This is a genomic window from Streptomyces sp. CRN 30, from assembly GCF_034105845.1.
In genome coordinates, this window is the sequence record NZ_JAVRHI010000364.1 from 1 (window position 1) to 57,671 (window position 57,671).

General features: G+C 73.1%; 36 protein-coding genes and 2 pseudogenes. 26 read left to right on the forward strand and 12 right to left on the reverse strand.

What is annotated here, in order from left to right; genetic code table 11:
• The first annotated feature begins 189 nt into the window (after positions 1–189).
• The 9 genes from UW392_RS38525 (at position 190) to UW392_RS38565 (ending at position 15,369) form a co-directional block, all read left to right on the forward strand.
• On the forward strand, positions 190–975 hold the full coding sequence (locus tag UW392_RS38525) for a FadR/GntR family transcriptional regulator (protein WP_320779898.1): 786 nt from the start codon (positions 190–192) through the stop codon (positions 973–975).
• A gap of 188 nt (positions 976–1,163) precedes the next feature.
• The gene (locus UW392_RS38530) at positions 1,164–2,492 is read left to right on the forward strand and encodes an extracellular solute-binding protein (protein ID WP_320779899.1); all 1,329 of its coding nucleotides are present in this window, start codon (positions 1,164–1,166) and stop codon (positions 2,490–2,492) included.
• Positions 2,492–3,454 carry a sugar ABC transporter permease gene (locus UW392_RS38535; RefSeq protein ID WP_320779900.1) on the forward strand — a complete coding sequence of 321 codons (963 nt, stop codon included), beginning with the start codon at positions 2,492–2,494 and terminating at the stop codon, positions 3,452–3,454. The genes UW392_RS38530 and UW392_RS38535 overlap by 1 nt, the downstream gene beginning before the upstream one ends.
• Entirely contained in the window at positions 3,451–4,311 is an 861-nt protein-coding gene (locus UW392_RS38540) for a carbohydrate ABC transporter permease (RefSeq protein ID WP_320779901.1), read from the forward strand. The genes UW392_RS38535 and UW392_RS38540 overlap by 4 nt, the downstream gene beginning before the upstream one ends.
• 60 nt (positions 4,312–4,371) lie before the next feature.
• The gene (manD, locus tag UW392_RS38545) at positions 4,372–5,586 is read left to right on the forward strand and encodes a D-mannonate dehydratase ManD (protein WP_320779902.1); all 1,215 of its coding nucleotides are present in this window, start codon (positions 4,372–4,374) and stop codon (positions 5,584–5,586) included.
• Between the two features lie 302 nt (positions 5,587–5,888).
• Positions 5,889–12,392 carry a type I polyketide synthase gene (locus tag UW392_RS38550; protein WP_320779903.1) on the forward strand — a complete coding sequence of 2,168 codons (6,504 nt, stop codon included), beginning with the start codon at positions 5,889–5,891 and terminating at the stop codon, positions 12,390–12,392.
• A 56-nt stretch (positions 12,393–12,448) separates the two neighbouring features.
• Positions 12,449–13,636, forward strand: a complete 1,188-nt coding sequence (locus UW392_RS38555; protein WP_320779904.1) for a geranylgeranyl reductase family protein — start codon at positions 12,449–12,451, stop codon at positions 13,634–13,636.
• A 135-nt stretch (positions 13,637–13,771) separates the two neighbouring features.
• On the forward strand, positions 13,772–14,617 hold the full coding sequence (locus tag UW392_RS38560; RefSeq protein WP_320779905.1) for an ABC transporter ATP-binding protein: 846 nt from the start codon (positions 13,772–13,774) through the stop codon (positions 14,615–14,617).
• Positions 14,614–15,369, forward strand: coding sequence for an ABC transporter permease (locus tag UW392_RS38565; RefSeq protein ID WP_320779906.1), 756 nt, complete (start codon positions 14,614–14,616; stop codon positions 15,367–15,369). The genes UW392_RS38560 and UW392_RS38565 overlap by 4 nt, the downstream gene beginning before the upstream one ends.
• Positions 15,370–15,405: 36 nt before the next feature.
• On the opposite strand, the gene UW392_RS38570 is transcribed toward UW392_RS38565, so the two are convergent.
• Together UW392_RS38570 and UW392_RS38575 are read right to left on the reverse strand one after the other, a co-directional pair.
• Positions 15,406–15,645, reverse strand: coding sequence for a hypothetical protein (locus tag UW392_RS38570; protein ID WP_320779907.1), 240 nt, complete (start codon positions 15,643–15,645; stop codon positions 15,406–15,408).
• Positions 15,646–15,853: 208 nt separating this feature from the next.
• On the reverse strand, positions 15,854–16,402 hold the full coding sequence (locus UW392_RS38575) for a 2'-5' RNA ligase family protein (protein ID WP_320779908.1): 549 nt from the start codon (positions 16,400–16,402) through the stop codon (positions 15,854–15,856).
• A gap of 220 nt (positions 16,403–16,622) precedes the next feature.
• Here UW392_RS38575 and UW392_RS38580 point away from each other — a divergent pair, with 220 nt between their 5' ends.
• The 12 genes from UW392_RS38580 to UW392_RS38635 all read left to right on the forward strand — a co-directional run bounded on the left by UW392_RS38580 (position 16,623) and on the right by UW392_RS38635 (position 31,154).
• Positions 16,623–17,906: an NAD(P)/FAD-dependent oxidoreductase gene (locus UW392_RS38580; RefSeq protein ID WP_320779909.1), complete on the forward strand. Its 1,284-nt coding sequence runs from the start codon at positions 16,623–16,625 to the stop codon at positions 17,904–17,906.
• A gap of 10 nt (positions 17,907–17,916) precedes the next feature.
• Entirely contained in the window at positions 17,917–18,387 is a 471-nt protein-coding gene (locus UW392_RS38585) for a RidA family protein (RefSeq protein ID WP_320779910.1), read from the forward strand.
• Positions 18,384–19,058, forward strand: a complete 675-nt coding sequence (locus tag UW392_RS38590; RefSeq protein WP_320779911.1) for a DUF1028 domain-containing protein — start codon at positions 18,384–18,386, stop codon at positions 19,056–19,058. Before UW392_RS38585 ends, UW392_RS38590 begins: the two co-directional genes overlap by 4 nt.
• Before the next feature lie 8 nt (positions 19,059–19,066).
• On the forward strand, positions 19,067–20,212 hold the full coding sequence (locus UW392_RS38595; protein WP_320779912.1) for a M20 family metallopeptidase: 1,146 nt from the start codon (positions 19,067–19,069) through the stop codon (positions 20,210–20,212).
• A gap of 139 nt (positions 20,213–20,351) precedes the next feature.
• Positions 20,352–21,278 (forward strand): LysR family transcriptional regulator, encoded by a 927-nt coding sequence (locus tag UW392_RS38600; RefSeq protein ID WP_320779913.1) that lies wholly within the window; start codon positions 20,352–20,354, stop codon positions 21,276–21,278.
• 306 nt (positions 21,279–21,584) lie between these two features.
• Complete coding sequence (locus UW392_RS38605) at positions 21,585–22,982, forward strand: ABC transporter substrate-binding protein (protein WP_320779914.1); 1,398 nt, start codon at positions 21,585–21,587, stop codon at positions 22,980–22,982.
• A gap of 62 nt (positions 22,983–23,044) precedes the next feature.
• On the forward strand, positions 23,045–23,986 hold the full coding sequence (locus UW392_RS38610; protein WP_320779915.1) for an ABC transporter permease: 942 nt from the start codon (positions 23,045–23,047) through the stop codon (positions 23,984–23,986).
• Positions 23,983–25,815 carry a dipeptide/oligopeptide/nickel ABC transporter permease/ATP-binding protein gene (locus UW392_RS38615; protein WP_320779916.1) on the forward strand — a complete coding sequence of 611 codons (1,833 nt, stop codon included), beginning with the start codon at positions 23,983–23,985 and terminating at the stop codon, positions 25,813–25,815. Before UW392_RS38610 ends, UW392_RS38615 begins: the two co-directional genes overlap by 4 nt.
• A complete protein-coding gene (locus UW392_RS38620; protein ID WP_320779917.1) occupies positions 25,812–26,687 on the forward strand; it encodes an ABC transporter ATP-binding protein in 876 nt (291 codons plus the stop codon). Before UW392_RS38615 ends, UW392_RS38620 begins: the two co-directional genes overlap by 4 nt.
• Before the next feature lie 44 nt (positions 26,688–26,731).
• On the forward strand, positions 26,732–29,113 hold the full coding sequence (locus UW392_RS38625; protein ID WP_320779918.1) for a beta-glucosidase family protein: 2,382 nt from the start codon (positions 26,732–26,734) through the stop codon (positions 29,111–29,113).
• A 76-nt stretch (positions 29,114–29,189) separates the two neighbouring features.
• A complete protein-coding gene (locus UW392_RS38630) occupies positions 29,190–29,981 on the forward strand; it encodes a DUF4239 domain-containing protein (RefSeq protein ID WP_320779919.1) in 792 nt (263 codons plus the stop codon).
• Positions 29,982–30,107: 126 nt separating this feature from the next.
• Positions 30,108–31,154, forward strand: a complete 1,047-nt coding sequence (locus tag UW392_RS38635) for a zinc-dependent alcohol dehydrogenase (RefSeq protein ID WP_320779920.1) — start codon at positions 30,108–30,110, stop codon at positions 31,152–31,154.
• Positions 31,155–31,264: 110 nt separating this feature from the next.
• On the opposite strand, the gene UW392_RS38640 is transcribed toward UW392_RS38635, so the two are convergent.
• Positions 31,265–32,449 (reverse strand): Cmx/CmrA family chloramphenicol efflux MFS transporter, encoded by a 1,185-nt coding sequence (locus tag UW392_RS38640; protein ID WP_320779921.1) that lies wholly within the window; start codon positions 32,447–32,449, stop codon positions 31,265–31,267.
• Between the two features lie 426 nt (positions 32,450–32,875).
• Between UW392_RS38640 and UW392_RS38645 the strand changes: the two genes are divergently transcribed.
• Positions 32,876–33,214 (forward strand): hypothetical protein, encoded by a 339-nt coding sequence (locus tag UW392_RS38645; protein WP_320779922.1) that lies wholly within the window; start codon positions 32,876–32,878, stop codon positions 33,212–33,214.
• 140 nt (positions 33,215–33,354) lie between these two features.
• On the opposite strand, the gene UW392_RS38650 is transcribed toward UW392_RS38645, so the two are convergent.
• Entirely contained in the window at positions 33,355–33,834 is a 480-nt protein-coding gene (locus UW392_RS38650) for a MarR family winged helix-turn-helix transcriptional regulator (RefSeq protein ID WP_320779923.1), read from the reverse strand.
• A gap of 265 nt (positions 33,835–34,099) precedes the next feature.
• A complete protein-coding gene (locus tag UW392_RS38655) occupies positions 34,100–35,014 on the reverse strand; it encodes an NADP-dependent oxidoreductase (protein WP_320779924.1) in 915 nt (304 codons plus the stop codon).
• 229 nt (positions 35,015–35,243) lie between these two features.
• Here UW392_RS38655 and UW392_RS38660 point away from each other — a divergent pair, with 229 nt between their 5' ends.
• Complete coding sequence (locus UW392_RS38660; RefSeq protein WP_320779925.1) at positions 35,244–36,050, forward strand: SAM-dependent methyltransferase; 807 nt, start codon at positions 35,244–35,246, stop codon at positions 36,048–36,050.
• 164 nt (positions 36,051–36,214) lie between these two features.
• Here the strand turns inward: UW392_RS38660 and UW392_RS38665 are convergent.
• A pseudogene (locus UW392_RS38665) lies at positions 36,215–36,670 on the reverse strand (sensor histidine kinase); the annotation flags it as partial.
• Between the two features lie 200 nt (positions 36,671–36,870).
• Here UW392_RS38665 and UW392_RS38670 point away from each other — a divergent pair.
• Positions 36,871–49,437 carry a non-ribosomal peptide synthetase/type I polyketide synthase gene (locus UW392_RS38670; RefSeq protein WP_320779935.1) on the forward strand — a complete coding sequence of 4,189 codons (12,567 nt, stop codon included), beginning with the start codon at positions 36,871–36,873 and terminating at the stop codon, positions 49,435–49,437.
• Between the two features lie 82 nt (positions 49,438–49,519).
• On the opposite strand, the pseudogene UW392_RS38675 reads toward UW392_RS38670, so the two are convergent.
• Together UW392_RS38675 and UW392_RS38680 are read right to left on the reverse strand one after the other, a co-directional pair.
• Positions 49,520–49,660 (reverse strand): annotated as a pseudogene (locus UW392_RS38675) (DUF664 domain-containing protein); the annotation flags it as partial.
• Between the two features lie 66 nt (positions 49,661–49,726).
• Positions 49,727–50,947, reverse strand: coding sequence for a glycosyltransferase (locus UW392_RS38680; protein ID WP_320779926.1), 1,221 nt, complete (start codon positions 50,945–50,947; stop codon positions 49,727–49,729).
• Between the two features lie 127 nt (positions 50,948–51,074).
• Here UW392_RS38680 and UW392_RS38685 point away from each other — a divergent pair, with 127 nt between their 5' ends.
• Together UW392_RS38685 and UW392_RS38690 are read left to right on the forward strand one after the other, a co-directional pair.
• The gene (locus tag UW392_RS38685) at positions 51,075–51,227 is read left to right on the forward strand and encodes a hypothetical protein (protein ID WP_320779927.1); all 153 of its coding nucleotides are present in this window, start codon (positions 51,075–51,077) and stop codon (positions 51,225–51,227) included.
• A gap of 126 nt (positions 51,228–51,353) precedes the next feature.
• Complete coding sequence (locus UW392_RS38690) at positions 51,354–52,958, forward strand: amidase family protein (protein WP_414496977.1); 1,605 nt, start codon at positions 51,354–51,356, stop codon at positions 52,956–52,958.
• 70 nt (positions 52,959–53,028) lie between these two features.
• Here UW392_RS38690 and UW392_RS38695 read toward each other — a convergent pair whose 3' ends face one another.
• The 4 genes from UW392_RS38695 to modA all read right to left on the reverse strand — a co-directional run bounded on the left by UW392_RS38695 (position 53,029) and on the right by modA (position 57,548).
• The gene (locus tag UW392_RS38695) at positions 53,029–54,486 is read right to left on the reverse strand and encodes a DEAD/DEAH box helicase (RefSeq protein WP_414496979.1); all 1,458 of its coding nucleotides are present in this window, start codon (positions 54,484–54,486) and stop codon (positions 53,029–53,031) included.
• 187 nt (positions 54,487–54,673) lie between these two features.
• Complete coding sequence (locus tag UW392_RS38700) at positions 54,674–55,822, reverse strand: ABC transporter ATP-binding protein (protein ID WP_320779928.1); 1,149 nt, start codon at positions 55,820–55,822, stop codon at positions 54,674–54,676.
• Entirely contained in the window at positions 55,819–56,712 is an 894-nt protein-coding gene (gene modB, locus UW392_RS38705) for a molybdate ABC transporter permease subunit (protein ID WP_320779929.1), read from the reverse strand. Before modB ends, UW392_RS38700 begins: the two co-directional genes overlap by 4 nt.
• Positions 56,709–57,548: a molybdate ABC transporter substrate-binding protein gene (gene modA, locus UW392_RS38710; protein WP_320779930.1), complete on the reverse strand. Its 840-nt coding sequence runs from the start codon at positions 57,546–57,548 to the stop codon at positions 56,709–56,711. The genes modB and modA overlap by 4 nt, the downstream gene beginning before the upstream one ends.
• Positions 57,549–57,671 lie beyond the last annotated feature (123 nt).

Consider the following 57,671-nt stretch of genomic DNA (forward strand, 5'->3'; position numbering starts at 1 on the left):
CCCGGGGTGGCCGGCCGGCGGGACGCCGTGGCCGCGGGTCCGGTCGGCGGCCTCGGCGCGCCGGCGCTGTCCGTCGTGGCCCTCCTCCCGGGACTCGGCTGAGCGTCGTCCGGGTCCGCCGCCCGGAGACCCGTACCGGCGCCGACCTGGGCCGGGACGGCCCGCGGAGGCTGCGGATAGCATGCCGCTATGCAGTCCTCCGGTCGTTCCTCCACATCGCCCCGCCCCTCGCACGGCCCCGCTCACCGCGGGCTGCTGACGGAGCGCATCGCGCGGCGGCTGGAGCACGACATCCGGTCGGGGCAGATCCCCGTCGGGCAGAAGCTGCCCTCGGAGCGTGAACTGGCGGTGGAGTTCGAGGCCAGCCGCGGAGTGGTCCGCGAGGTGCTGCGGCGCCTGGAGGCGCAGCACCTGATCGAGGTGGCGCCGGGGCGGGGATCGTTCGTGCGGGAGCAGACCTCCGGGCAGGCCAGGGGGTACGACGCCCTGTACCGGGCGGGACGCCCGACGGTGCGTCAGCTGATCGAGGCCCGCATCCCGATGGAGACCGAGATGGTGCGCCTGGCCGCGCTGCGCGCCACGGACGAGGACATCGCGGAGCTGCGGGCCGCGCGGGACGCCCTGGAGGGGGCGAGCGACGTGGTCGACAAGGCGCGGGCCGACCTCGCCTTCCATGACGCCATCGCGGTGGCCAGCAAGAACCCGGTGCTGCGCATCATGCTGTCGTCGATCGGCGGGATGATGTTCGAGCTGATGCTCCGCTCGAACTCCGATCCGTCGATCGGCGAGCCCGGGGTCCCCCACCACCCGGAGATCTTCGAGGCGATCGAGGCGCGCGACGCGGAGCTGGCCGCCGCGCGGATGCGGGAGCACCTGATGCTCGGCCTGCGCACCTACGGCCCCGACCTGGACGTCCAGGTGGACCTCATGGCCCGCAACCACATCGAGGCCCTCCTGGAGCAGCGCCAGGCGTAGGCGGTCCCGTCGGCCCTCCACCTCGTCGAACGTGTCAAGAGTGCCTGGCCTGCGTGAATCTCCCGCCGGTCAGGGGTGTTGCGCGGATGTCCGGCTCTGTTACGGTCACCTCGACCCAACTGGTCCTACCAGTTGGACCAGATGGTTCGAGAGTTACGCACGATCGGGCAGAGAGGCAAGGGACAACGATGTCCACACGCAGCCGGCTTCTGAGCCGCCGCTCCTTCGGCCGCCTGGCCGTCGCGGGAGCGGCAGGCATGGGCGGCACCATGGCGCTCGGCGCCTGTGGGCCGGGCGGGGGGAAGCCGACGTCCGGCACGCCCCTGCGCATCATGGCGATCAACCACGTCTGGTCGCAGGCCGTCAGGAAGCGCCTGGGCGAGTTCGAGGAGCTCGTCGGCCGCAAGGTCTCCATGACGCTGCTGACCGCGGACCAGCTCGCGAGCAGCTACAACGTCAAGCTCAACGCCTCCGGCACGGACGTGGACGTCATGATGGTGCGCGCCCTGCAGGAGCAGCTGCTGTTCGCGCACAACGACTGGCTCGTGGACCTGACCGACCGTGTCGAGGCGGACGGGGACTTCGCCTGGGACGACTTCCAGGAGGCCCCGCGGGAGGCGTCGGTCAGCGCGGGGAAGGTGCTGAGCGTCCCCGTGGTCACGGAACGCCCGGTGCTCTACTACCGCAAGGACCTCGCCGACGGCCTCGGGGGAGTGCCCCGCACCCTGGAGGCGCTCATGTCGGCGTCGATGGAGGCGGCCGACCGGGACCGTGGCAGGTTCGGGTTCGTGGGCCGCGGCCAGCGCAGCGGAGCGGTCTCGCAGTGGTCGAGCTTCCTCTACTCGCACGGCGGCGACTTCGTCGTGGACGGCGCCTCCGGCATCGGCAGCCGCGAGGCGATCGCCGCGTACGAGTACTACGGGCAACTGCTGGGCAGGACCGGGCCCCCGGGCGCGACCAACATGAGCCTGGAGCAGGCCATGCCGATCTTCGCGCAGGGCAAGGCGGCCTTCTACGTCGACGCCGACGCGATCTACAGCAGCTTCCTCGACCCCGAGGTGGCGACGGAACAGGTGCGCGAGACCGTCGGCTTCGCCCCCTTCCCGGCCGGCTCCGACGGCGCCCGGCCCCACAACATCCCCTCCTGGAGCCTGGGCATCAACAAGTTCTCCCTGCTGCGCGACGACGCCTGGCAGTTCATCCGGTGGGCGGCCGGTGTCACCCAGTCCAGACAGCTCCAGGCCGAGGGGATACCCGGCGCGAGGACCTCGGTGTGGGAGGACCCGGAGACGCTGAAGGCGTTCCCCGCCGAGCTGGCGCAGGCCATGCAGGTCAACGCCCGGCGGGGCATCGGCTACGACCGCCCCCGCGTCCTCCAGGTGGGCCGTGCCCGCGACATCATCGGCCGCCCCCTCGTCGCCGCCATCCTCGGTGAGTCGGTCCGCCCCGTGGCACGGGACGCGCACGCCGAGTTCGCCGACTTCCTCGTCCGCGACAACCGCCACCAGGAGTCCTGATGAGCGCCACCGGACTCGCCACCGCACCGGCCGACAACGAGCAGCGCGCCCCGCGCGGCCGCCTCCTGCAGCCTGCCCGTTCCTTCGAGCAGGCCAACCGCCGGCTGAAGTGGGCGATGCTCGCCCCCGCCCTGCTCTTCGTCGGCCTCATGATCGTCTTCCCGCTGGCCTTCACGGCCCAGCTGAGCGTGACCGACGCCTTCGGCGCGGTGAACGCGGGCAAGGAGTTCACCGGGCTGACCAACTTCACCGACGCCCTCGGTGACACCCGGCGCTTCTGGCCCGCCGTGGGCCGCACCGTCGTCTTCACCGTCGGCGCCGTCCTCCTGGAGACCGCGCTCGGGCTGGCCCTGGCGATGCTGCTGCGCAGGCCCTTCCGCGGCATGCGCTGGGTGCGCACCGTTCTGATCATCCCGCTGCTGGCCACCCCCGTGGCGATCGGCATCCTGTGGCTGCTGATCCTGGACCCGACCAACGGCATCGCCAACCACCTGCTGGAAGCGGTCGGCCTGCCTCGCCAGGAGTTCCTCGGCTCGGTGGGCCAGTCGCTGCCCACCCTGATGCTCATCGACGTCTGGCAGTGGACACCGATGATGACGCTGCTGCTGCTCGCCGGCCTGACCACCCTGCCGGAGGAGCCGGAGGAGGCGGCGCTCGTCGACGGGGCCGGCCCCTGGCAGCGCTTCCGGTACGTCACGCTGCCCATGCTCGCGCCCACCCTGGCCACCGCCCTCGTCCTGCGCGCGGTCGACGCGCTGAAGACCTTCGACCTCCTCTACGCGACCAAGGGGGCGGGCGGCGGCTCGGACTTCGAGGTCGAGACCCTCAACGTCTACGCCTACGGCCTCACCTTCGACTACCAGGAGTACGGCCTGGCCGCGGCCGTCCTGGTCCTGTTCACGCTGTTCATCATCGGTGTCGTCATCCTCATGCGCCGCCGGGGCGGAGGGAAGAACGCATGACCACCACGACCGTCCCCGCCCCCGCGTCCGCGACGGCCCGCGACCGGCGCCGCAAGGTCCGCTCGGCCGCCCGTGTGAGCGCCGTCGTCCTCGTCACCCTCGTCTTCGCGCTGCCCCTGGTGTGGATGTTCGCGGCCGCCTTCAAGACGAACGTCCAGGTGACCGACCCGTCCGTGGGCCTGTGGTTCACCCCCACCCTGGACAACTTCCGCTCCGTCTTCGAAGCCGGGCAGATCGTGCGCTCGATGGGCAACTCGCTGCTGGTCGGCGTGGTGTCCACGGTCCTGTCCGCGGTGATCGCCGTGCCCGCCGCCTGGGCCGTGGGCCGCTTCGCGATGCACCGCACGGCCTCCGTCATCCTCGTCGCCCGCATCGTCCCGGCGATCTCCCTGCTCGTGCCCTGGTACTACCTCTTCGCGCAGATGGGGCTCGTCGGCTCCTACACGGTGCTGGTCCTCAGCCACATGTTCGTCTCCGTGCCGCTCATCATGTGGATCATGATCAGTTTCTTCGCGGGCCTGCCGGTGGAACTGGAGGAGGCCGCCCAGGTCGACGGTCTCAGCGCGTTCGGCGCCTTCTGGCGCATCACGCTGCCGCTGGCCGCCCCCGGCACCGCGACGGCGTCCCTGCTGGCCTTCGTCTTCAGCTGGAACAACTTCATGTTCGCCCTGGTCTTCGCGGACGACGCCACCCAGACCGTCCCCGTCACCCTGTTCAACTTCATCTCCTACGCCAGCACCGACTGGGGCGGACTCATGGCCGCCACCACCCTGATCACCGTGCCCGTCGTCCTCGCCGCCCTGCTGGGCCAGAAGTACCTGATCGCCGGACTGACCTCCGGCGCCACCAAGGGCTGACCGGCCGAGGACCGGCAACGACTCCCGCCCCCCACACCTACCGCGAAAGAGCACACACGCATGAAGATCGTCGACGCGAAGGTCGTCGTCACCAGCCCCGGCCGCAACTTCGTCACGCTGAAGCTGACCACCGACGAGGGCCTGACGGGCCTGGGGGACGCCACGCTCAACGGCCGGGAACTGGCCGTGGTCAGCTATCTGACGGACCACATCGCCCCGCTGCTCGTCGGCCTGGACCCGCACCGCATCGAGGACACCTGGCAGTACCTCTACCGCGGTGCGTACTGGCGGCGCGGACCGGTCACCATGGCCGCGATCGCCGCCGTCGACACGGCCCTGTGGGACATCAAGGCCCAGGCCGCCGGCCTCCCCCTCTACCAGCTCCTCGGCGGCGCCAGCCGCACCCGCGTGCGCACCTACGGCCACGCCAACGGCAGCGACATACCCGAGCTGCTCGACTCGGTGCGCGCCCGCCTCGCCGAGGGCTACCAGGCCGTCCGCATCCAGTCCGGCATCCCCGGCCTCCGGGCCGTCTACGGCGTCCACACCACCGACGCCGACGGCTCCGCGATCCTCCACCAGCAGGCCCGCCCCCTGGTGGAGGACTGGGACACCGACGCCTACCTCCGCCACATGCCGGCGGTCTTCGAGGCCGTTCGCGCCGAGTTCGGCCCCGACCTGCCCCTCCTCCACGACGCCCACCACCGGCTCACCCCCGTCCAGGCCGCCCGCCTCGGCAAGGACCTGGAGCCCTACCGGCCCTTCTGGCTGGAGGACTGCACCCCCGCGGAGAACCAGGAGGCCCTGCGCCTGGTGCGCCGGCACACCACCACGCCCCTGGCCGTCGGCGAGGTCTTCAACACCGTCCACGACTACCAGACCCTCGTCACCGAGCAGCTGATCGACTACGTCCGGTCCGCCGTCACCCACTTCGGCGGCATCACCCCGCTGCGCAAGCTCTTCGACTTCGCCGCGCAGTACCAGATCAGGACCGCCATCCACGGCCCCGAGGACATCTCGCCCGTCGGCATGGCCGCCGCCGTCCACCTCGACCTGGCCGTCCACAACTTCGGCATCCAGGAGTACTCCGGCCACACCCCCCTCACCCACGAGGTCTTCCCGCACGCCTACACCTTCACCGACGGCCACCTCCACCCCGGCGAGGCCCCCGGACTCGGCGTCCGGCTCGACGAGGAGCTCGCCGCGGCCCACCCGTACGAGCCGGCCTACCTCCCCGTCAACCGCCTCCACGACGGCACTCTCCACGACTGGTAGGCCACGTCGGCGGCAAGGCTGGCGAAGTCCAGGGAGGGGCGGGGGAGTTGAAGGTGGGCACGCCGGGACGCACCGTAATCACGAAGATCGTGCAAGCGTCCGGCCGAACGGCTGATTCCGGTGTGTTGAGGCGTCCGCCCTCCTTCACGTGCTCCCGCCGGATGCCCGCGCTCCCTTGGCCCATGGCGGGACATATGCCGAAATAGTCTGTGCCTCGCACGGTCGAGCCGACGGCGCGGCGGAGAGCGTGCCGGCAACGGGTCCGCCCTCCCATCCCCCTCGTGGTGAAGGACGGACCGCCCATGCAAGCAGTGCCCGGCACCGAGACACCCGGAGCAGCCCACGACGAGCCGATCGCGGTGGTCGGAGCCGCCTGCCGGTTCCCCGGCCGGGCCGACTCCCTCACCGCGCTGTGGCGGCTGCTGCTGGCCCGCCGGGAGACGGCGCGCAAGGTGCCGGGGGAGCGGTGGGAGCAGGCGGAACTGGCCGGGCTCCCCGCCCCGGTGGCGGACCGGCTGCGGTACGGGTGCTTCCTGGACGAGGACGTCTACGCCTACGAGCCGGAGTTCTTCGGCATCAACGCACAGGAAGCGCCCTGGGTGGACCCGGAGCACCGCCTGCTGTCCGAGGTGGCCTGGGAGGCCGTCGAACACGCGGGCATCCCCGTTCAGCGGCTGTCCGGCACGCGGACGGGCATGTTCTTCGGGATCTACCAGAAGGACTACATGTTGCGGGTGCAGCGGCCGCTGGAAGAGGTCGACGCCTACGCGATGTACACCGGCTTCGACAGCGTCGGCCCCGGCCGCGTCGGCTTCATGCTGGACCTCAAGGGGCCGCAGGTCGTCCTGGAGAGCGCCTGCGCGTCCGGACTGGTCGCCGTGCACTCCGCCTGCCAGAGCCTGCGCACCGGCGAGTCGGACGTGGCGCTGGCCGGCGCCGCCATGCTGGCCCTGGGACCGGAGGGGGTCATCGCCCCCGCACTGTGGGGCGTCTTCTCGCCCACCGGCCGCTGCCACGCCTTCGACGCCGCCGCGGACGGCTACGTCCGCGGGGAGGGCTGCGGCGTGGTCGTGCTCAAGCGCCTGTCGGACGCGGTACGCGCCGGGGACCGGGTCCTGGCCGTGGTGCGCGGCACCGCGGTCAACCAGAACGGCCGGGGCACCCGGCTGAGCGCCCCCTCGGAGCCCGCGCAGATCGAGCTCTACCGCACGGCGCTGGAGCGCGCGGGCGTCGAGGCCGGTGACATCGGGATGGTGGAGGCGCACGGCCCGGGCACGGCGGTGGGCGATCCCATCGAGTTCGCGGCGGTGGCCGCGGTCTACGGCAAAGGGCGCGACCGGTGCGCGCTGGGCTCCGTGAAGACGAACATCGGCCACACCGAACCGGTGTCGGGCGTCGCGGGCCTGCTGAAGGCCATCGCGGCCCTGCGGCACGGCATGGTGCCGGCCAGCCTGCACTTCGACGAGTGGAATCCGCAGATCGATCCGAGCGGCACCCGGCTGTTCGTCCCCACCGACACGACCGAGTGGCCGGTGCGCGACGGCACCCGGCTGGCCGCGGTGTCCTCCTTCGGCATCAGCGGCACCAACGTCCACGTCGTCCTGGAACAGCCGCCCGCGCCGTCCCCCGCCCGGCGCACGTCCCGGCCGGTCCCGCCCGGCGACCGCGGTCCCTCCCGGGACGACGGCGCAGTGCTGCGCGCGTTCCCGCTGTCCGCGGGCACGCCCGTGGCGCTGCGGTCCGCGGCCGGCCGCCTGGCCCGGTGGCTGCGGGGCGAGGGGGCGCGGATCCCGCTCGACGACGTGGCGCACACACTGGCCGCCCGCCGGTCGCCCTCCCGGGAACGGGCCGCCGTGGTCGCCGCCGACCGGCCGGCGCTGGTGGCACGGCTGGAGGAGCTGGCGGCCGGGACAGCGACCGGCGCGGGGACGGCGACCGGCAGAGCGGTGCCGGACGCCGGACAGGGCGTGGTGTGGGTCTTCTCGGGGCACGGCTCGCAGTGGGCGGGCATGTGCCGTGAACTGCTCGACCGTGACCCGGAGTTCACCCGGGTCATCGACGAGCTGGAGCCGCTGGTCGCCGAGGAGTCCGGCTTCTCCCTGCGGGAGACCCTGAACCGCCCCGAGGTGGTGACCGGCTTCGACCGGGTACAGCCGGTGATCTTCGCCATCCAGCTGGGTCTCGCGGCGATGTGGCGGTCCCACGGCGTGACACCGGCGGCCGTGATCGGCCACTCCATGGGCGAGGTCGCCGCCGCGGTCGCCGCGGGAGCGCTCGGCGTACGGGACGGGGTGCGGGTCATCTGCCGCCGCTCCCGCCTCATCCTGCGGACCGCCGGCCGGGGCCTGATGGCCTCCGTCGCCCTGGGACGCGCCGAGGTCGAACGGCTGCTGGCGGAAGGTGAGGTACGGGGCGTGAGCGTCGCGGTCGTCGCGTCGCCGGAGAACACCGTCGTCGGCGGGGACGCCGACCGCATCCGCCGCCTCGCCGAGGAGTGGGACGCCCGCGGCGTGGTCATCCGCGTGATCGAGGTGGACGTCGCCTCGCACACCGCCCACATGGACCCCATCCTGCCCGACCTCGCCGAGGCGCTCGCCGAGGTCGCCGGCCGGACGCCGCACACCGCCTTCTACAGCACCGTCACCGACGGCCCGCGGGAGCCCGCCGCCTTCGACGCGTCCTACTGGTCGGACAACCTCCGCCGGGAGGTGCGCTTCGCCGACGCGGTGCGGGCCGCGGCCGAGGACGGGCACCGGCTGTTCGTGGAGATCGGCCCGCACCCGGTGCTGGTCCACCCGGTGCAGGCCACCCTCACCGCGCACGGCCACACCGACACCGCGGTGGTGCCCTCCCTGCTGCGCGACACCGACGACGCGCTGGCGTTCCACTCCCACGTGGCGGCGCTGCACTGCGCCGGCCACCCACTGGACTGGGCCGACCGCTACGGCGACGGCACCCTGGCCGACGTACCCCCGACCACCTGGGAACGCACGCGGTACGTCGTCGACCCCTCCCCGCTGCGGCAGGCGTCCGGCAGCCACTCCGCCCCGCTGTCGCACCCGCTCACCGGACCGCACACCGCGGACCCCGACGGCGAGGGCCGCCACCTGTGGCAGACGCGCCTCACCCCCACGACCCTGCCCTGGCTGGACGCGCACCGGGTCGACGACGTCGTCGTGGTGCCCGGCGCCGCCCTGTGCGAGATGGCCGCCGCAGCCGCGTCCGAGCTGTACGGCACCGGTCCGGAGCGCCTGCACCTCACCGGCATCGACCTGCAGCGGCTGCTGCTGCCGGCCGCCGACGGCACCACCGTCACCGCCACCGCCGAGGCCGTCGGCCCGGACACCGCCCACTGGAAGGTGTCCGGCACGACCCCCGACGGCACCGCCGTCCAGCACGCCCGGGCCGTCCTGCACCGCACACCCGAGGGCGAGGCCGCCCCCCGAGGCTGCGATCCCCGGCACCTGCTGACGGAGTTCCCGCACACCGTGGACGCGGCGGACGTCTACCGGCAGATGCGCGAGGAGCGCGGCGTGCACCACGGCCCGCCGTTCCTCGGCCTGCGGGGGCTGTACGCGGACGGGGCACCGGCCGACCGCGCGGGTGCCCGGCTCCTGGCCCGCCTCGCGGTGCCCGACGAGGGCCGGGCCGGCGCGCAGGCGCTCCACTGTCACCCCGTCGCCCTGGACACCTGCCTCCAGGCCGTCGCGGGCGCCGTCCTGCGCACCGGCACCGTGCCCGCCGGCGGCATCCTGCCCCGCGGCATCGAGTCGCTGCGGCTGTACGGGAAGGTCCCGCTGAGCGGCTACTGCCTGGTCACCCTCCGACTGGTGGACGGCGAGCGGTACCTGGCGGACTTCCGGCTGTGGACCGACGACGGTTGTGTGGCCGCCGACGCCACCGGGGTGGAGTTCCGCCACGTACCCGCGCAGAGCGCCGAGGAACGCTTCGCCCACCGGCTGCTGCGCACGGAGTGGGAGCCCGTCACCCTCCCGGCGCACCCGGTGCCGGACACGGCGCCCGGCACCGTACTCCTCGTGGCGGAAGCCGGGCGCGAGACGTACGCGACCGAGCTGCGCGAGGCCCTGGAGGAGCACGGCGCCACCGCGCACCTCCGCACGCCCGCCCCGGACAGCACCTCCGCGGACGGCACCGCCTCGGCGCTGCTCCCCGGAGCAGGGGAGGGGACACCGCGGGCCGTGGTGTACCTGCCGGCGGCCGGCACGGAAGCCGACGGCGCGGCACCCGACCTGCGCGCCTGCCGACAGGTCGCCCGCCTGACGGAGACGGCCCGCGTCCTCGCGCGGACCGCGGAGGGCGGGGCGGTACCCCGTCTGTGGACCGTCACCGGCACCGCCCAGCAGGTCACGGACGGGGACCGGCCGGACCTGGCCCAGGCCGGCCTGCGCGGACTCGTACGGGTCCTGAGCTACGAGCACCCCGAACTGCGCCCGAGCGTCCTGGACGTCGATCCGCGCACCCCCGTGGCGGCGGTCGCGGCGGAGCTGCTGTCCTGCCCCGCCGAACAGGACGAGATCGCCTACCGGGACGGCACCCGGCACCTGGCGCGCCTGCGCAACGCCCCCCTCGACGAGGCGGAGCGCCGCCGCACCACCGTCGACCACGCCCACGACCGGGTGGCCCTGCACCTCGCGCGCCCCGGCGACCTGGACTCCTTCGAGTGCGTCGCCCAGCCCCGCCGCCGGCCCAGGCCGGGCGAGGTCGAGGTCCGGCTCGGCGCCACCAGCGTCAACTTCATCAACGTGCTCCAGGCCATGGGCGTCTACCAGCGCTTCAACGCCGGCGAGGAGCCCGCGGACGTCAGCGCGTTCGACGGCGCGGGCGTCGTCACCGCCGTCGGCGACGGCGTGCGGGACGTGCGGGAGGGCGACCGCGTGGCCGCCATGTTCGTGGACGCGTCCCGGACCGCGGTCATGTCCTCCTTCGCATCCGTCCGGGCCGACTGCCTGCTGCCGGTGCCGGACGGGATGCGCACCGAGGACGCCGCGGCCCTGCCGTGCGCCTACGTGACCGCCTGGTACGCCCTGCGGCACCTGGCCCGGCTGCGGCGCGGGGAGCAGGTGCTCATCCACTCGGCGAGCGGCGGCACCGGCCTGGCCGCGCTGAACATCGCCCGCGCCCGCGGAGCGGAGGTCCTCGCCACCGCGGGCAGCGAGGACAAGCGGGCGTACCTGCGCGGCCTGGGCGTCGAGCACGTCATGGACTCCCGCACCCTGGACTTCGCCGACCAGGTGCGCGCCCTCACCGAGGGCCGCGGCGTGGACGTCGTCCTCAACTCCCTCACCGGCCCGGCGCAGTCGGCCGGTCTCGGCCTGCTGGCGCACCGGGGCCGCTTCGTCGAACTCGGCAAGCGGGACATCTACGCCAACACCCGCCTGGGGCTGCTGCCCTTCCGCCGCAACGTCACCTTCACCGGCGTCGACGTGCTGATGATGCTGCGGCAGGACCCGGAGCTGCTCGCGGAGGGCTACCGCGAACTGGGCGGCATGCTCGCCGACGGCACGCTGCCGCCGCTGCCCGTCACGGAGCACCCCGTCGCCGAGGCGTCGTCGGCGTTCCACACCATGGCCTCCGCCCGGCACACGGGCAAACTCGTGCTCACCTGGCCCGCCGCGGGCACCGGCCGCCTTCCCGTACTTCCCGAGGACGCCCCCGTCGTCAGGGCCGGCGCGAGCTACCTGGTCACGGGCGGACTCGGCGGACTGGGGCTCCTGGTCGCCCGGTGGCTGGCCGCACGCGGTGCCGCCGCCCTGGTGCTCACCTCACGCAGCGCCCCCACCCAGGCCGCCCGCAGCGCCCTCGACGCCCTCACCGACGAGTTCGGCACCCGCGTCGAGATCGTGAACGGGGACCTCGCGCAGCCGGGCGTCGCCGACCTCCTCGTACGGACCGCTTCGGACACCGGGCACCCCCTGCGCGGCGTCGTCCACGCCGCGGCCGTCGTCGAGGACGCCACCGTCGCGAACCTCACCCCGGCCCTCCTGGAGAAGGTCTGGCGCCCGAAGGCGACAGGGGCGCGGCTGCTCCACCACGCCGTGGACGGCCAGGACCTGGACTGGTTCGTCAGCTTCTCCTCCGCCGCCTCCCTGCTGGGCAACCCCGGACAGGGCGCCTACGCGGCCGCCAACGGCTGGCTGGACGAGTTCACCGCCTGGCGCCGGAGCCAGGGGCGGCCGGCCACCTGCGTCAACTGGGGACCCTGGGCGGAGGTCGGACGCGGCGTGACGATGGCGGACCGCGGCTACGCCATGATCACTCCCGCGGAGGGCATCGAAGCCCTGGAGCGCATCCTCGCCCACGACCGCGACCGCACCGCCTACACCCCCGTCGACCTGGCCCGGTGGCTGGAGTCCTACCCCGCCACCGGCCGCACCGCCTTCTTCGCCGAGCTGGCCGCCACGGCGGCGGACGCGGACCCCACCGGCGCCCGCAGTGCCCTGCTGCGGTCCCTGCAGGAGACCGACGGCCCCCAGCAGCGGCACCAGATCCTGCAGCCCCAGGTCGTCGACCACATCGCCGCCGTCCTGCGCCTGGACACCGACCGGTTCGACGCCGACACCTCCCTGGTCACGCTCGGGCTGGACTCGCTCATGGCCATCGCCCTGCGCAACCGCCTCCAGCGCGAACTGGCCCTGGACATCCCCACCACGGTCATGTGGACCCACCCGACGGCGTCCGCCCTCACCCGCTACCTGCTGACCCGCCTCCACCCCGGGCAGGACCGGGACCAGGCCCGCACCGGGACGGAACCCGCCGTCACCGCGCCGGCCGTACCGGGCGACTGACGACCGACCACCGACGACATGGTTCCGACCGTCCGCCCGACCGCTAGGTGACCCGCATGCCCCCTCCGTACACCCCCACCCGCGCGCCCGGCACCTGGGACGTGATCGTCGTCGGCGCCGGTCCGGCCGGCGCCACCGCCGCCCGCGTCGCCGCCGCACAAGGCTGCGAGACGCTGCTGCTGGAACGCGCCTCCATCCCCCGTTACAAGACCTGCGGCGGCGGCCTCGTCGGAGCCTCCCTCGCCGCCCTGCCCCCCGGCCTGCCCCTGAAGGTGCACGACACGGCGGGCCGGTTCACCTTCGCCCTCAACGGCACCAAGACACGCACCCTCACCTGCAGTTCTCCGGTCTGCGCCATGGTCTACCGCAGCGAACTCGACGCGGCCCTGACCGAGGTCGCCGCCGCCGCGGGGGCGGAGGTCCGGGACGGCACCGCGCTGACCGCCCTGGAGGAGCGGGACGGCACCGTCACGGTGCGCACCAACAGCGGTGACACCCTCCGCGCCCGGGCGGTCGTCGGCGCCGACGGCAGCGCCAGCCGGGTCGCCCGGTACGTGGGCGTGGAGTGCGCCCAGGTCGACCTCGCCCTGGAGGCCGAGGTGCCGGTGGACCCGAGGACGGCCGAGCGGTGGCGGGGCCGGGTCCTGATGGAGTGGGGGCCCCTGCCGGGTTCCTTCGGCTGGGTCTTCCCCAAGGGGGAGGTCTGCACCGCCGGCGTGGTGGCCGCCCGCGGCAACCCGGTGGCCCTGCGCGCCTACAAGGAGGACTTCCTGGCCCGACACGGACTGCTCGGCCCCCGCCCGCTGCACGACACCGGCCACCTGACCCGGTGCCGCCGCCCCGACTCCCCGCTGTCCCGCGGACGGGTCCTGGTCGCCGGTGACGCGGCGGCCCTCGTGGACCACTGGTCACGCGAGGGCATCTCCTACGCCCTGCGCTCGGGGGACCTCGCGGGCCGGGCCGCGGCCCTGGTCGTCGCCGCCGGCGACGAGGCGGAGGCGAACGCCGCCGCCGCACACTACGGACGACAGGTCGACGACGTCCTCGGCGCCGAGATGCGCGCGAGCGGCTCGCTGATGCGGCTCTTCACCCGCCGCCCCGGCCTCGTCCACACGGCACTGACCCGCCTGCCCCCGGCGTGGCGCCGCCTGGACGCCTACATCGCCGGCCGCACCAGCGTCGCCGGGATCATGACCACACCCGTCGCACGCACCGCCGCCGCCCTGGCCGACCGGCTCCCGTAGGCCCGGCACGGCGCCGCCGCCGGCGGGCGGGGACCGTAACCGGCCGGCGGCCGGGCGCGTTGCGTCAGTGACACCGTGCGCCGAACGGGCGACGGTCGGCACCACCTCGTGACAGGGAACAGGGGCGCGGAACCGATGGAGCGAGACGACCCGCACACCAGCAGCTCGGCGGCTCCCGCCCCGCCCGCCGTCGGCGTGTACGGGTTACGGGTGGCACGCGGTGCGCGGACCGTCCTCGACGACATCAGCTTCACCGTCCCGCGCGGTTCCATCGTGGGCCTGCTCGGTCCCAGCGGCTGCGGGAAGACCACCCTGCTGCGCTCCGTGGTCGGCATCCAGCGCGTCGACGAGGGGCAGGTGCAGGTCCTCGGGCACCCGGCCGGCTCCCGCGCCCTGAGCGCACGCGTCGGTTACGTCACCCAGGCGCCCTCGGTGTACGCGAGCCTCACCGTGCTGGAGAACCTGCGGTACTTCTCCGCCGCCCTGGGACTGCGCGGCTGGCGGCGCGAGGACGCGGTGGTCCGTGCCGTCAAGGAGGTCGAACTGGCCCCGTACGCCGACCAGGTCGTGAGCCGGCTCTCCGGCGGCCAGTACTCCCGTGTCTCGCTGGCCGTGGCGTTGCTGGAGGTGCCCGACCTGCTGGTGATGGACGAGCCGACGGTGGGCCTCGACCCGATGGTGCGCAAGGAGCTGTGGACGGTCTTCCGCCGCCTCGCGGACCGGGGCGCCACCCTGCTGGTGTCCAGTCACGTCATGGACGAGGCCGACCGCTGCGACCGCCTGCTGCTGATGCGGGACGGCCGGCTGCTCGCCTCCTGCGGACGCACCGAACTCCTGCTGCACACCGGCTGCCGCACCGTCGAGAGCGCCTTCCTGCGCCTGGTCGCCCCCCTCGACGGGAAGGAGACGCCCGGCCCCCTGCTGGACGGCGCGCTCCCCGGGGCACAGGCTTCCTTCTTCGCATCGGAGACGCGGCGATGATCCTGACCGCCCGGCCCCTGCCGTTCACCCCCAGCATCACGGCGGCGACCGCCCACAGAGTGCTGCAGCAGTTCTCCCGGGACCGCGGCAGCGCCGCGCTGATCCTGGTGATCCCCTGCATGCTGATGGTGCTGCTCAAGTTCATGTTCGACCACTCCGCGGGCAGTTTCCAGCGCATCGGCCCGCAGGTGTTCGGTATCTTCCCGCTGATCGTCATGTACCTGGTCGGGTCGGTGGCCACCCTGCGCGAGCGCACCTCGGGCACCGCCGAGCGGCTGCTGACCCTGCCGGTCCGCCCCCTGGACATCGTGCTCGGCTACGGCCTGGCCTTCACCCTCATGGCGCTGCTGCAGGCCCTGCTGTCCACCCTGCTCGCCGTGCAGGTGCTGGACCTGGACGTCAAGGGCCCCGCCTATCTCCTGGTGGTCATCGCCATGCTCGGCGCCCTGCTCGGCCTGGCGCTGGGCCTGCTGGTCAGCGCCTTCGCCGCCAACGAGTTCCAGGCCGTGCAGTTCCTGCCGGCCGGGGTGCTCCCGCAGTTCCTCGTGTGCGGCCTGTTCGTGCCCCGCGAGGAGATGCACGGCGTGGTCGCCGCCCTCGCCCGGTTCATGCCCATGACCTACGCCGTGCAGGCGGCCGGTGAGGCGGCGCGGCACAGCGGCGTCACCGGCGTGTTCCTCCGGGACGCCACGGTGATCCTGTTCTGCGTCATCGCCGTGCTGACCGCCAGCGCCGTCACCCTCAAGCGCTGAACGACGGCCCTTTCGTCCTGCGCGTCGCGCGAGGTGTCAGTACCGGCCCCGGCCGGCGGACGTGTCCCAGGCGAAGCCCCCGGAGAGCTGCCCGTCGGAGGGGAAGGAGAACGGGCCAAACCTGATGGGCTCGCCACCGGGCGGCGGATAGGACGTACGGGAGGCGGCGGCCTCCGTGTCCGGGCCGGGTGTGGCGGACGCGACGGCGAGCGTCCCGCACGCGGCCAGCACGACGGTGGCGACCGATACGACGGCGCCGCGGAAGAAGTTCGACATGAGTATTCCCCTTGTCTGAGTCGGGTGTTGGGGATGTCGGGGGTGTTCGACCGACGCCCGGAACTCTAGTAGCCGCTATTCGCGGTCACAGGGGAGAACGCTTTTCTTCCCCCTAACGTGGGCGGCGCAGAAGGGAGTGATATGCAATGCGCGATGTGCGCCTCAGTGAGCCGACAATTCATTGAGTTCGGCTCACCTGAACAGCTCGTTATATGCAGGATCGACCCGTCCATGAACCGAGGGGGTGGGCGGTGCGGGTGCCGCTGTCGTAGCTGCGCGCCTCGGTGAAACTGCCGGGTGCGGGGAGCGCGCCGTCGAGCACGTCCTCGGCGCCGGTCCAGTCCTGCGCGCGGTCCCGGCTGCGGGCCAGGGTCAGGTGCGGGTCCCAGGCGCCGGGGCGGTGCAGCGGGTTGAGGCGGCCCGTCCCCGGTGCGGCGCCGAGCAGCCGCCACACCGCGGCGTGCACGGCCAGCAGGGCCGGGTCCGGGTCCAGTCGCCACACCAGTACGCGGACCCGTCCCTCGTACCGGTGCAGGGCGGTGACGCGCAGCGGCGGGGGCGGTACCGACAGGACGCGGGCCAGCCGGGTCCACACCGGCGCGGGCAGGTCGTCACACGTGGCGAGGGTGAGGTGCGGCCGGTTGGTGGGGTGCCGGTGTCCCGCCTGGCTCGGCAGGCCCGCCGCGGCCAGCCGCTCCCAGGCCTCCCGTACCAGCCGGGAGCTGACCGGGTCCGGCAGCAACTCGATGGTGCGCATCCCGGCACCTTAGGTTCCGGCCGCGGAGATGTGCGGTCAGCCGCGCAGGCATCGACCGTGGCGCTCGCCGTGCACCTCGGCAGCCGTTGCATCGGAGAATCAGATCTTTCGCAACGGAAACATCTGTTGGACAGAACCCCGGGCGCGTCCAAGGATGTTTCCCGCGGTAGTGCGGTTCACGGGACACGGAGGCGCTACCGCCTTGAGCGGAGGCTGAACGTTGAGTGAAGAAACAGAAGTGGTCGTCGTCGGGGCGGGCCAGGCGGGTGTGGCGATGAGCGAGCACCTGACGGCCCAGGGCGTGCCCCACCTCGTCCTGGAGCGGCACCGCATCGCCGAGCGGTGGCGCTCCGAGCGGTGGGACTCCCTGGTCGCGAACGGGCCCGCGTGGCACGACCGGTTCCCGGGGCTCGCGTTCCCCGACGTCGCCCCCGACGCCTTCGCCTCGAAGGAGCAGGTCGCGGAGTACTTCGTCGCGTACGCCGAGAAGATCGGTGCCCCCGTCCGGTGCGGTGTCGAGGTGACCTCGGTGCGCAGGCACGCCGGCCGGCCCGGCTTCCGGGTCGAGACGTCCCAGGGCGCCGTCGACGCCCGCTTCGTCGTGGCCGCGACCGGACCGTTCCAGCGGCCCGTCATCCCGCCCGTCGTCCCGGACGGCGCCGTCCCCGCGCAGCTCCACTCCAGCGGGTACCGCAATCCGGAGCAACTGCCCGAGGGCGCGGTCCTCGTGGTCGGCGCCGGCTCCTCGGGGGTCCAGATCGCCGACGAGCTGCGCCGGTCGGGCCGCCGGGTGTTCCTCTCCGTCGGCCCGCACGACCGTCCTCCGCGCGAGTACCGCGGACGTGACTTCTGCTGGTGGCTCGGCGTGCTCGGACTCTGGGACGCGGAGACGCCCCCGCAGGGCGCCGCACACGTCACCATCGCGGTCAGCGGCGCCCGCGGCGGCCACACCGTGGACTTCCGCACCCTGGCCGCCGACGGCATCGAGCTCGTCGGCATGACCGCGTCCCACGCCGACGGGGTACTGCGCTTCGCGCCGGACCTCGCCACGAACATCGCGCTCGGCGACGCCAAGCACCTGGAACTGCTCCGGGCGGCCGACGCCTACGTGGAGCGCAACGGGCTCGACCTCCCGGAGGAGCCGGAGGCGCACGTCCTCGGGCCGGTCCCGGACAGCGCGGCGACGCCCCGGCTGGAGCTCGACCTGGCCGAGGCCGGCGTCACCTCCATCGTCTGGGCCACGGGCTTCACCACCGACTACGGCTGGCTCGAGGTCGACGCGTTCGACGAGAACGGCCGCCCGGACCAGCGGCGCGGCGTGTCCCGCGAGCCCGGCGTCTACTTCCTGGGCCTGCCCTGGCTGTCCCGCCGCGGTTCGAGCTTCATCTGGGGCGTCTGGCACGACGCCCGGTACGTCGCCGACCACATCACGACGCAGCGTGGGTACCTGGCCCACGGCACCACCGACCGGCCCGGCGCCGCGGCGGCGTCCCGGCAGAACTGAGGAGCGGACGATGACTTCCACCAGCGGAGGCCGGCAGGTGAAGGCCCCGATCGTGGCCGGCGGCCACACCCGGATCCGGCCCTTCAACACGCGCGACACCTATCCCGAGCAGAACCTCGACAACGACCTCTGCCAGGCCGTCGTCGCCGGCGACACGGTGTACGTGCGGGGCCAGATCGGCCAGGACCTCGACACCAGTGAGTCCGTGGGCGTCGGCGACGCCGAGGCGCAGGCCGAACGGGCCATGGCGAACATCAGGATGCTGCTCGAAGAGGCGGGCAGCCGGATGGAGCACCTGGTCAAGCTGACCATCTACCTGGTCGACCCGCGCTACCGCGAGGCGGTGTACCGCACCGTGGGCCGCTGGACCAAGGGTGTCCACCCCATCTCGACCGGTCTGGTGGTGTCGGCCCTGGCCCGCCCGGAGTGGCTGTGCGAGATCGACGCCGTCGCCGTGCTCCCGAAGGAGGAGCGGCGATGACCTTCTCCCTGGTGGTACGGGACGGCGCGCGGTTCGGCATCGTCGTCAGCTCCTCCAGCCCCGCGGTCGCGGCCCGGGTCGCCCACCTCAAGCCCGGGGTCGGCGCGGCGGCCTCGCAGAACGTCACCGACCCCACGCTCGGTGCGGAGCTGCTGGAGAGGCTGGCGGCCCACGGCGACGTGGAGCGGGCCCTGGCCGAGGTCACCGGCGCGGAACGGAACGCGGAGACCATCGCGTACCGGCAGCTGACCGTGGTGGGCCGCTCCGGGCCCGGCGTCGCCCACAGCGGCTCGCACACCCTGGGCACCCACGCCTCGGCCACCGCGGACGGTGCGGTGGCGGCCGGCAACATGCTGTCCGGCGAGCACATCCCCGGTGTCCTCCTCGACGCGTACGCCGCCGCCACCGGCGAGCTGGAGGAGCGGCTGATGGCCGCCCTGAAGGCCGCCGTCGACGCCGGCGGCGAGGAGGGGCCGGTGCGCTCCGCGGGCCTCGCGGTCGTCGCGGACGTGGACTGGCGGGTGACCGACCTGCGCGTGGACTGGGCCGACGACCCCGTCGACCGGCTCGCCGAACTGCTCGAGGTCTGGCTGCCGCAGCGCGACGACTACGTGCGCCGCGGCCTCGACCCCGCCTCCGCGCCCTCGTACGGCGTGCCGGGCGACCTGTGACGGCGCCCGTGACTTCCCTGAAGGAGGCCGCCCGGCACGAGGTCGACCGGCACGCCGAGGAACTGATCGGCCTGTCCGAGCGGCTGCACGCCGACCCGGAGACCGCATGGGAGGAACACCGGGCGGCGGCCGCCGTACCCGAGTTGCTCGACCGCGCCGGATTCGACGTCACCTCGTCCTACCTGGGCCTGGACACCGCCTTCCACGCCCGGTTCGGCAGCGGGCCCGTACGGATCGCGCTGTGCGCCGAGTACGACGCGCTGCCCGGCCTCGGGCACGCGTGCGGGCACAACCTCATCGCGGCGAGCTCGGTCGGCGCCGCGCTCGGCCTGGCCGCCGTCGCCGACGACGCCGGACTCACCGTCGAGGTCTACGGCACCCCGGCGGAGGAGGGCGGCGGCGGCAAGATCGAGATGCTCGACCGGGGCGCCTTCGCCGGGGTGGACCTCGCGATGATGGTGCACCCGGCGCCGGTCGACGTCGCCGAGGCCCGCCCGTTCGCGGTCAGCCACTCGAAGGTCACCTACACGGGCAGGTCGGCGCACGCCGCCGCCTACCCCGAGGCCGGGATCAACGCGGCCGACGCCTTCACCGTGGCCCAGGTCGCCATCGGGCTGCTGCGCCAGCAGCTGCCGGCCTCGGCGCGCGTGCACGGCGTGGTGACCCACGCCGGGGACGCCCCGAACGCCATCCCGGAGCGCGCGAGCGGACGCTGGTACGTGCGGGCCGAGACCCTCGCCGAACTGGCCGAGCTGGAACCGCGCGTCATGCGGGCCTTCGAGGCGGGCGCCCTCGCGACCGGCTGCGAACTGGAGATCGAGCCGGAGAGCAAGCCGTACGCGGAGTTCCGCACGGACGGGACGGCCCTCGGGCACTACCGCGCCAACGCCCTCGCCCTGGGCCGGGAGTTCGCGCCGCCCGGCGAGGCCGCCCGGATGAACCGCGCCTCCACCGACATGGGCAACGTCTCGCAGGCGGTGCCCGCCATCCACCCGTACATCGGCATCGGTTCCCTGCCCGCCACCAACCACCAGCACGAGTTCGCCGCGTACTGCGTGGGCGGGACGGCGCAGCGGGCCCTGCTCGACGGGGCGGTCGCGCTGGCCTGGACCGGGGTGGACCGCGGCACGCGGGCCGGGGGAGCGGCGGCCTGAGGGGGCGGCCGCAGCCGTGACACCGTGACGCCGTGGGCACCGACCGCCGCCCACGGCGTCACGGCGCCCCTGTTCGCCGGTGCCTGCCGCGCCGCATAGGGTCGGGCCCGGACACGGATCACAGGCGCAAGGGTCACGTATGACGTCACCGGTGGGTTTCACCCTCGTTCAGCTCCGCTACTTCCTGGTCGCCGCCGAACGCGGTTCGATGACCGAGGCATCGCTGGAGCTCCACATCGCGCAGTCCGCGGTCTCCGCGGCCGTCCACAACCTGGAGCGCGACCTGCGGGTGCAGCTGTTCATCCGCCGCAGGGGCCGGGGGCTGACCCTGACACCCGCGGGGGAGCGGCTCCAGGTGCAGGCGCGGGAGCTGCTGGCCCGCGCCCGCGAGATCGAACGGGAGGCCCGGGGGGACGGCGGGACCATCTCCGGGCCGGTGTCCCTGGGCTGTTTCGTGACCCTGGCCCCGTACTACCTGCCGCCCCTGTTCAGCGAGTGCACCCGGCGCTACCCGGAGATCGAGATCGAGGTGGTGGAGGCGGAGACGGACCAGCTCGTGCAGGCCCTGGGCGCGGGACGCATCGACTTCGCCCTCACCTACGACCTCGGTCTGGCACCCGAGACGGAACTGCGCAGCGAGACGATCGCCCGCGCCCCCGCCTACGTCATCGTCCCGGCCGACCACCCACTGGCCGGCCGGGGCGAGGTGGAGCTGGCCGAGCTGTCCGCGGAACCCCTCGTCCTGCTCGACCTGCCCCACAGCCGTGACTACTTCCGCTCGCTGGTGACCGCCACCGGCACCGCGCCCGACGTCCGCTACCGCACCCAGAGCTACGAGACCGTGCGCTCCCTGGTGGCCCGCGGCCTCGGCTACTCGGTCCTGAACCAGCGCCCGGCGACCGGCCAGACCTACGGCGGCGGCGAGATCGCGGAGCTGGAGCTGCGGGACGGCAGCCCTCCGCTGGAGGTCAAACTGGCCTCGGTGGAGGGCATGACCCAGACCGCCCGCGCCCGCGCGGTCATGGAGCTGCTGCGGGAGATCGCCGCGCGCGGCGCCAGGGACTGAGCCGCGAGCCGGCCCGTCCGGCGACGGCGCCGCGTCAGGGAATCGGCATCTGTCGATCAGATGACTTCCATCGAAAAACTCGGCTTGATCGATTCGCGGCTTCCGCTTTAGATGTGTGCGAGACGAGAGTGACGCTTTGGCGAACAGGCGCCGAACGCACCGTTCCGGCACCGGGAGAAATCGATGGGTCGAAGGAAAAGAGGTGCGGCGACGGCCGCGCTCCTGGCCGTCATGTTCTTGTTGGCGGCCTGCACGTCGAGTGGAGACGAAGGCGCGCGGAATTCCTCGAAGCTGACCCTGGGCACGGTGGTGGACATCGCCTCCTACGACCCCGCGCAACTGCGCTACGACGGCGAGTACCCCCAGTTGTGGTCACCCGTGTACGACACCTTGCTGCTGCGCGGGTCGGACAGTTCCCTCTCGCCGAACCTGGCCACCGAATGGTCGTACAATTCCGCGAACACGATCCTGTCCCTGACACTGCGCGACGGGGTGGAATTCACCGACGGCACCCCGTTCGACGGAGCCGCGGTGGCCGCCAACATCGAGCACTTCCGGGCGGGCACCGGCCACGACAACTACCTCTCCGGTTCCCTCGCCGGCGTGGACGTGCTCGACGCCACGCACGTGCGGATCCGGCTCAGCGAACCCGACCCGACCCTGCTGAACAGCCTCAGCGGTTCACTCGGCGCGATGGCCTCGCCGTCCGCACTCGGCAAGGCGTCCCTCGCGACGCAGCCGGTCGGGTCCGGCCCCTATCTGCTCGACAGCGGCCGCACGGTCCGCGGGGACAGGTACGTCTTCACCCGCAACCCCGCGTACTGGAACGCCGAGGCGTGGCCCTACGACCAGATCGAGATGCGGGTCCTGTCCGACGTGAGCGCCCGGCTGAACGCGCTCACGACGGGCCAGATCGACGGGGCGCGCCTCAACATCGACGTGATGGACTACGCCGAGCGCAGCGGCGTCGACATCCACCCCAACCGGGTCGACTGGGTGGGACTGGCCATCCTGGACCGCGAGGGGAGGGTCGCGCCGGCCCTCGCCGACGTCCGCGTCCGGCAGGCGATCAACCTCGTGTTCGACCGGCAGGGCATGCTCGACGCGCTCGGCCTGGGACAGGGCCGGGTCAGCGAGCAGATCGTCGGGAGCAACAGCCCGGCCTACGATCCCGAGCTGGACGGCACCTACGGCCATGACGTCGAGCGGGCACGCGAGCTGATGGCGGAGGCCGGCTGGAGCGAGGGCTTCCGCATCCCGATGATGGACTACTCGCGGTACCGCACGTACCAGCCCTTCGTCGAACAGGCCCTGGCGACGATCGGCATCGAGATCGACTGGCGGTCCCTGCCCGACGAGCGGGCCATCGACGCCCAGTTCAGCGGCGAGTACCCGATCCTCATCCTGGGCCAGCAGGCACCGACGTCGGCCTGGGACGGACTCGGCATCGCCTACGACAACGCGCTCAACGTCTTCGACAGCTCCGACCCCGAGTTCGGCCGGCTCATGGAGACCGCGCGCACCACGAGCGGGGACGAGCAGGTGGCGGCGTTCAAGAAGGCCAATGCCTGGCTCGTGGAGAACGCGTGGTTCGCACCCTGGTACCACTCCGACCTGATCTACGCCACGGACCCGCGGACGGCGGTCCAGCCCGAGGCCGGCGTCGCGGGACCGCCCCTGCGCTCCTACGCCCCGAAGCGCTGAGATCCCGAAGCGGTGAGAGAGCCCGTTGCCCGACCGGTCACCCGAACGCAAGGACATAACGCGTGATCCGCTACCTCTGCAGACGCCTCGCCTTCGGCGCCGCTCTGCTCGCGCTCGTCACGAGCGCCACGTTCTTCGCCGTCTACGGCAGCAGTGACACGGTCGTCCGCTCGCTCGTCGGTGAGCAGGCCTCCGCGGAGCAGATCGCCGAGCGGACCGCCGAGCTGGGCCTGGACCGCCCGGTCCAGGAGCAGTTCGGAGACTGGGTGGCGCACGCCGTCACCGGCGACCTCGGCACCTCGTACTTCACCTCGGAGCCGGTCACCCAGGCGATCGGCAACCGGCTGTCCGTCACCCTCACCCTGATGATCTGCTCGATGGTGGTCCTGGCCGTCGTGAGCGCCGTGCTGGGTGTCCTCGCCGCCGTCCGCCGGGGCGGCGTGGTGGACCGGGCGCTGCAGATCGTCACCGAGACCCTGAGCGCGGTCCCGAAGTTCTGGCTCGCCCTCATGCTCGTCATCGCGCTGGCCATCAACCTGAGGCTCTTCCCGGCCACCGGTTACGCCCCGATCAGCGACGGCGTCGGCGCCTGGGCGCTCGGCATCGTCCTGCCCACCGCGGCCATCGTGCTCGGCGAGCTCCGCATCACCTCCATGGTGCGCGGCGCGGTCTCCGACGAACTGGACAAGCCCTACGTGCGCACCCTGCGCTCGCGGGGGCTGTCCGAGTCCGAGGTGCTCTTCCGCCACGTACTGCGCAACGCGGCGCCGCCGTGGCTGTCACTGCTGTCGATGAAGGTGGTGGCGCTCTTCAGCGGCGTCGTCGTCATCGAGAAGGTCTTCGCCGTGCCCGGCATCGGTTCACTGGCGACCGACGCGGCGACCAGCGGCGACATCCCCATCCTCATGGGCGTGGTCGTCACCACCGTCGCCATCATCTTCGTCGTGTACCTGGTCTTCGACCTCGTGCAGGCGTGGCTCAACCCGAAGGTGCGTCTGACGTGAGCATCGAGACCACTGCCGCCGCCGGCGGACCCACCCGCCCCGGCGCCTTCCGCCGCTTTCTCTCCAACCCGCTCGGCGTGGCCAGCGCGGTCCTGCTGCTCGCCGTAGTCGTCATGAGCGTGCTGGCCCCCTGGATCGCACCGCACGACCCGACGACACCCGCACTCGACCAGGTCAACTCCGCCCCGAACGCCACGTACCTGCTGGGCGGCGACGGCGCGGGCCGTGACGTGCTCAGCCGGCTGATCTGGGGCGGCCGGGCCACCCTGACCGGCGCCGCCGTGGTCGTCGTGGTGGCCGCGCTGGTGGGCGTCGTGACCGGACTGCTGGCGGCCTACCTCGGGCGCTGGATGGACGGTCTGCTGACGTGGGTGTCCGAGGCCTTGCTGGCCATCCCGAGCCTGATCGTGCTGATCGCCCTGTACGGCGCCATCGGACCCAACGTGCCCGTCTCCATGACGGTGTTCGGCGTCCTCATCTCGCCGTTCCTCTACCGCCTGGTGCGCGCCATGGCACTGGAGGTGAAGAGCGAGGCCTACGTCGAGGCCGCGCAGGTCTCCGGCGTCTCCCCGCTGCGCATCGTGTTCCGGCACATCCTCGTGGTCATCCGCGGGCCGATCATCGTGATGCTCGCCGACATCACGGCCACCGCGATCGGCATCCAGGCCAGCCTCGAGTTCCTGGGCCTCGGCAGCGTCAACTCCGTGACCTGGGGCTCCATGATCCAGGACGCGTTCGTCGCCATCTTCCGGACCCCGCTGAGCGTCGTCTGGCCGGGCCTGCTGCTCACGATCACGGTCGGCTCCTTCGCTCTGCTGGGCAACGCCGTGCGCGACGCGCTCGTCCCCACCGCCACCGTGTCGAAGAAGGCCCGCGCCCGTGCCGCGTCCGCGCTCGAGGCCGCGGCCGCCGGCAAGGGCGGGACCGCCGGCAAGAGCGGGACCGCCGGCAAGAGCGGATCCGATGGCAGGAGCGGGGCCGCCGCGGAGCCGGTCGCCGACGCGCTGCTCGACGTATCACAACTCACCGTCGCCTACCCGAACGGTGACGGCCTGCGCACCGTCGTCGACGGGGTGTCGTTCTCGGTCAGGCGCGGCGAGGTGCTCGGCCTCGTGGGGGAGTCCGGCTCCGGCAAGAGCCAGTGCGTGTTCTCCGTGCTCGGACTGCTGCCGCCGCAGGCCGTCGTCCACGCCGGCCGGATCGCCTTCGACGGGACCCCGACGACGGCGGAGACGGTCGCCCGGCTGCGCGGCAGGCGCATCGCCTACGTGCCGCAGGAGCCGATGAGCAACCTCGACCCGCTGTGCACCATCGGCTCCCAGCTGACCGTGCCCATGCGGCGCGTACTGGGGCTGAACCGGGAACAGGCCCGCGGACGGGCGCTGGAGCTGTTGGACCGTGTCGGCATCCAGGAACCGGAGCGCGTGTTCACCCTCTACCCGCACCAGATCTCGGGCGGCATGGCCCAGCGCGTGCTCATCGCGGGCGCCGTCTCCACCGACCCGGACCTCATCGTCGCCGACGAGCCGACGACCGCGCTCGACGTCACCGTGCAGGCGGACATCCTGGACCTGCTGCGCGACCTGCAGCGCGAACGCGACATGGGCCTGCTGCTGGTCACCCACAACTTCGGGGTCGTCGCCGACATCTGCGACCGGGTCGTCGTCATGCGCGGCGGAACCGTCGTCGAGGAGGGGAACACGGAGACCCTGTTCGCCGACCCGCGGCACGACTACACCCGAGGGCTGCTCGACGCCTCGCTCGACGCGGCCGAGCCACGCCGGTACACCGCCCCGGTGGCGACGCGAGCGGAAGGAGCGCTGTCATGAACGAGACCGAACAGCGGAGTGGCGCGGTGAGTGAGGACGTGCTCCTGGACGTGCGCGGGGTGAGCGTCGAGTACCGCGTACGGGGCGGCGGGCGCCGCCGCACCCGCGTCCTGGACGACGTCTCGCTCACGGTCCGGCCCGGCGAGACCGTCGGCCTCGTGGGCGAGTCCGGCTCCGGCAAGTCCACGCTCGGCCGGGCCGTCCTCGGGCTGGCGCCGCTCGCCGCGGGGGAGGTCCGGCTCGACGGCCGCGTGATCAGCGGCCTGACCGGGGCCGCCCGCCGCCGGCTCGCCGGTGACCTGCAGGTGGTGTTCCAGGACCCGCAGGGCTCGCTCAATCCCGCGATGACGGTCCGCGACATCGTCCTGGAGCCGGTCGTCGCCGCGGGCACCGAGCCGGCCGACGCCGAACGGGACCTGCGCACCCTGCTGGACCAGGTGCACCTGCCCGCGGACGCCCTCGACCGCTATCCCTCGGAGTTCAGCGGCGGCCAGCGCCAGCGCATCGCGATCGCCCGCGCGCTGGTCCGGCGGCCGAAGCTGATCGTCTGCGACGAGATCGTCAGCGCCCTGGACCTCACGACCCAGGCCCGCATCCTCGACCTGCTGGTGGAGATCCAGGAGCGGACCGGCGTCGCGCTGCTGTTCACCTCGCACGACCTCGGTGTGATCCGCGCGATCTCGCACCGGGTCGCCGTACTGTTCCGCGGCAGCCTGCTCGAGTTCGGCGACGTGCGCGACGTGACCGGCGAGCCGCGCGACCCGTACACCCGCCGCCTGCTCATGGCCGCTCCGGTCGCCGACCCCGGGCGCCAGCGCGAGCGCCGCGCCGCCTACCGCGCCGAGTTCCCCCTCGCGACGGCGGGCCGGTGACCACCTCCCCTCCGGCCGCCTCCCCACCCCTAGGAGCCCTCGCAGTGCAGCCCGAGAACCAGCCCGCCGACCAGCCCGTGCCGACGCCCGACGAGCGGCTCGCCGCACTCACCGAGGACGAGAAGATCCAGCTCGTCTCGGGCAACGGCATGTGGCGCACCCACTCCGTCCCGCGCCTCGGCGTGGCCTCGGTCGTCATGGCCGACGGCCCCAACGGGCTGCGTTTCTCCAGGGAACAGGCGGCGGACGGACCCGAGGCGGGGGCCGACTTCGCCGACTTCATCAGCCTGGTCACGCGCCGCGGTGAGGCGGCCGCCGCCGAGCGCGGCCCCGAGCCCGCCACCTGCTTCCCGACCGCGTCCACGGTGGGCACCTCCTGGGACCCGGAACTGGCGCGCGCCCTCGGCGACGCGTTCGCCGCCGAGTGCCGCTCGTTCGGGGTCGGTGTCCTGCTCGGACCCGGCATGAACATCCGCCGCACGCCGCTGGCGGGCCGGACCTCCGAGTACTACTCCGAGGACCCCCTGCTCACCGGGGTCATGGCGGCCGGCGTGACGCGGGGGCTGCAGGAACGCGGCGTCGGGGCGTGCATCAAGCACTTCGCCGCCAACAACTCCGAGATCGAGCGCACGTCGATGGACTCGATCATCGACGAGCGCGCCCTGCGCGACATCTACCTGCGGGCGTTCGAGCGCGTGGTCCGTGACGCGGAGCCGTGGGCGGTGATGAGCTCCTACAACCGGCTCAACGGCACGCAAGCGGCACAGCACCCGTGGCTGCTCACCCAGGTGCTGCGGGACGAGTGGGGTTACGACGGCCTGGTCGTGTCGGACTGGCACGGCATCACCGACCGGCCCGCGTCCGTGCTCGCCGGCAACGACCTCGACATGCCGGAGAGCCCGCAGCGCATCGCGCGACTGCGCGCGGGCGTGCACTCCGGCGCGGTGCCCGGCAGCGCACTCGACCGTGCCGCGAGCCGGGTGCTCCAGCTGGCCGACCGGGCGAGCACCCACGCGAGCGAGCCCGTCCCGTTCGACACCGGGGCCCACCACGACCTCGCCCGGCGCATCGCACGCGCCGGCACCGTACTGCTGGCCAACAACGGCACGCTGCCCCTCGACGCGGACAGCACCACGGACGTACTGGTCCTGGGCGCGGGAGCGGCCGAACCCGTGATCCAGGGCTTCGGCAGCGCCCGCATGCGGCCGACCCGGGTGGACGTGCCGCTGACGGAGATCGAACAGCGGGCCGGCGGCGCCGTCCGTCACCTCGCCGGCGTCCCGGCCGGTGCGCACACCGAGGACGAGCGGCGGGCCGCGCTGCGCGAGGCCACCGAGGCGGCGGCCCGGAGCGGCGTCGCGATCGTGTTCGCCCACACCCCGCAGAACTCCGACGGCGAGAACGCCGACCGCGCCGACCTCTCGCTGGACGCGGGTTACGACGAGCTCATCGCGGCGGTGGCGGCGGCCGCGCCGCGCACCGTCGTCGTCCTCACCGTCCCGGACGCCGTCACCATGCCCTGGCTGTCCGACGTCGACGCGGTCCTCGTCCCGTTCTACGCCGGGCAGGGGATGGGCTCGGCGGTCGCGTCACTGCTCTTCGGCGAGGACTCGCCCGCCGGCAAGCTCACCACGACCTTTCCGCAGCGGCTCGCCGACGTCCCGGCCTTCCTGGGCTATCCCGGCGAGGGCGGCCGGCACGTCTACGTCGAGGGCGCCCTCGTCGGCTACCGGGGCTACGACGAGCGCGACACCGCTCCGCTGTTCCCCTTCGGGTTCGGGCTGTCGTACACGACCTTCGCGCTGTCGGAGGTCACCGTCGACCGGGACACGCTCTCGGACGGCGAGTCGCTCACCGTGTCCGTACGCGTCCGCAACACCGGGGCCCGCGCCGGCGCGGAGGTCGTCCAGGTCTACGCCCGGCCGGAACGCCCCCGGGTGCGGTCGGGCCCGCGGGAGCTCGTCGGATTCGCCCGCGTCGAGCTCGCTCCGGACGAGGAGCGCACGGTCACGATCCCCGTCACCGCCGACGACCTCGCCCACTGGGACGTCACCCGGGCCCGCCGCGTGCTCGACGACGGCCCCCTGCACCTCCTGGTCGGTACGTCCTCGCGCGACCTGCCGCACGACGTGACCGTGACGGTGCGCACCGACGTGCCCCGGTGGAAGCCGCTGCGCCGCCACACCGCTCCCGCCGCCGCCCTGGGCAATCCGGTCGCGCGCCGGGCCGTGGCCGGCCTGCTGGCCCGGCATCTCGACGTCGACGCGGACACCGCCGACGGACTGCTGCAGGAGTGCCGACGCTCCTTCGTGAACGTCTTCGACACCGTGGCCAACCGGTTCCGGCTGGTGCTGGACGAGACGGAGATCGCACAGGTGATTGACCAGGTCGCGGCAGACGAGGAGGTTCTTCACCCGGTGGTGTGAACTGTCGGCGCGGTTCCGTGCTTTCTCGTCCTCGGGGGTGCTGGCGGCGCGGGCGGCGTGCCTAGACTCCGCGCACATGTCGCTGTGGCTGCTCAATCATCTCGGCACCTTCACCCTCACCGTGGTCGTGGTCGGCGGCACCGTCATACTGGCCGTCGCCGGCAGTGTGACGGTGCGGCGCAGATGCCCCGCGGTCGTCGAGGGCGAGCACAACGACATGGTCGGGGTGACCCTGGGGATGTTCGGCGCGATCTACGGGATCATCCTCGCCTTCGTCATCGTCACCCTCTGGACGCAGATGGAAGCCACCCAGACCATCATCGCCTCCGAGGCCACCGACGCGGCACTCATCGCCCGTGACGCCGCCGCCTTCCCGCCCCCGGTCCACGACCGCGTCTCCACCGCGATCAGCGGCTACGTCCACGCGGTCGTCGAGGACCAGTGGCCCCGGATGCGTGCGGGCCAGCCGAGCTACGGGGCCACGGAGGTCCACCTGCGAGCCGCCTTCGAGGTGCTCCAGACCTACGAGCCGAAGACCGAGCGCGAGCAGATCTTCTACCAGGAGGCCGTCACCCACCTCAACGACATCGCCGCCCAGCGCCGCGCCCGCCTGACCATGGCGGAGCAGCAACTGCCCCCGCTGCTCCAGGTGCTGGCCTTCGGCGGCGCGCTCGTCCTGATCCCGCTGACCTTCCTGTACGGCATACGGAGCGTGGTCATCCAGCTCCTCTTCGTCGCCTCGGTCGCGGTCCTCATCGGCTTCAGCCTGCTGCTGGTCCTCGTCCTGGACCGTCCCTTCGCCGGCGAACTCAGCGTGAGCCCGGCCCCGTACCGGCAGGGAGCCCTCTCGCAGTACTGGACGTCCTGACCGGGCCGTCACGAGGGCGGTGACGAGGGCCTCCGCCGGCTGCTCGTGGTGATGATGTTGGATGGCCGGTGTGTGTAGTACGCATCGGAAATCCGGATGCCGGTGCCTGAGGAAAGAGTGCTGATCATGAGTGTCGAGCAGGGGTACGTGCAGGTGTCGGGGCCGCGGCAGTTGCGGGCGACGGCCGAGGCCGCGGAGGTACGGCCCGCACCGGACGGCGTGGTCGTCGACATCACGTTCTGCGGCATCTGCGGAACGGACGTCCACGGGTACACCGACGGGCACATGCTGCCGCCGGCCGTCTTCGGTCACGAGTGGACCGGGGTGATCAGCGCCGTGGGCGACGAGGTCACCGGGCTGACCGTCGGCGTGCGTGTGGTGGGCGGGGTCGGACCCGCGTGCGGCACGTGCCGCCAGTGCGCGGCCGGCCATGCGCGGCAGTGCGAGACGGCCTTCGCCGAGGCGAACGGCGTGGACGAGGCGGCTCCGGCGCACGGCGGCTTCGGCACCCGGCTGCGGGTGTCGGCGCGCCGGGTCATCCCCGTGCCGGAGGGCGTCACGGACGTCGAGGCGGCCCTGGTGGAGCCCGCGACCGTCGCCTTCCACGCGGTGCGCCGTACGGCCATGGAGCTGGGGTCGGTCGTCGTCGTGCAGGGCGCCGGGCCGATCGGCCTGCTCACCGCCCAGCACGCGCGCAACGCCGGTGCCGGACGGGTCGTCGTCTCCGAGCCGTCGGCCGCACGCCGCGCCACCGCCGAGAAGCTCGACTTCCCGGACGTGGTGGCTCCGGAGGAACTCGCGCCGCTGTTGATGGAGATCACGGACGGGCTGGGCGCCGACGTGCTCTTCGAATGCACCGGCGTTCCCTCGCTCCTGCAGCCCTCGGCGGAGCTGGTCCGACGCGGCGGCACCCTCGCCCTCCTCGGCTACCCGACGGCCGACTCGACGGTCAGCTACGCGGACTGGCAGACGCGGGAACTCACCGTCATCGGATCGCTGGCCTACAACCACGAGGACTTCCTGGGGACGCTCCGCGCCATCGCGGGGAAGCGCGTCGACGTGGCCTCCCTGCACACGGGCACCATCGGACTGACCGAACTGGGCGCCATGCTCGAGGAACTCGACTCGGGCCACAGCAGCCACACCAAGGTACTGGTCGACCCCCGCGGCTGAGTTCGTTCTCGCGTTCTCTCCGCCGGAGCGGCACCGTTCCATCATGCGGAGGGGCGCTGCACGGTTCGTTGCAGTGCACCCTGCAGCGGCGACCCGGTAGCGGCCATGGATCACGAGCGACCTCCGGGGCCGACCAGCGCCATGCGGAGGGCGCGGGAGGAGAACGCGATGACCAGTGTCATCGCGGCGAGCAGACCGCTCGTCCACAGCGGCCCAAGGTTTCCGGCAGCGGTGCCGAGGGTGGTCGCGGCGATGAGCGGACCGACGGCGGCGCCCACGTTGAGTGCCGCGGTCGCGTACGAGCCGGCCATGGTCGGGGCACCCGCGGCCTCGTAGAGGACTCGCGTGATCAGCGTGCTGCCCAGCGCGAAGGACAGCGCGCCCAGCACGAACCCGAGGAGGCACAGGGCGACCGGCTGGTCGGCCAGTACCGCCAGGGCCGGCCAGCCGACGACCAGCAGCGGACCAGCGACCGCGACGACCTGACAGGGACGCCGGTCGGAGAGCCGGCCGGCGACGGTGACGCCGACGGAGGAACCGGCACCGAAGAGCACCAGGACGACGGGGACCCACAGTTCGCCCAGTCCGGCGGTGTCGGTCACGACGGGGGCGAGGTAGGTGAAGCTCCCGAACGTCGCCGCGTTCACCAGCGCGCCGAGCAGCATCACCAGGAGCAACCGCACCCTGGCGAGCTGGGCGAGCTCCGCGCGCAGGGCCGGCCCGCCCGTCGCTTCCGGGAGATCCAGGACACTTCGACTCGGGAACCCTTTCAGGATGCCGAGAACCGCGGGCAGGCAGAGAACGGCTACGGCCCAGAACGTGGCCCGCCAGCCGAGCACCGTACCGAGCACCGACCCACCGGGAACACCGATGATCGTGGCCACCGTCGTGCCGGACAGCAGCACCGCCAGCGCGCGCCCCTTCTTGTCGGGCGGGACCAGCGTGGCGGCGGCCGTCAGGGCGAAGCCGAGGAACCCCGCGTTGGCCAGTGCGGCGACGACGCGGGTGACGAACAGGACCGGGAAACTCGTGGTGACGGCGCCCACGGCGTGGGCTGCCGCGAAGACGGCGGTGAATCCGAGGAGACCGGCTCGCCTCGGCCAGGTGCGGGACAGCGCTGCCACCAAGGGAGCGCCGACGACCATGCCGATCGCGAAGGCCGAGGTGAGCCCGCCCGCTGTCCCGACGGTGACGCCGAGATCCGAGGCGATGTCCGGCAAGAGGCCGGCGAGCATGAACTCCGAGGTGCCCATGGCGAAGACCGCCATGGCAAGCAGATACAGCGGGAGGGGCATCGAGTGGCTCCGAGAGGAGGTGAGGAGAGACAGGAGGCAGTCGTCTCGTCACCGCAGCCGGCCCCGACGGCACACTCGTCCCACCGCGGAACGCGGTGCGACGGCAGGGCTATGAGCTCAGTGGCGCAGGGGGCTGACGGCGTGACCGGAAGCCCCCACCTTGTCTGACTCAGGACTCGACATGCCCTGCACGCTACCCGACCGCTACCCGGATGGGCACGTCGGTTCCACCGGCGCGGGCACGGGCATGGGCACGTGCACGTGCACGTGCGATCATCACCCCAAGAGCTCGGAGTGACGCCGCTGTCCCGTTGGCCTGTTGACTGCCGACCATGGCATGAGCGGCTCGGACCGGAGCGACCACAGATGGATGCGCGGCGCCTGGGGGTGGGCATGGAGGACAGCGGGACAAGAGGTGTCCGCGGGATGCGCACGCGTGCCGAGCGGCTGACGGAAGGGCTGACCGTCACCGTGGCGTCGGTGCTCTCGGTCGTTCTGCTGGTCGGCCCTGCGGTCGTCTTCCGCAACAGCGCCTGGCGCGCGGTCACGGAGGCCGGCGCCACCGCGTTCAGCCGGCTCGCGGTGCCGGTGATCCTCTTCGTGCTCGTCGCGTTGCCGTTCGTCCTGGCCCACCTGGTGTTCCGCTCGGGCCGGGGCAAGGGCGGGGAGCGACTGACGGCGGCGGTACCGGCAGCCCTGACGCTACTCGGTTCGTCCGCCGTGTCGTTCGCGACCCTGTGTCTGATCGCCGTGTACGCGGACTGACCGCAGGGCGGCTCGAGCGCCGGTCGTCTGTGACTGCGATGCTCCGTCACGCTGTCGAGCATCGACTTCGACGATGCGTACGCGGCCATGAACGGGCCGGTCTGCAGCGGCTCTGCTCATGCACGACGCGGTACGCGTGCTCAGTTCCCGTCGCCGCGCGGGCGATCGCGGTTCTTGACCGCTTGCTCGATCTTGAACGCGATGGCGGTGAACGCCTCGATCTCGTCCGGCGTCAGGTCCATGACGGAGTACTCCTCCAGGGTCTGCCACATGGCCGCGATCGGCTGCCTCATGGCGCGCCCCTTGTCGGTGAGCCGGACGACCATCGCCCGCCGGTCGTGCTCGGCCGGCTCGCGGGTGACCAGGCCGGCGTCCTGCATCCGGCGCAGGGACTTGGAGACGGTGGAGTGGTCCAGACCGACACTCTCCAGGAGCTCGGACTGACTCTGGCCGTCCCGGTCGAACAGCTGCATGAGCAACAGCTCCTGGCCCGGGTGCAGTTGCATGTCGCGGAGCATGGCGGACGCGTAGCCGCGGTGGGCCCGGGCGAGCTGGAAGACCGCGTAACTCAGGCGTCCGTCGCGCGCCGTGCTGGGAGTCCTGGCTGCGGGGTCGGTCATCGTTGTTCCTCGAGAGGTGTGAGTGGGTGGTCGGTGCAGCCCGTCGCGCCGCCGCCGTGCCGGGCTGGGTAGGTGACCCCGGCCGTCGGGGGAAGGCCGGGGTCACCTCGGTGGTGATCCGTGAGGGAGAAGGTGCCGACGGCGGTCGGCGTCCCCGGAGCGTTCGGCATGAGTGCTCTCCTTCGCGATGTATTCGATCACGGGGAGCGAGCGGCGGCCGCAGGGCCCCGGTGGGCAGGCGGGGGACGCGCCCGCCCACCGGGGTTCAGGCCACGGTGAGGACGAGCTTGCCGCGGTTGTGGCCGGCGTCGCTGACCCGCTGGGCCTCGGCGGCCTCGCTGAGCGGGTAGGCGGCTCCCACGGTGGTCACCAGCTCGCCGTCGGCGGCCTTCCGGGCGAGCTCGGCCAGCCGCGTCGCCGACCTGCGCTGGGGGCCTTCGGCGAAGACGATGCCCAGCTGTGCGGCGCGGAAGTCGGCGGTGGTGACGATCCGGTCGGTGGTGCCGCGCAGGGTGATGGAGTCCTCCAGGGCGCCCTTCCCGGCGGCGTCGAACACGGCGTCCACACCCTGCGGGGCGAGCGCGCGGACCCGTTCGACCAGGTTCTCCCCGTAGACCAGCGCGGTGGCGCCGAGCGAGGTGACGTAATTCTGGTTGGCCGGGCCGGCGGTGCCGATGACGCGTGCGCCGCGGGCGACGGCGAGCTGGACGGCGACGGTGCCGAGTGCTCCGGAGGCGCCGTGGATCAGCAGGGTCTCGCCGGCCTTGACGTCCAGCAGGTCCAGGACCCGTTCGGCGCCGTCGCTCGCCACCGGCAGCGTGACCGCGGAGGTCCAGTCGAGTCCGGCGGGCTTGGGGGCGAGGACGGTGGCGTCGGCCAGGGCGTACTCGGCGTAGGAGCCGGTTTCGGACCAGCCCAGTACCTCGTCGCCCACCTTGAGTTCATCGACGCCCTCACCCACGGCGTCGACGATTCCGGCGATCTCCCCTCCGGGGACGGCGGGCAGCGTGGTGGGGAAGATGGCCTCCATGATCCCGGAACGGATCTTCCCGTCCACCGGGTTGACGCCGACCGCCTTGATGCGGACGCGTACCTGGCCGGGCCCGGGCTGCGGGACCTCGACCTCCGCCTCGTGCAGGACCTCGGTGCCGCCGAACCGGTCGAAAACGATGGCCTTCATGACTACTCCTCAGTCGAGCGATGCGATGCGATGAGCGGTGCCGAGCCACTTAGGTGGCTGGACACATAAAACTTAACAGGGATTGCGTGGCTAGCCAAGTATTTGTGTGAGCGGGATCGGGATCGGGATCGCGGTGCGAGAGTGCGTCGGGTGGGGCGACCCGCTGGAGTGCTGGGTCGGTCTCGACCGGGAAGGCCCTCGGACGCTGACGACATGTGAAGCTGTCCCCATGGATCACACGAACACGAACGAGTTAAGGGCCAGGCTGCAGACCGATCGGCCGCACTCCGCCCGTGTCTGGAACTACCTGCTGGGCGGCAAGGACAACTATCCCGTCGACAGCGAGCTCGGCGACGTCATCCTCACCACGTTCCCGGAGTTCGCGTCCGTCGCGCGGCTGCAACGGACGTTCCTGGCACGGGCTGTCGACTTCCTGGTACGTGAGGCGGGCATCCGGCAGTTCCTCGACATCGGTACCGGACTGCCCACCGCGAACAACACGCACGAGCTGGCCCAGCGCATCGCGCCACAGAGCAGGATCGTGTACGTCGACAATGACCCCCTCGTCCTGATGCACGCTCAGGCGCTCCTGACCAGCACCGCCGAGGGAGCATGCGCCTACGTGGACGCTGATGTGCGCGACCCGGCGCGGATTCTGGCCGAAGCGTCCACCACCCTGGATCTCGACCGCCCGGTCGCTCTGACCATGCTGGGCATCATGGGGCAGATCGCCGACGCCGACCGTCCGGCGGACCTGGTGGCCGCCCTGTTGTCGGGCCTGCCCTCCGGCAGCTATCTCGCCCTGAGTGACGGCACGAACAACAGTGATGCGCTGAACAGGGCGGTGGAGGCCTACAACCAGCAGTCGGCGCACACCTACCATCTCCGGTCCCCGCAGGAGATCGGTTCCTTCTTCGACGGCCTGGATCTCGTGCCGCCCGGAGTCGTGTCCAGTGCCGCCTGGCGCCCGGATCCGAGCCGACCTCCGGAGACCACGGCGGAGGTCGCCTTCTGCGGCGTCGCACGCACACCCTGACCACCCGTCCGAGCAGGACGGCGATGGTCATCGGCCCGACGCCGCCGGGTACTACCGGATTGATCGGAAGGTGGCAGGGGTATCCGCGGTGACGGGCGGGACGAGGGGGACGGGGACGCGTTGCGAGTAGGAGTAGGAGTAGGAGTAGGAGTAGGAGTGGTGGCACCAGGTGCCGGTGCGTCCGGTGGTGCTGACGTGTCCCTGAGCAGGCCCAGCATGCGCCGCAGCTGGATCATCGCGTCCCGCCCCGTCTCCGATATCGCGTCGAACGCGGCCTCGGCTCGTTCCGGTGCGGTACGGATCGCCACGGGTCCCGCCTCGGCCTGGACGATCATGAGGCTGACGGCGTGCGAGAGGACGTCGTGCGTCTCCCGGGCGATCCGTGCCCGCTCACGTGCCACTGCCTGTTCCGCCTCGATGCGCCGGGTCACCTCGAGCTGGCGGGCGCGGTCCTCCACGGCTCTGACGTAAGCCTGACGGGTGTCGCTGAGCCGGCCGAACGCGTAGGCGGCCGCGAACACGAACAGGCTGAGGAGCAGTTCCCCGGCCTGCCCGGTGTTGAGCGCGACGGAGGGGAAGACGACCGCTGTCACCAGGGCCGCGACGGCGAGCCGTCTGCGCGAGTGCATGACGAGTTCTGCGTTCGGGGACCGTCTACTTCCATCTGCTCAGGAGCAGTTGAGACCGTGCCCGTTGAGTACCCGTACTCATGCGCGGTGATCCGGTCTGCGGCCAAGATCGTCGGAGCGGCGCGACCAAGCGTGTCGTTCTTGTCCGGCTGAGGAGCGGGCCCGTGATGTCTGACGGCGAGCAGTGGCACATGACGGTCGACGGCGAGGCCTCCCAGACGCTCCTGGACGTACTGCTGGACGCGGCCGACCAGGCCCCTGGGCAGGTCGTGGTCCACGTGCGCGGGGACGGCAGCGAGGTGGCCGTCACCTTCCGGCAACTCCGCGACCAGTCCCTTCGGGTCGCCGGCGGTCTGCTCGATGCCGGGGTCGCGCCGGGTACGTGCGTGCCGCTGCTCGCGGAGCGCAGCGAGGCTTTCCAGCCGATGTTCTGGGGCGCGCTGGCGGCCGGCCTGGTACCGGTGCCGCTGGCGCCCGACGCACGGCGGGTCGGCCCGGTGTGGGAGCACCTCGGCCGCCCGCCGGTCGTGGTCGACGCGGCCTGCGCGGAGGTGATCGACGAACTGCCCGGTTCCGTGCGGGTGTTGCGGCTCGAGACGTTGCGGGAGTGCCCCACGCCGGCTTCCCCCTTCCGGGCGTCCCCGGACGAGCTGGCGTTCCTGCAGTTCTCGTCCGGCAGCACCGGTGCTCCGAAGGGCGTGGAGCTGACCCATGCCGCCGTGGTGGCCAACCTGCGGCAGATCGTCGCCGCCTCGGCCCTGTCCGAACGGGACGTCCTGGTCAGCTGGATGCCCTACTTCCACGACATGGGCCTCATCGGCACCCATCTGGCACCACTGGCCGCGCGCACGAAGCAGGTGAAGATCGGCCCCCTGTCGTTCGCGAAGGATCCAGGTCTGTGGTTCGACGTGGCCGCAAGACACCGGGCCACGGTCCTGTCGGCCGCCAACTTCGCGCTGGCGCTGACCGTCCGCCGCGTTCCCGACGCGCGACTCACCGGACTCGACCTGAGTCCGGTGCGGCTGCTCCTGGTGGGAGCCGAGCCGATCTCCCCGACGGTGTGGCGGGACTTCGCGGCCAGGATGCGGCCCACCCGGCTGGACCCGCGAGCGGCCACCCCCGTGTACGGACTGGCCGAGGCGACCTTGGCCGTCACGTTCCCGCCACCCGGCGAGGTGGCGGTTCCGGTCGCCCTGGAGCGGGCGGCACTCGGCCGGGGCGTGGCCGTGGAGCGCGGGGCGGGCGACGACGCCGTGGAAGTGATGGACGTGGGCCCGCCGGTACCGGGATGTTCGGTCCGGATCACGGACGACGCCCGCCGGCCGCTGGACGACCGGCGGGTGGGGCACATCGAGGTGAGGGGCCCGCAGGTCGCCCGCGGCTACCACCGGCTGCCGGAGACGACGGGGCTCACCTTCTCCGACGGCTGGCTGCGGACGGGGGACCTGGGGTTCCTGCGGGACGGCCGGTTGTGTGTCAGCGGCCGGCAGAAGGACGTCCTCTTCCTCAACGGCCGCACCTTCCACGCCCCGGACATGGAGGAGGTCGCGGCAGCGGTTCCCGGACTGCCGTCGGGAAGCCCGGTGGTGGTCGGCTCGACGGACCCGGTGACCGGTGGCGAGCGGGTGGTGGTGTTCGTGCCCTGGGCCCGCCCGCCGCGCGACGCGGGCGAGGTCCTGGGAGAGGTCGCACGGCGGATCCGTACCGCGCTGGTCCACGACGACGTACGCGTACTCGCGCTGCCGCCGTCGGCCTTCTCGCGGACCACCAGCGGCAAGGTGCAGCGGCAGCGGATGCGGACGCGCTTCGAGACGGGCGAGTACCGGCCCACCATGTCGTTCGGATGCCCGACCGACCCCAGCTCCGACCCCGACCCCGACGCCGCACCAGGTATTACGCCGGCCGGGCCGGGGGAGCGGCGCACACCGGCCGGGCCGGGGGAGCGGCGAACGCCGACCCCGCCTGCGGAACGGCTGCCCATGTCCCCCCGTTCGCGCAGCGAGGTGCGGCAGGTGGTGCGCGGTGTCTGGGCCCGCGTACTGGGGCTGCCGGAAGCTTCCTTCGGGGACGGGCAGCGGTTCTCCGGCCTGGGCGGCACCTCGCTGAAGGCCATGGAGGTACTCGCCGAGCTGGAACAGGCCCTGGACATCACCCTGGGACCCGCCGTGATGCGCAACGACACCGTCGCCGCGCTCACCGACCACCTGCTGGCCGCGGTGGAGGCGGGCGCGGCGCCGCAGGAGCCCGCACCGAGGGTTCCCGCGCCGTCACCCACGCCCACGCCCACGGCGGACGGTGCGTCCGCGACGGCGGTCCTCGCGATGGCCTGCCGGTTCCCCGGCGCGGACACACCGGAGGAGTTCTGGGAGCTGCTGTCGGCCGGCCGTGACGTCGTCACCGAGGTGCCACCGGACCGTTGGAGCACCACACGGTCCGGTGAGGCCGCGGACGGACCGCCGTCGGCCGCTCCCGGCGGGCGCGGGCCCTGGGGCGCCTTCCTGGACGACCCGGCCGCCTTCGACGCCGGGCACTTCGGCATCGACGACGAGGAGGCCCGCACGATGGATCCGCAGGCCCGTATCTTCCTCGAACTCGCCCACGAGGCCCTGGAACGCGCCGGCTACGCCGGACCCCGCCGACGCGGCCTGCGGACCGGTGTCTTCGCCGCGGCCGGGGAGAGCGGCTACCGGCAGGTCCTCGCCGACGTCTCCCCGGCCCTGCCACCGTCCGCGACGACGCTGACGGGCAACCTGCCCAGTCTGACCGCCGCCCGGGTCTCCCACTGCCTGGACCTGGACGGCCCGGCACTCACCGTGGACACCGCGTGCTCGTCGGGCCTGGTCGCGCTGCACCTGGCCCGCCGCAGCCTCGCGGACGGCGAGTGCGACATCGCCGTCGTGGGCGGCGTCAATCTGCACCTCACCGGGGACGGGCACCGGGCCCTGGAGGCGGCACAGGCCTTGTCGCCCACCGGACGCAGCCGCGCCTTCCACGCGGACGCCGACGGGTTCGTGCCCGGTGAGGGCGGAGCGGCCCTGGTGCTGCGGCGCCTGGCGGACACCCGCCGGGACGGCGACGAGGTGCTCGCCGTCGTACGGGGCACCGCGGTCAACAACGACGGCACCTCGCTGAGCCTGATGGCACCCAACCCGCTGCGCCAGCGCGAGGTGATCACCCGCGCGTACGAGGTGTGCGGCATCGATCCGGCGACCGTGACGTACGTCGAGGCCCACGGCACGGGCACGGCCGTCGGTGACCCCGTCGAACTGCGGTCGTTGGCCCATGCCTTCCCGGCGCGCGCGGACGGTCGGCCGCGGCTGCTGGGCTCGGTGAAGACGAACGTCGGGCACCTGCTGAACGCGGCCGCGCTGCCCTCGTTGGTGAAGGTGGTGCTGGCGCTCGGACACGGCCGGCTGCCGGCCTCCCTGCACCACACACCGCCGTCGCCCGCGGTCGAGCGGTCCGGATTCGCCCTGGTCACCGAGACGGGTCACTGGCCGTCGGACGGCCCCCGCAGGGGCGGTGTCAACGCCTTCGGCTTCGGCGGCACCAACGCGCACGCGGTACTGGAACAGGCGCCGCCATGTGCGGCGCACGGCCTGCCCCGGGACGGTGGGGAGGCCGGTGACGGTGAGGAGGCCGGGGATCGTGGGGAGGTCGGCGAAGGTGGGGAGGCCAGGGAGGGTGGGGAGGCCGAGGACGGTGGGGATGGCGAAATCGGTGGGAGCGGCGGTCCGCACCTGCTGACTCTGTCGGCGCGCGACGCGACCGGTCTGCACGCCTGGGCGTCCCGTCTGCTCGACCACGTGCGTGACCACCCGGAGCTGGACGAGGGCGACGTGTGTCTGGCGGCGGCGACGGCTCGGGACGAGGGCGACCACCGCCTCGCGGTCGTGGTCGACGGTGACCTGCGGGAACGCCTGACCGAGGCCGTCGCTGCGGGCGCCGGTCGGCCGCGGGGGACGGGAGCCGCGGCGGTGGCGAAGCGGCCGCGCACCGTCTTCGTGTTCCCGGGCCAGGGCACCCTCCGACCGGGGCAGGGGCGTGCCCTGTACGCGACGGCGCCGGTGTACCGCGACACGCTCGACGAGGCGTCGGCCCACGTCGGCGAGGTGCGCGGACGCGAACTGACGGCCTGGTGCGTCGACACCGACGCGGACGCGCGGGTCCTGGCGGCGACGGAGGTGGCGCAACCGCTGTCGGTGGCCCACGGGGTGGCGCTCACCCGCCAGTTGCTGGCCTGGGGCGTACGGCCGGACGCGCTCGTCGGGCACAGCGTCGGTGAACTCGCCGCCGCCTGTGCCGGCGGGATGCTGTCGTTCGCCGACACACTGGAACTGGCGGTGGAACGCGGCCGGCTCATGGCGGCGTCGACCGCGCCGGGTGCGATGGTGGCGGTGCGGGGAGCCGCCGAGGAGGACGTGGCGGCCCTGGTCGCGGCGGCCCCCGGCGAACTCGCGGTCGCCGCCCACAACGGTCCCGGCAGGCTGGTGCTGTCCGGCAGCCCCGGCGCGGTCGGGCAGGCGGCGGAGCAGCTCTCCGCGCGCGGGGCGACCGCACGCGCACTGGAGGTGTCGCGCGCCTTCCACTCACCGCTGATGAAGCCGATCGCCCGGCAACTGGCGCAGTTCGCAGCAGAGTTGACGGTCACAGCTCCCACGATCCCGGTGATGAGCACGCTCACCGCGGAGTGGGGGCCGCCCATGGACCCCGACCACCTGCGCGAGCACGCGCTGCGACCGGTGCTGTTCGGGCGGGCCGTGACGCGGCTGCTCGAGGAGGGGTACGACACGTTCGTGGAACTGGGGTCGGGGGAGAGCCTCGCCGGCCTCGTACGAGCGGCCGGTGCCCGTCACCGGAGGGATGCCCTCGCAGGTGGCGGGGACGTGCTCGTACTCTCCGCGCCTGTCGGACCGCGGTCGGACGGTGTCGTGGACGGTGTTGCGGGCGGGGCGCGGGAGTTGCTGGAGACGGTGGCACGTCTGTGGTCACGCGGGGTGCGGCTGGACCGTGCGGAACGGGGCGCGGGCCGTCGGCGGGTGCCGCTGCCGCCCTACCCCTACCAGCGGCGCCGCTACTGGCCCACGGACGCGGCCACGGCCATGCGCGCGGCCACGGACGCGGACGCGGCCACGGATGAGGCCACGGATGAGGCCACGGAGGGCGAACGCGTACTGCTGCACCGTGTCGTCTGGCAGGCGACGCCCCTGCCGTCCCCGCCACCGCATCCGTCCTCACCACCGCATCCGTCCCCGCCACCGTCGGAGGGCTGCGGACCGGTACTGGTGACCGGTCCGGACCCGGTGGCCGTGCACGACCTCGCGCGACGCCTCGCGGAGCGGGGTGTACGGACCACCGCGGACCCCGACGCCCGTCCGCAGACGGTGCTGCTGCTGGCCGGCCCCGCCACCGGCGGCACGGCCACGGCCGTGGACGCGGACCGGCTCCAGCACGAGCTGGTCGCGGCGTTCCAGGAGGCCCTCGCCCTCCTCGACCTGACCGGGGCCGGCCGTCTGCTGGTCGTGACCGAGGACGCGCACGTCACCGGCGACGGCCGAGAACGGCCGGACCCGGTACAGGCGGTGCTGGGCGGTCTGACCCTGGCCGTGCCCGCGGAGTCCGCCGGAGCGGTGGCCAACTGGGTCGACCTCTGTTCCCTCGACGACACCGGGCAGCGGCTCCGCGCCGTGCTCGCCGAGGTGGCGGCACCGCAGGCGGCCGGAGCCGTCGCCTGGCGGGCCGGGCGGCGACTGGTGCGGACCGTCGCACCGTCAGCGGCGGACCTGCCCGACATCCACGACCGGCTGCCCGCCGACGGCACCTACCTGATCACAGGGGGCGGCGGAGGCCTGGGCTCCGCCCTGGCACGGGAACTCGCCGGACGCGGCCGGCCGGTGCTCCTGCTCACCGGACGTTCCCCCCAGCCCCCCGCGGGCCTGCTGGAGGAACTCGCCGGCCTCGGCGCCGACGCCCGCTACCACCGGGCCGACCTCACCTCGCGCGACGACGTCGCGGCGCTGGTCGCCGCGCTGCCCGCGCCGGACGCCGTCTTCCACGCGGCCGGAGTGGTACGCCCCGGCAGCCTGCGCGGGACGAAGGCGGAGGAGACGATGGAGGTCCTGCGGGCGAAGACGCTCGGCACCATGCTGCTCTCCGAGGCGCTCGGCCGGTCGGACCGGAGTCCCGGGCTGTGCGTGGCGTTCTCCTCGGTCTCCTCCGTCCTGCCCGGACTGGCCGGGGCACTCGGTGCCTACGCGGCCGCGAACACCTTCCTGGACTCGTTCGCCGGTGCCGAGCGGCAGGCGGGGCGGCCGTGGCTGTCGGTGAACCTCGGTCCCGTCGCCGGGACGGGCCTGGCCGCCGCGTTCACCGATGTCCTCGGCCGGGAGGGGCACCGGCCGCTGGCGACCGCGTCGGCCCTGGCGGCGCTGCGGTCCGCGTGCGGCACCGACCTGGCTCAACTGGTCGTCGCCGACCGGGCGGAGATCCGGACGCACCGCGCGTCCGCCCCGACGCCGTCGCCGCGCGGGCCGCTGCCGCTGCCGGTGCCACGGCCGGCGGCGGACGAGGGGACGCCCGCGTCCGGCACCCGTGCGGTGCTGCGCGAACTGCTGGCGCAGTCGTTGGGCCTCCCGGTGTCCGCCGTCGACGACGACGCCCCGTTCCTCTCGCTGGGGCTGGACTCGCTGGGCGCCGTCGACCTCGTCAAGCGGCTCGAACGCGAGCTGGGGAGGTCCCTGCCCGCCACGCTCTTCTTCGAGTACCGCACCGTGCGCGAACTGGCCGCGCACCTGGACACGGGCTCCGCCCCCTCACCGGCCGCCGCGGAGGAGGGGGCGGCACGGGCTCCCGCACCCGCGGCGGCGGAACACGAGCCCTTCGCCCTGACCCCCGTACAACTGGCGCTCCACACCAGCAGCCTGCTGCATCCGGACGTCCCGGCCCGCGCCCATCTGCGGATGACGGTCCGCGGTCCACTGGACACCCACGTACTGGGCAGGGCGCTGGCCGGTCTGTCCGAACGGCACGGCATGCTGCGCCTGCGGATCGACGACCCGGGCACGGGGCCGGTGCAGCGCCTGACCCCGGCCGTGCCGCTGTCGGCCTGGTACGAGGTCCGCGCGTGCGGCGCCGAGCAGGTGGCCGACCTGGAGACGGCCCTGTGCAACCAACCCTTCGACCTGACCGCGCGACCGCCCGTGCGAGCCGTACTGCTCCGTCAGGAACCGGCTGTCGCGCACCTGCTGCTGGTGGTCCACCACGCCGCGGTGGACGGGTACAGCCTCAACCTCCTGGCCGAGGAGCTGTGGTCCTCGTACACCGCGCTGTGGCGGGGGAAGTCCCCGAACCCGGAGCCGGACGCACCGAGTTTTCGGGCGTACGCCGCCGCCGGCAGCGCCCGGACCTCCGGAACCACCACATCCGGAACCACCAGGTCCGGAGCCGACCGCCGCTACTGGGCCGAGCGCCTGGCCACGATGGGGGAACCGCTGCGGCTGCCCTACGACTACGCCGGAGATCCCGACGCGCACCCGTCGGGCCCGCTCGTGCAGCACCACGGTTCGCTCGACGCGACCCTCACCGCCGGCCTGGAGCGGCTGGCCGCCGCGCACGACGTCTCCCTGTTCCACCTGCTGCTCGCCGCCTACGTGCGCTGCCTGGCACGGTGGACGGGGCGGCGGGACATCGCGGTCAATGTGGCGCGTGCCCGGCGCGAGGAACGTTTCGCCGGAGTGGACCGACTGGTCGGCCCGCTCGCCGACACCCTCCCGCTGCTGTGTGAGACAGCCGTCGACGAGCCGGTCGTGGTACTGGCGCGACGGCTGCGCCTCATCTGGCTGGAGAGCGAACAGCACTCCGGGCTGAGCAGTCTGGCGCTGGCCGGTCTCCTGCCCGGCGGACATCACCGCACGGCGAGCCCGGCGGGCTTCAGCTTCGCCCGCTTCCCCGCACGCCTGGCGGCCGACTGCCCGGTCGAGGTACGGGCCGCGGCGGCAGGCACCGGGTCGGCCACGACCCGGCTGAGCCTGCTGTGCTGGGCGGACGGATCCACCTTGCGCATGTCGTGGAACTATCCGCGTCCACTGTTCACCCCAGGCACGGTGGCACGCCTGGACCGGGAGTACCGCGAGGAACTGGGTTCTCTGTGCGCGTTCGGGCCCGGGCTCGGGCTCGTGCAACAGACCGCGCCCTCTCCCGGCCCCCTCACGGAGCCGGAGCCGGAGCCGGAGCTGGAGCCGGGACCGCAACCAGGGCCGTCCCGCCGGCCGGCGGCGTCGCACGGTCTGATCGGCGGACTGCTCCGGCAGTTCCGCGCCACGCCGGACGCGATCGCCGTGGAGACCGGGGGAGCGAGGCTCACCTACGCGGCGGTCGACCGTGCCTCCGAGCTGCTGGCCACCCGACTGCGCGCCGCCGGTGTACGCGCGGGCCGGCTGGTCGGGCTGCTCACCGAGCCCGGCCCGGAGACCGTGATCGGCGTGGTCGGCATCCTGCGGGCCGGGGCCGGCTGGGTGCCGCTGGACCCGACGCATCCGTCCGCCCGCCTGGCGGAACAGCTCGAGCGCGCGGGTGTCTCCACCGTGGTGTGCCATGGACCGACCCTGGACATCGCCAAGTCCCTCGACGGTGCCGGTGTCGGTGTCGGTGTCGCCGTGCGGACGGTATGCGCCGACAGCCCGCCGGACAGCCCGCCACACGGCCTGCCGGACGCGCGGGGAGACGAACGCGCGCCCACCCGCGCACCCGACCTCGATCCCCACCCCGAGCCCGCTCCCGAGGCGATCGCGTACGTCATCTTCACCTCGGGCTCCACCGGTCGGCCCAAGGCGGTCCCGATCACGCACCGGGCGATGGAGAACTACCTCGACTGGGCCGTCACCGCGTTCGGCTACGGCGCCGGCGACCGCCTGGCGCAGACCGCGTCACCGTGCTTCGACGCCTCGGTACGCCAACTGCTCGCGCCCCTGATGGTCGGCGGCACCGTGGTGACCGTACCGCGGGAGCTGCTGCGGGACCCCGAACTGCTGCTGACGTACGTGGAGCGGACACGCATCACGGTGTGGAGTTCCGTCCCGACGCTCTGGGAACAGTTGCTGTCGGCCGCCGAGGACCGGGTGCGACGGGGAGCGGAACGACCGGACCTGTCGGCGCTGCGCTGGGTGCACGTGGGCGGTGAGGCCCTGCCCGCCGCCCATGTGCGCCGGTGGTTCGACCTGTTCGGCGACGGGCAGCGCATCGCCAATCTGTACGGCCCCACCGAGACGACCGTCAACGCCACCTGCCACGTCATCACGACACGCCCGGCCGACGACGCCCGGACGGTACCCATCGGACGTCCGGTGGCCGGTGCCGACCTGGCGGTGGTCGGCCCCGACGGCGCCCCCTGCCGTGCGGAGGAGCCGGGTGAACTGCTGATCACGGGAGTCGGCCTGACCCCCGGCTACCTGGGCGAGCCCGAGCTGACCTCCCGGGCGTTCACCGTGCGGGACGGTCGTCGCTGGTACCGCAGCGGCGACCGGGTCCGCCGCCGCGCGGACGGCGCCCTGGAGTTCCTCGGACGGCTCGACGACCAGGTGAAGATCCGTGGCAACCGCGTGGAGACCGGAGAGGTCGAGGCGGCCCTCCAGACACACCCCGGGGTCGCGCAGGCCTCGGTCGTCGCACGCGAGGGCCGGCTGCTGGCGTTCGTCACCGTCCGGCCCGGCGCCGGGCACCCGGACCCGCGCGCGGTCCGCCGTCACCTGGCCGGTCTCCTGCCGCCCTACATGGTCCCGGCGCGGATCACCGTGCTGGACGAGCTGCCCCTCACCGGCACCGGCAAGGTCGACCGCGGTGTGCTGACGCAGCCGGAACCCGGACCCGCGCACTCCACCGGTGCGGTCGGTGCGGTCGGTGCGGCAAGCGGCTCCGGCACGCACACCCTCCCCGCCACGCCGACCGAACGGCGACTGGCCGCGATCTGGTGCGAGCTGCTGGAAGTCGACTCCGTCCGCCGGGAGGACGACTTCTTCGATCTGGGCGGCGACTCCCTGCTCGTCCTCCGCGTCTTCGGCCGGCTCGGCGAGGCCAGGACACCGCTGCCCCGCCCGACCGTCATCTACGACAACCGCACCCTTGCCGAGCTCGCCGCGACGGTGGACGCCACCGCCGCGGAGCCGCACGGCACACCCGCCGCGTCCGCGTCCGCGCCCGCAGCCGCGTCCGCAACCGCGGTCACGGAGCACGCGGCTCCCTTCCCCGTCACACCGTCCCAGCGCGGCTTCCTCCTCGCGGAGGCGCTCTCCTCCGGGCGGGACGGTTCCTGGTCGGCACGGCTGCGGCTGTCCGGCCCGCTCGACCCGGAGGTGTTCCAGGCATCGGTGGACCTGCTGGTGGAGCGTCACGGCATGCTGCGTACCGTCTTCCCCGCGGGCGCCCGGCCGCCCGTCCAGCAGGAGCTCCCGCCCTCGTTGCGGCTGCCGGTCGCCTTCGAGACGCTCACGCACCCCGCCGAGGTCGACGCACGCGCGGCAGCCGAGGCGGAGCGGCGCTTCGAACCGTGGGCCTGGCCACTGCTGCGGCTCCGGGTGCTCACCCTGGGGACGCGGGAGCACGTCCTCCTGGTACACGCACACCACCTCATCGGCGACGGCTACAGCGCCGCGCTGCTCGTACAGGAGCTGACGGCGGTCTACGACCGGCTGGCCGCGGGCCGCCCCGCCGACCTGCCCGAGCCGCGCGCCACCTTCCGCGACCACGCGCTGCTGACCGCCGAGGCGGAGCCTCCTGCCGCTCCGGGCGCCGCGGAGCGCCGAGCCCGGCTCGACGCCCCCTACCGCCCTCCGGCGCTGCGCGCCACCGACGGAGGCGCTGACGATGACAGAAGCTATGACAGAAGCGAGGACGGAAGCGCCGACGCTGACGCGGGGCTCGACGCCGGCGCGTTCCACTCGGCGGGATTCCTGCTGGACGCCGACCGCACGGCGGCGTTGCGCGCGCTCGCGGCGGAGGCGGGGGCCACACTGTACGCACCGCTCCTGACCGCGTACCACCAGCAGTTGACGCAGCTGACCGGCCGGGCGGACCTGATCGTCGGTCTGGCGGTCAGCGGCCGTGACCGTCCGCTGCCCGACGTCCACCGGGTCTTCGGCCCGTTCGCCACCGCCGTACCCGTACGGCCCGCGGCCGGGCGGGACGACGGGCACACGGGGGAGGTCTTCGGGGACGCCCTGCGCCGGGTCGTGGCCGAGGCCGAGGAGGCGCGCAGGCACGAGGACATCGTGCCGCGTGACCACGACGGTCTTCCGCTGACGGCACAGTTCTTCTTCACCTTCCTCGACTTCTCCGTCCTGGCGTCCGCGCCCGGGCAGCCGCTGACCGTGTCGTGGGACGACGGGGACAGCGCGTTCGCGCCGCCTTCGTCGACGACGGACGTCTTCCTGGCCGCGCGACCGGAAGGTCCCGGGCTGCGGGTGACGGTGCGAGGGTCCGCCGCCGCCCTCACCTCCTCCGCGCTGGAGGAGTTCGCGCACGCGCTCCGCGAACGGCTCGTACGAGCCGTGGGCCCGCCCCGCGTCGACCTTCCGTCAGGCCTCCGCGCGGACCGTTCACCAGGCCCCCGCGCGACGATGGACGCCGCGCTGGTCGGCTACCTGCCCGCGCCCGGCCACCTGGCGCGGCTGGCGGGTCTGCCCGAGGCCGCCGCGCAGCGGAACGAACTGCGCGGGATGCTGTTCCCCGACGGCGCGCCGCGCCTGCTGGAGACGGTCCGGACGCCCCTCGGCAGGTCGGGATTGGTTGGCGTGCCCCTCTTCGCCGACGAACTCGACCGGAATGCCGACCTCGTCGCCCACACCGCCCGCGCGGTGTCGCTCGCCTCCTCGCTCGGGGCCCGGAGCGTCTCCCTGGCCGGAATGATCCCGTCGCTGACCGGTTACGGCTTCGACGTGCTGCGCTCCGCACACGGACCGGCGGCCCTGACGACCGGACACGCGGCGACCGTCGTCTCGGTGGTCCGTACGGTGCACGCGGCGCTCGACGCCACGGGCAGGACGGGCGGGGATCTGGCCGACCTCGACGTCGCCTTCGTCGGACTGGGTTCGATCGGCGCCTCGTCCCTGGAGCTACTGCTCACCCGGTCCGTTCGGCCGCCACGGCGGCTGCTGCTGTGCGACGCTCCCGGCAGCGGGCCCCGGCTGCGGCAGTTGGCGCGAGAGTTGCGGGAGCGTGGCCGGGTCCGCGAGGTCGAGGTGGCGGAGTCCCGGCCCGCACTGCCCGACGCGGTGTACGGTGCCGATCTGCTGGTGACGGCGGTGAGCGGCGCCGCCACCCTGCTGGACGTGGACCGGCTGACGCCCGGCACCGTGGTCGTCGACGACTCCTTCCCGCACTGCTTCGACACCGGCCGGGCCCTGACGCGGATGCGGGAGCTCCGGGACGTACTCGTGCTGGGCGGCGGACTCCTGCACCTGGGCGACGTCGGCCGCGAGACCGCCGAAGGACTGCCGAGCCCGGCCGCGGCCGCCTATCTGGCCCAGCCCTGGCTCGACGGGACCCTGGCCTCCTGCCGGGTGGAATCCCTGCTGCACGCGGCGGACCCCGAACTGCCACTGGTGCACGGCCTGGTCGACGGGACAGCGGCCCTCGCCTACTGGGAGGCCATGGAGCGTGCCGGGGTGACGGCGGCACCACTGCACCTGCAGGGCCGAGCTCTGGGACCGGACCCTGTGACGATGAACGGTCCCTGGCGGGGCCGGAGCCGGGGCCAGGGCCGGTGAAGCGTCCCCCGTACCGGTCCGGCCCCCTGTGCGGTGCCGGGCCCCGCGTGACACGGGCTCGGGGAGCAGGGCGGCCGACGGCTCAGACGCCGACGGTCCCGTCGATGCCCTCGTGCAGGAGGTCGGCGTGACCGTTGTGCCGGGCGTACTCATGGATCATGTGGCGCATGACCATGCGCAGCGACACCGTCCGGCCCTTGCGGCGGTCCCACGGCTGCTCGGCGCGGTCCGGGGCGCACCTTTCAGGACTCGGACTCCGGGGGCCGACCGGCCGGGCGGCGTTCGAGGCTCACCCGGTGCGCAGCGCGCCGATGCGGGCGAGCAGTGAAGCGGTGCCGTCCTCCGCGGCGATCCCGTGGGCCAGTTCGGCCGCGTGGCGGCGGTGGGCCGGTTCGGTCAGGCAGGCCGTGATCGCGTCGCCGAGGGTGTCGGCGGTGAGGTCCTGGAACGGCACGGGCCAGGGAGCGACTCCCAGCTCGCACAGCCGAGACGCCCAGAACGGCTGGTCGGCCATGACGGGAACGGGCACGGCGGGTACGCCGGCCCGCAGTCCGGCCGCGGTGGTGCCCGCCCCGGCGTGGTGGACGACGGCGGCGGTGCGAGGGAACAGCCAGTCGTGCGGGACGTCACCGATGGCCAGTACGTCGTCGCTGTCGCCGCAGCCGCTCAGACCGGCCCACCCCGCCTGCACCACCGCGCGCACACCTGCCCGCCGCACCGCCGCGGTCACCAGCTCGCTGAGCCGTTCCCCCTGCCCCACCGCCATACTGCCGAACCCGATGAACACCGGGGGCGGACCGGCCTGAAGGAAGTCGACCAGCTCGGCCGGCGGGTGCCAGCCGTCCGGCCGCGCCGGCCACCAGTAGCCCGTCACTTCGACCCAGGACGGCCAGTCCTCGGGGCGCGGCACCACCAGCGGGCTGAAGCCGTGGAGGACCGGCCGGACGTCCACCGGAGCCGAGGGCGCGTGAGTGGGCAGCCCGAGGCGGGCGCGCAGCAGGGTCACCGAACCCGCGAAGAGGTCTTCCGCGCGCCTCAGCACGTCCCGGCCCGCGGCGAGGTTGCCCTCCGGTCCCAGGACGTCGGAGCTCCGTGCGTTGGGCAGCGGGAACTGTCCGGTGGCGCAGGACGGTGCCAGATAGGTGCCGATCACGGGGACGCCGAACGCCTCGCCGGCCGTCCGGCTGAGCGGTGCCGGGCCGAAGGCGGTGAGCAGCAGGTCGGCTCCGTCCGCCACGACCTCCGCCACCCCCTCGGCGAGCCCGTCCGCGTAGGCCCGCGTCAGCGACCGGACCTCCTCCCGCGTTGTCGCCCGGGACCAGTCCCGGACCAGCTCCGCAGGGTCTCCCGGTACGGGCCGGTGGTCGAGACCGCAGCCGCCGACGAGTGTCTCGAAGGAGGGGTGAGCAGCGACGGTGACCTGATGGCCCGCGTCCGTCAGGCGCCGCCCCAGGCCCGTGTAGGGAGCGACGTCGCCCCGTGAACCAGCGGTGATGATCACAATGCGCATGGAGCGATTGTCCTCGGCACACACCGTCCGGTCACCGCCGACGGTCAAGGGGCCCTCAATGCGCTGGAGCGCCGGGTGCCACCCGGTTTACGGTGACGCCACGAGCGATCAGTCAGGAGCGCCTGTCGTGCCCGTCGAGGCGTATGAACCCCCCTACCGCGTAGCCGTTTTCACCACGGTGCGGACCCAGGAGCAGAGCGGCTACGGCGAGACCGACGCGCGCATGGAAGAGCTGGTCCGGGACGTGCCCGGGCCCCGCGGAGTGACGACGGCGGGCTGACCGCGACCGGGTGGTGACCCGGCGGCGGGCCCGGATGGTGCGATCGGGCGGATAAGTGCGAAGAGCGGCGAAAGTCGGTCTTGTATCGGGGTGTCACCCCGTAGTCGGCTGGTCCTCATGAAGAGCATGCGGAACTTGAGGGAGTGGAGCAGTGCCGCGCTGATCGCCGCCCTGGTCGCCGGCTCGGTCTGCGCGGGCGCACCGGTCTCCCAGGCGGTGGCGGAAGCCGCTGAACCGGGTGCGACCGGTGCGTCCTCAGCAGACCCGTCCCCGCGACCTGGCGTCGATCTCGACACGGTGACGATCCCGGAGCTGCAGGCGCGCATGTCGGACGGGTCACTGACCTCGACCGCACTGACCACCGCCTACCTGCGGCGGATCGCGGCCATCGATCCAAAGCTCGACGCGGTGCTCGGTACCGATCCGACGGCCCTGCGCCAGGCGGCCGCCAGCGACGCCAGGCGCCGGCGCGGTGACACCCGTGGTCCGCTCGACGGCATACCCGTGCTGATCAAGGACAACGTGCACACGCGCGGCCTGCTCACGACGGCCGGGTCGCTGGCACTGGCCGACAGCCCGCCGGACAGCGACGCCACCCTGGTGACCCGGTTACGGGACGCGGGGGCGGTGATCCTCGGCAAGACCAACATGTCGGAGTGGGCGGACTTCCGCTCCAGCAAGGTGACTTCGGGGTGGTCCGCGGTCGGCGGGCAGACCGACAATCCCCATGTACTGGACCGGAACCCGTGCGGGTCCTCCTCCGGATCGGCCGTCGCGGTCGCCGCGTCGTTGGCACAGGTGGCCATCGGTACGGAGACGGACGGCTCCATCGTGTGCCCGGCCGGGGTGAACGGGGTGGTCGGCCACAAGCCCAGCCGCGGCCTCGTCAGCGGAGCCGGAGTGGTCCCGATCTCCACCGAGCAGGACGTCGCGGGGCCCCTGGCGCGCAACGTGACCGACGCCGCACTCACTCTCAAGGTGATCGGCGACCGCGGCAGCAAGCGCATCGGCGGCGCCGTCGGCTCGCACTCCGGCTCCCTGCGTGGCAAACGCATCGGTCTGTGGCGGCTGCCCTCGCTCGGGCCGAGGACGGACGCCCTGATGACCCGTACGGTGAAGAAACTGCGTGCCGCGGGAGCCGAGGTCGTCGAGGTGACACTCCCGTACCAGGAGCGGATCGGCGAACTCGAGTACCCCGCGCTGCTCAGCGAGTTCCACCGGGACATCAACGCCTACCTCGCCACCCGAGAAGGACCACGAGACCTCGCCGAGCTGATCGAATTCAACCGCAGCCACCCGGCGGAGCGGACCTGCTTCGCCGACCAGGACGTGTTCGAGGAGGCCCTCGCCGCGCCTCCCACCACCGATCCGGAGTACCGGGCCGCACGAGCCGAACTGAACGAGCTCGCCCGGCGTTCGATAGACGAGACCATGGTCGCCCATCGGCTGGACGCCATCGCCTCGCCGGCGAACCCGCCCGCCTGGACGACCGACTGCGAGCGGGGCGACATCGACTTCGCCTCGTCCTCCACGCCCGCGGCCGTGGCCGGCTACCCGTCACTGGTGGTACCCGCCGGGTTCGTGGACGAGCTGCCCGTGGGCCTGTCCCTCATCGCCGGTGACCACGAGGACGCGGAGCTGCTGTCGCTGGGAGCCGCGGTGGAACGCCGCCTCCAGGCCTGGCGAGCACCGCGCTACCTGCCGTCGGTGGGGCCCGACACCGTGGGGTGAGCGGCCCGATCCCGGCGCCCGCACCGAGGCCGCTGATCCCCCCGTACCGGAACCGCGGCGGGGGCCGGGCTCAGCCGCCGCGCCGCACCCGGGCCGCCCTGCGGGCCTCCGCGAGCTTGCGGGCCTCGCTGCTCCTGCGGGAGGGCCTGCCACCGCCGGAGCCGCCCTTCGCGTCATTGGCGCTGTCCTTGGTACTGCCCAGGCCTCGGAACGGGGCGTTGTGGTTCTTGGGGCCCGGTACGGCCGGCCCACCGTCGAGGGGCTTCCCGGAGGGGGTCCTGGCGCCGGTGATCCGGCTCAGCTCCGCCTCACCCGACCGCACCTTGGTGACCTCGGGGGTGACATCGGCGTCCGCCATGACCTGGCTCGTCTCACGGCGCTGTCCCGACAGGACGAGTGTCACGACGGTGCCGGAGCGGCCGGCCCGCGCCGTGCGGCCCGCGCGGTGCAGGTAGTCCTTCGGGTCGGTGGCCGGGTCGACGTTGACCACGAGGTCGAGGTCGTCGACGTGCAGGCCGCGCGCGGCGACGTTCGTCGCCACCAGCGCGGTGATCTGCCCGTCCTTGAACCGGTCCAGGGTCCGGGTGCGCTGCGGCTGGGCCTTCCCGCTGTGCAGGGCGGCGGCGGCCACGCCGTTGGCCCGCAGGTGGCGCGTGAGCTGGTCGACGCCGTGCCTGGTGTCCAGGAACAGCAGGACGCGGCCGTCGCGGGCGGCGATCTCCGTGGTCACGGCGTACCGGTCCGGCCCGTGCACGACGAGGACGTGGTGCTCGATCGCGGAGACCGCGTTGGCCGAGGGGTCGACGGAGTGGACGGCGGGGTCGCGCAGATAGCCCTGCACCAACTGGTCGACGTCACGGTCGAGGGTGGCGGAGAACAGCATCCGCTGTCCTTCGGGACGCACCTGGTCCAGGAGCTCGGTGACCTGCGGCAGGAACCCCATGTCGCACATCTGGTCCGCCTCGTCCAGGACCGTGATGCGCACCCGTCCCAGCCGGCAGTCCCTGCGCTCGACGAGGTCGTGCAGCCGGCCGGGCGTGGCGACGACGATCTCGGCGCCGTCCCGCAGCGCGGCGGCCTGCCGCCCGACGGACACGCCGCCCACCACGGTCGCGAGCCGCAGCCGCAGCGCCTCGGCGTACGGGGTGAGCGCCTCACCGACCTGCTGCGCCAGTTCCCTGGTGGGCACCAGGACGAGCGCCAGCGGCTCCTTGGGCTGCGCGCGCCGCCCGGCCGTCCGGGCGAGCATCCCCAGGCCGAAGGCGAGCGTCTTGCCGGATCCCGTGCGGCCCCGGCCCAGGACGTCCCGTCCCGCGAGCGCGTTCGGCAGCGTCGCCGCCTGGACGGGGAAGGGCACCGTGACACCGTGCTCGTCGAGCGTGCGCAGGATCGCGGCGGGCAGCCCCAGCTCTGCGAAGGACGCCACCGCGGGCGGCGCCGAAGCGGCGTCCGACGCCTCGGACGCGTGGTTCTGCTGCCGGGCGTCGGCGTTCTGCTGCCGGGCATCGGCACGTGCTGATTCGCTCACGGGGAGCCTTCCTCCGAAGGGACCGTACCGAGGAAGGCGCGGCAGGGACGCGGCCACCGGTCAGGGACACCGGGCGAAGCACTGACACAACGACGCCGCAAACCCCCAACGTTAGCACGGGGTACGACCGCACTCCGCGCTTCATGCTCCGTACTGCTCACTCCGCACTCCACTCGGGAACGAGCACTCAGGCGGGGTAGGCGTGTGTCTGGGCCGCCTTGACGGTCGCCCACACCGTGGCGCCCGGGTGCAGGTCGAGTTCGGCGGCGGCCACCGTCGTCAGGTCGGCGGTGAGGCGCAGCCGGCCGGTGAGGTCGGCGCGGATCTGGTCGTTGTGGGTCTCCAGGCCGGTGACCTCGCACTGCCACAGGTTGCGGGCGCTGGAGGCGGTGGGGCGTTCGCGGTGCAGGGTCACGGCGCCCGGCGGGAAGGCGACGAAGACCGGGCCCGTGAGGTCCTCCGTGGTCGTGATCACCGGCCCGGGGCCGTCGGTGCCGGAGCCGTCGACGTGCACCGTGTGGCCGTCGGCCCGGCCCTGGTAGAGGTTGAGGCCGACCAGGTGGGCGATGTAGTCGGTGCGCGGGTGGCGGGCGACGTCGCCCGGGGTGCCCTCCTGGACGACGCGTCCGTGTTCGATCACGACGAGGTGGTCGGCCAGCACCATGGCGTCGAGGGGATCGTGCGTGACGAGGACGGCGACGGCCTCGAACTCGGCCAGGTGACGGCGGAGCTGGGCACGCACGTCGAGGCGGGTACGGGCGTCGAGGGCGGCCAGCGGCTCGTCGAGGAGGAGCAGGCGGGGGTGGGTGGCCAGGGCCCGGGCCAGGGCGACACGCTGGGCCTGGCCGCCGGAGAGCCTGCGGGGCTTGGCGCCGGCGTGGTCGGCGAGGCCCATGCGCTCCAGCCACCCGGCGGCCCGGGCCCGGGCCGCCGCCTTGCCGGCGCCCCGGCAGCGCGGTCCGAAGGCCACGTTGTCCAGGGCGGTCAGGTGCGGGAAGAGCAGGTAGTCCTGGAAGACGACGCCGACCGGGCGGGACTCGGGCGGCGTACGGTCCAGCTCCGCGCCGTCGAGCCGGAGCCGGCCGTCGGTGAGCGGGACGAGGCCGGCGAGCGCGCGCAGGGCGGTGGTCTTGCCGGCGCCGTTGGGGCCGAGCAGGGCGACCACGTCACCGGGCGCGGCCGTCAGCGCCACGTCGAGGCGGAAGGTGCCGCGGTCGACGACGAGGTGCGCGTCGAGGCCCGCGTCGGCGGTGTCGGGGGCGACGGGGGAGGGGGCGATGGGGGAGGGGGCGAGGGGATCGGGTGCGGTTCCCCCTGTCTTCTCGGAGTGGGTCATGAAGCGGTCATCCAACGGTCGCGCAGCCCGGCCAGCACCACGACGGACACGGTCAGCAGCACCAGGCTGAGGGCGATGGCCGCCTCGGGGTCGCTCTGCAGGGCGAGGTAGACGGCGAGCGGCATGGTCTGGGTTCGGCCCGGGAAGTTGCCCGCGAAGGTGATCGTCGCCCCGAACTCGCCGAGCGCCCGCGCCCAGGCGAGTACGGCGCCGGCCGCGATGCCCGGTGCGATCAGGGGCAGGGTGACCCGGCGGAAGGCGGTGAAGCGGGAGGCGCCCAGGGTGGTGGCGGCCTCCTCGTACCGGGGGTCGGCGGCCCGCAGGGTGCCCTCGACGCTGATCACCAGGAACGGCAGGGCGACGAACGCCTCGGCCACGACCACCCCGGCCGTGGTGAACGGCAGCGTGAACCCGAACCAGGAGTCCAGCCACTGCCCGACCACGCCGTTGCGCCCGAGCGCCATCAGCAGCGCCACGCCGCCCACCACCGGCGGCAGGACGAGGGGCAGGGTGACCAGGGCCCGGACGAAACCGCGGCCGGGGAACTCGATCCGGGCCAGCAGCCAGGCCAGCGGCACCCCGATCACCAGGCTGACGGCGGTGGCGGCCGTGGCGCAGAACAGGGACAGCTGGAGCGCCTGCCACACCTCGGCGCTGGTCAGCAGGTCCGGAAGGCTGTTCCAGGGGGTGCGGACCAGCATGGCGACGAGCGGCAGCACCAGGAACGCCAGCCCCACCAGCGCGGGCACGAGCAACGGCAGCGGCACGCCCCGGACGGCACTCTTCCGCTTCCGCTCGCGCCGTGCCCCGCCCGTCGGGGAGCTGCCCCTCCGGGTGCCGCCCTTCCGGGAGCCGGCCACGGCGTCGGGCTCGTCGTGCACAGGGGTCACGGCTTGAGGAACCCGGCCTCGTCGAGGACCTGCTGGCCCTCGGCGGACCGCACCAGCTCGATGAACGCCTCGGCCGCCTCGGCGTTGGGCGCGTCCTTGAGCAGGGCGATCGGGTAGTCGTTGACGGCGTCGGCGGACTCGGGGAACTCCACGCCCTCCACCTTCCCACCCGCCGCGACCACGTCGGTCCTGTAGACGACGGCCGCGTCGGCCTCCTTCAGCTCCACCTTCGTCAGGGCGCTCTTGACGTCCTGCTCGTAGGAGACCGGGGTGAGCTCCAGGCCGCCGGCCTCCAGCGCCTTCTGCGCGGCGGCGCCGCACGGCACCTCCTCGTCGCACAGCACGACCTTCAGGCCGGACTTGGTGAGGTCCTTCAGTGAGGCGATCCCGTCCGGATTGCCGGGCAGGGTGGCGATCTCCAGCTGGTTGCGGACGAAGGTGGCGGGCGTGCCGTCCACGTGGTCCGCGTCGGTGACGACCTCCATCGTCCTGGCGCTGGCGGCGGCGAACACGTCGGCCGGGGCGCCGCCGGTGACGCCCGCGGCGAGGGAGTCGCTGCCACCGAAGTTGAAGGTCACCTTCGTGCCCGGGTGCTGCTCCTCGAACTCCTCGCCCAGCGTCGTGAAGCTCTCCTTCAGCGAGGCCGCGGCGAACACGGTGACCGTGCCGGACAGTTCGGGGGAGGAGGACGTGGAGCCGGAGGAAGCCGGACCGGAGGCGGCGTCGGAGCCGGACGAGGAGTCGTCGGAGGAGCAGGCGCTCAGGGTCAGCAGTGCGGCGACTCCCGCGCCGGCCACCCGCAGGGTCCGGCGGGTCCGGCACGCGGAACGGGTCATCACGGTCTACTCCCTCCGCTTCTTGCGTACGCTCGCGAACCCGGCAAGGCAGCCGCGTCCCCGATCCGGTAGATGTGCACGCGCTGATGATACTGCTGCCAATACCTCCGCAGATACGAGGGG

Excerpts from the sequence above, each read along its gene's own strand:
- UW392_RS38575 (WP_320779908.1), bottom strand. The coding sequence starts at position 16,402 with ATGCGCACCATCGAGTTGCTGCCGGACCCGGTCAGCTCCCGGCTGGTA.
- manD (WP_320779902.1), top strand. The coding sequence starts at position 4,372 with ATGAAGATCGTCGACGCGAAGGTCGTCGTCACCAGCCCCGGCCGCAAC.
- UW392_RS38570 (WP_320779907.1), bottom strand. The coding sequence starts at position 15,645 with ATGTCGAACTTCTTCCGCGGCGCCGTCGTATCGGTCGCCACCGTCGTG.
- UW392_RS38645 (WP_320779922.1), top strand. The coding sequence starts at position 32,876 with ATGCGCACGCGTGCCGAGCGGCTGACGGAAGGGCTGACCGTCACCGTG.
- UW392_RS38640 (WP_320779921.1), bottom strand. The coding sequence starts at position 32,449 with ATGCCCCTCCCGCTGTATCTGCTTGCCATGGCGGTCTTCGCCATGGGC.
- UW392_RS38650 (WP_320779923.1), bottom strand. The coding sequence starts at position 33,834 with ATGACCGACCCCGCAGCCAGGACTCCCAGCACGGCGCGCGACGGACGC.
- UW392_RS38655 (WP_320779924.1), bottom strand. The coding sequence starts at position 35,014 with ATGAAGGCCATCGTTTTCGACCGGTTCGGCGGCACCGAGGTCCTGCAC.
- modA (WP_320779930.1), bottom strand. The coding sequence starts at position 57,548 with ATGACCCGTTCCGCGTGCCGGACCCGCCGGACCCTGCGGGTGGCCGGC.
- UW392_RS38690 (WP_414496977.1), top strand. The coding sequence starts at position 51,354 with ATGCGGAACTTGAGGGAGTGGAGCAGTGCCGCGCTGATCGCCGCCCTG.
- UW392_RS38670 (WP_320779935.1), top strand. The coding sequence starts at position 36,871 with ATGACGGTCGACGGCGAGGCCTCCCAGACGCTCCTGGACGTACTGCTG.
- UW392_RS38660 (WP_320779925.1), top strand. The coding sequence starts at position 35,244 with ATGGATCACACGAACACGAACGAGTTAAGGGCCAGGCTGCAGACCGAT.
- UW392_RS38630 (WP_320779919.1), top strand. The coding sequence starts at position 29,190 with ATGTCGCTGTGGCTGCTCAATCATCTCGGCACCTTCACCCTCACCGTG.
- UW392_RS38700 (WP_320779928.1), bottom strand. The coding sequence starts at position 55,822 with ATGACCCACTCCGAGAAGACAGGGGGAACCGCACCCGATCCCCTCGCC.
- UW392_RS38525 (WP_320779898.1), top strand. The coding sequence starts at position 190 with ATGCAGTCCTCCGGTCGTTCCTCCACATCGCCCCGCCCCTCGCACGGC.
- UW392_RS38680 (WP_320779926.1), bottom strand. The coding sequence starts at position 50,947 with ATGCGCATTGTGATCATCACCGCTGGTTCACGGGGCGACGTCGCTCCC.
- UW392_RS38585 (WP_320779910.1), top strand. The coding sequence starts at position 17,917 with ATGACTTCCACCAGCGGAGGCCGGCAGGTGAAGGCCCCGATCGTGGCC.
- UW392_RS38540 (WP_320779901.1), top strand. The coding sequence starts at position 3,451 with ATGACCACCACGACCGTCCCCGCCCCCGCGTCCGCGACGGCCCGCGAC.
- UW392_RS38600 (WP_320779913.1), top strand. The coding sequence starts at position 20,352 with ATGACGTCACCGGTGGGTTTCACCCTCGTTCAGCTCCGCTACTTCCTG.
- UW392_RS38535 (WP_320779900.1), top strand. The coding sequence starts at position 2,492 with ATGAGCGCCACCGGACTCGCCACCGCACCGGCCGACAACGAGCAGCGC.
- UW392_RS38590 (WP_320779911.1), top strand. The coding sequence starts at position 18,384 with ATGACCTTCTCCCTGGTGGTACGGGACGGCGCGCGGTTCGGCATCGTC.
- UW392_RS38560 (WP_320779905.1), top strand. The coding sequence starts at position 13,772 with ATGGAGCGAGACGACCCGCACACCAGCAGCTCGGCGGCTCCCGCCCCG.
- UW392_RS38530 (WP_320779899.1), top strand. The coding sequence starts at position 1,164 with ATGTCCACACGCAGCCGGCTTCTGAGCCGCCGCTCCTTCGGCCGCCTG.
- UW392_RS38620 (WP_320779917.1), top strand. The coding sequence starts at position 25,812 with ATGAACGAGACCGAACAGCGGAGTGGCGCGGTGAGTGAGGACGTGCTC.
- UW392_RS38555 (WP_320779904.1), top strand. The coding sequence starts at position 12,449 with ATGCCCCCTCCGTACACCCCCACCCGCGCGCCCGGCACCTGGGACGTG.
- UW392_RS38635 (WP_320779920.1), top strand. The coding sequence starts at position 30,108 with ATGAGTGTCGAGCAGGGGTACGTGCAGGTGTCGGGGCCGCGGCAGTTG.
- UW392_RS38565 (WP_320779906.1), top strand. The coding sequence starts at position 14,614 with ATGATCCTGACCGCCCGGCCCCTGCCGTTCACCCCCAGCATCACGGCG.
- UW392_RS38550 (WP_320779903.1), top strand. The coding sequence starts at position 5,889 with ATGCAAGCAGTGCCCGGCACCGAGACACCCGGAGCAGCCCACGACGAG.